This is a genomic window from Billgrantia sulfidoxydans (genome assembly GCF_017868775.1).
Classification (GTDB): Bacteria; Pseudomonadota; Gammaproteobacteria; order Pseudomonadales; family Halomonadaceae; genus Halomonas; species Halomonas sulfidoxydans.
Window position 1 is genome coordinate 2,079,547 of sequence record NZ_CP053381.1, and the last position, 57,671, is coordinate 2,137,217.

40 protein-coding genes and 3 pseudogenes (2 of these 43 only partly in view) are annotated in these 57,671 nt (G+C 67.6%); 18 read left to right on the plus strand and 25 right to left on the minus strand.

Annotation, left to right across the window (positions count from 1 at the left end):
* Positions 1-3,432 (plus strand): annotated as a pseudogene (locus tag HNO51_RS09705) (AAA family ATPase) (it extends 505 nt beyond the left edge of the window).
* Between the two features lie 4 nt (positions 3,433-3,436).
* Here the strand turns inward: HNO51_RS09705 and HNO51_RS09710 are convergent.
* From HNO51_RS09710 to queC, 4 genes and pseudogenes are all read right to left on the minus strand, one after another.
* A pseudogene (locus tag HNO51_RS09710) lies at positions 3,437-3,737 on the minus strand (YkgJ family cysteine cluster protein).
* Positions 3,734-4,580 (minus strand): annotated as a pseudogene (locus HNO51_RS09715) (6-carboxytetrahydropterin synthase). The pseudogenes HNO51_RS09710 and HNO51_RS09715 overlap by 4 nt, the downstream one beginning before the upstream one ends.
* Positions 4,580-5,224 carry a 7-carboxy-7-deazaguanine synthase gene (gene queE / locus HNO51_RS09720; protein ID WP_197450792.1) on the minus strand — a complete coding sequence of 215 codons (645 nt, stop codon included), beginning with the start codon at positions 5,222-5,224 and terminating at the stop codon, positions 4,580-4,582. The pseudogene HNO51_RS09715 and the gene queE overlap by 1 nt, the downstream one beginning before the upstream one ends.
* Entirely contained in the window at positions 5,224-5,937 is a 714-nt protein-coding gene (gene queC, locus HNO51_RS09725) for a 7-cyano-7-deazaguanine synthase QueC (protein ID WP_197450793.1), read from the minus strand. The genes queE and queC overlap by 1 nt, the downstream gene beginning before the upstream one ends.
* Before the next feature lie 239 nt (positions 5,938-6,176).
* Here queC and trhP point away from each other — a divergent pair, with 239 nt between their 5' ends.
* The gene (trhP, locus tag HNO51_RS09730) at positions 6,177-7,592 is read left to right on the plus strand and encodes a prephenate-dependent tRNA uridine(34) hydroxylase TrhP (RefSeq protein ID WP_209539072.1); all 1,416 of its coding nucleotides are present in this window, start codon (positions 6,177-6,179) and stop codon (positions 7,590-7,592) included.
* 116 nt (positions 7,593-7,708) lie between these two features.
* On the opposite strand, the gene HNO51_RS09735 is transcribed toward trhP, so the two are convergent.
* The 12 genes from HNO51_RS09735 to HNO51_RS09790 form a co-directional block, all read right to left on the minus strand.
* Entirely contained in the window at positions 7,709-9,271 is a 1,563-nt protein-coding gene (locus tag HNO51_RS09735; RefSeq protein ID WP_209539073.1) for a sensor domain-containing diguanylate cyclase, read from the minus strand.
* A gap of 77 nt (positions 9,272-9,348) precedes the next feature.
* A complete protein-coding gene (locus HNO51_RS09740; RefSeq protein ID WP_197450796.1) occupies positions 9,349-9,585 on the minus strand; it encodes a DUF2789 domain-containing protein in 237 nt (78 codons plus the stop codon).
* 107 nt (positions 9,586-9,692) lie between these two features.
* The gene (locus HNO51_RS09745; RefSeq protein ID WP_209539074.1) at positions 9,693-10,745 is read right to left on the minus strand and encodes an asparaginase; all 1,053 of its coding nucleotides are present in this window, start codon (positions 10,743-10,745) and stop codon (positions 9,693-9,695) included.
* 76 nt (positions 10,746-10,821) lie between these two features.
* Positions 10,822-12,030, minus strand: a complete 1,209-nt coding sequence (locus HNO51_RS09750) for an efflux RND transporter periplasmic adaptor subunit (protein WP_209539075.1) — start codon at positions 12,028-12,030, stop codon at positions 10,822-10,824.
* A gap of 33 nt (positions 12,031-12,063) precedes the next feature.
* Positions 12,064-14,427 carry an ABC transporter permease gene (locus tag HNO51_RS09755; protein WP_209539076.1) on the minus strand — a complete coding sequence of 788 codons (2,364 nt, stop codon included), beginning with the start codon at positions 14,425-14,427 and terminating at the stop codon, positions 12,064-12,066.
* 12 nt (positions 14,428-14,439) lie between these two features.
* Complete coding sequence (locus tag HNO51_RS09760; protein ID WP_242597242.1) at positions 14,440-15,219, minus strand: ABC transporter ATP-binding protein; 780 nt, start codon at positions 15,217-15,219, stop codon at positions 14,440-14,442.
* A gap of 100 nt (positions 15,220-15,319) precedes the next feature.
* Complete coding sequence (locus tag HNO51_RS09765; protein WP_209539077.1) at positions 15,320-16,534, minus strand: MFS transporter; 1,215 nt, start codon at positions 16,532-16,534, stop codon at positions 15,320-15,322.
* Entirely contained in the window at positions 16,524-17,072 is a 549-nt protein-coding gene (locus HNO51_RS09770) for a hypothetical protein (RefSeq protein WP_197450801.1), read from the minus strand. Before HNO51_RS09770 ends, HNO51_RS09765 begins: the two co-directional genes overlap by 11 nt.
* A 139-nt stretch (positions 17,073-17,211) precedes the next feature.
* On the minus strand, positions 17,212-18,519 hold the full coding sequence (locus tag HNO51_RS09775) for a DEAD/DEAH box helicase (RefSeq protein WP_197450802.1): 1,308 nt from the start codon (positions 18,517-18,519) through the stop codon (positions 17,212-17,214).
* A 166-nt stretch (positions 18,520-18,685) separates the two neighbouring features.
* Positions 18,686-19,276 (minus strand): PqiC family protein, encoded by a 591-nt coding sequence (locus tag HNO51_RS09780; protein ID WP_209539078.1) that lies wholly within the window; start codon positions 19,274-19,276, stop codon positions 18,686-18,688.
* A 56-nt stretch (positions 19,277-19,332) separates the two neighbouring features.
* Entirely contained in the window at positions 19,333-21,009 is a 1,677-nt protein-coding gene (pqiB, locus tag HNO51_RS09785) for an intermembrane transport protein PqiB (RefSeq protein WP_197450804.1), read from the minus strand.
* Complete coding sequence (locus HNO51_RS09790) at positions 21,006-22,307, minus strand: paraquat-inducible protein A (protein WP_209539079.1); 1,302 nt, start codon at positions 22,305-22,307, stop codon at positions 21,006-21,008. Before HNO51_RS09790 ends, pqiB begins: the two co-directional genes overlap by 4 nt.
* 193 nt (positions 22,308-22,500) lie before the next feature.
* Here HNO51_RS09790 and HNO51_RS09795 point away from each other — a divergent pair, with 193 nt between their 5' ends.
* The 6 genes from HNO51_RS09795 (at position 22,501) to HNO51_RS09820 (ending at position 30,676) form a co-directional block, all read left to right on the plus strand.
* Positions 22,501-23,487: a calcium/sodium antiporter gene (locus tag HNO51_RS09795; RefSeq protein WP_209539080.1), complete on the plus strand. Its 987-nt coding sequence runs from the start codon at positions 22,501-22,503 to the stop codon at positions 23,485-23,487.
* Positions 23,488-23,811: 324 nt separating this feature from the next.
* Entirely contained in the window at positions 23,812-25,224 is a 1,413-nt protein-coding gene (locus HNO51_RS09800) for a cytochrome ubiquinol oxidase subunit I (RefSeq protein WP_209539081.1), read from the plus strand.
* Between the two features lie 2 nt (positions 25,225-25,226).
* On the plus strand, positions 25,227-26,237 hold the full coding sequence (gene cydB / locus HNO51_RS09805; protein WP_197450808.1) for a cytochrome d ubiquinol oxidase subunit II: 1,011 nt from the start codon (positions 25,227-25,229) through the stop codon (positions 26,235-26,237).
* 3 nt (positions 26,238-26,240) lie between these two features.
* Positions 26,241-27,932, plus strand: a complete 1,692-nt coding sequence (gene cydD, locus HNO51_RS09810; RefSeq protein ID WP_209539082.1) for a thiol reductant ABC exporter subunit CydD — start codon at positions 26,241-26,243, stop codon at positions 27,930-27,932.
* Positions 27,925-29,655 carry a thiol reductant ABC exporter subunit CydC gene (gene cydC / locus HNO51_RS09815; protein ID WP_209539083.1) on the plus strand — a complete coding sequence of 577 codons (1,731 nt, stop codon included), beginning with the start codon at positions 27,925-27,927 and terminating at the stop codon, positions 29,653-29,655. Before cydD ends, cydC begins: the two co-directional genes overlap by 8 nt.
* A gap of 25 nt (positions 29,656-29,680) precedes the next feature.
* Positions 29,681-30,676 (plus strand): adenosine deaminase, encoded by a 996-nt coding sequence (locus tag HNO51_RS09820; RefSeq protein WP_209539207.1) that lies wholly within the window; start codon positions 29,681-29,683, stop codon positions 30,674-30,676.
* A 54-nt stretch (positions 30,677-30,730) separates the two neighbouring features.
* On the opposite strand, the gene HNO51_RS09825 is transcribed toward HNO51_RS09820, so the two are convergent.
* Complete coding sequence (locus HNO51_RS09825; RefSeq protein WP_209539084.1) at positions 30,731-32,107, minus strand: NCS2 family permease; 1,377 nt, start codon at positions 32,105-32,107, stop codon at positions 30,731-30,733.
* A gap of 546 nt (positions 32,108-32,653) precedes the next feature.
* Between HNO51_RS09825 and HNO51_RS09830 the strand changes: the two genes are divergently transcribed.
* From HNO51_RS09830 to HNO51_RS09840, 3 genes are all read left to right on the plus strand, one after another.
* Positions 32,654-33,049: a VOC family protein gene (locus HNO51_RS09830; protein WP_209539085.1), complete on the plus strand. Its 396-nt coding sequence runs from the start codon at positions 32,654-32,656 to the stop codon at positions 33,047-33,049.
* Between the two features lie 1,009 nt (positions 33,050-34,058).
* Positions 34,059-34,646 (plus strand): histidine phosphatase family protein, encoded by a 588-nt coding sequence (locus HNO51_RS21260; protein ID WP_209539086.1) that lies wholly within the window; start codon positions 34,059-34,061, stop codon positions 34,644-34,646.
* Between the two features lie 103 nt (positions 34,647-34,749).
* Complete coding sequence (locus HNO51_RS09840) at positions 34,750-35,427, plus strand: TolB-like translocation protein (protein WP_209539087.1); 678 nt, start codon at positions 34,750-34,752, stop codon at positions 35,425-35,427.
* 212 nt (positions 35,428-35,639) lie between these two features.
* Here HNO51_RS09840 and guaD read toward each other — a convergent pair whose 3' ends face one another.
* The 4 genes from guaD to xdhA form a co-directional block, all read right to left on the minus strand.
* Positions 35,640-36,962, minus strand: a complete 1,323-nt coding sequence (gene guaD, locus HNO51_RS09845) for a guanine deaminase (RefSeq protein WP_209539088.1) — start codon at positions 36,960-36,962, stop codon at positions 35,640-35,642.
* Between the two features lie 176 nt (positions 36,963-37,138).
* The gene (gene xdhC / locus HNO51_RS09850) at positions 37,139-38,002 is read right to left on the minus strand and encodes a xanthine dehydrogenase accessory protein XdhC (RefSeq protein WP_209539089.1); all 864 of its coding nucleotides are present in this window, start codon (positions 38,000-38,002) and stop codon (positions 37,139-37,141) included.
* Positions 38,002-40,470 carry a xanthine dehydrogenase molybdopterin binding subunit gene (xdhB, locus tag HNO51_RS09855; RefSeq protein ID WP_209539090.1) on the minus strand — a complete coding sequence of 823 codons (2,469 nt, stop codon included), beginning with the start codon at positions 40,468-40,470 and terminating at the stop codon, positions 38,002-38,004. The genes xdhC and xdhB overlap by 1 nt, the downstream gene beginning before the upstream one ends.
* Positions 40,454-41,917 (minus strand): xanthine dehydrogenase small subunit, encoded by a 1,464-nt coding sequence (gene xdhA / locus HNO51_RS09860; RefSeq protein ID WP_209539091.1) that lies wholly within the window; start codon positions 41,915-41,917, stop codon positions 40,454-40,456. Before xdhA ends, xdhB begins: the two co-directional genes overlap by 17 nt.
* 276 nt (positions 41,918-42,193) lie before the next feature.
* Here xdhA and HNO51_RS09865 point away from each other — a divergent pair, with 276 nt between their 5' ends.
* The gene (locus HNO51_RS09865) at positions 42,194-42,877 is read left to right on the plus strand and encodes a TetR/AcrR family transcriptional regulator (RefSeq protein WP_209539092.1); all 684 of its coding nucleotides are present in this window, start codon (positions 42,194-42,196) and stop codon (positions 42,875-42,877) included.
* Here HNO51_RS09865 and arsJ read toward each other — a convergent pair.
* Both arsJ and HNO51_RS09875 read right to left on the minus strand, forming a co-directional pair.
* Positions 42,834-44,057 carry an organoarsenical effux MFS transporter ArsJ gene (gene arsJ / locus HNO51_RS09870; protein ID WP_209539093.1) on the minus strand — a complete coding sequence of 408 codons (1,224 nt, stop codon included), beginning with the start codon at positions 44,055-44,057 and terminating at the stop codon, positions 42,834-42,836. The two genes, HNO51_RS09865 and arsJ, sit on opposite strands and share 44 nt — an antisense overlap.
* A complete protein-coding gene (locus HNO51_RS09875; RefSeq protein WP_209539094.1) occupies positions 44,054-45,088 on the minus strand; it encodes an ArsJ-associated glyceraldehyde-3-phosphate dehydrogenase in 1,035 nt (344 codons plus the stop codon). The genes arsJ and HNO51_RS09875 overlap by 4 nt, the downstream gene beginning before the upstream one ends.
* A gap of 71 nt (positions 45,089-45,159) precedes the next feature.
* Here HNO51_RS09875 and hrpB point away from each other — a divergent pair, with 71 nt between their 5' ends.
* From hrpB to HNO51_RS09900, 5 genes are all read left to right on the plus strand, one after another.
* Entirely contained in the window at positions 45,160-47,697 is a 2,538-nt protein-coding gene (gene hrpB, locus HNO51_RS09880; RefSeq protein ID WP_242597243.1) for an ATP-dependent helicase HrpB, read from the plus strand.
* A 185-nt stretch (positions 47,698-47,882) separates the two neighbouring features.
* Positions 47,883-48,563: a class I SAM-dependent methyltransferase gene (locus tag HNO51_RS09885; RefSeq protein ID WP_209539095.1), complete on the plus strand. Its 681-nt coding sequence runs from the start codon at positions 47,883-47,885 to the stop codon at positions 48,561-48,563.
* Positions 48,560-49,615 carry a sensor histidine kinase gene (locus HNO51_RS09890; RefSeq protein WP_209539096.1) on the plus strand — a complete coding sequence of 352 codons (1,056 nt, stop codon included), beginning with the start codon at positions 48,560-48,562 and terminating at the stop codon, positions 49,613-49,615. The genes HNO51_RS09885 and HNO51_RS09890 overlap by 4 nt, the downstream gene beginning before the upstream one ends.
* Positions 49,612-50,370 carry a LytR/AlgR family response regulator transcription factor gene (locus HNO51_RS09895; RefSeq protein ID WP_197450824.1) on the plus strand — a complete coding sequence of 253 codons (759 nt, stop codon included), beginning with the start codon at positions 49,612-49,614 and terminating at the stop codon, positions 50,368-50,370. The genes HNO51_RS09890 and HNO51_RS09895 overlap by 4 nt, the downstream gene beginning before the upstream one ends.
* Positions 50,371-50,421: 51 nt before the next feature.
* Positions 50,422-51,558 carry a flavin-containing monooxygenase gene (locus HNO51_RS09900; RefSeq protein WP_209539097.1) on the plus strand — a complete coding sequence of 379 codons (1,137 nt, stop codon included), beginning with the start codon at positions 50,422-50,424 and terminating at the stop codon, positions 51,556-51,558.
* A 1-nt stretch (position 51,559) separates the two neighbouring features.
* On the opposite strand, the gene HNO51_RS09905 is transcribed toward HNO51_RS09900, so the two are convergent.
* Both HNO51_RS09905 and HNO51_RS09910 read right to left on the minus strand, forming a co-directional pair.
* The gene (locus tag HNO51_RS09905; protein WP_209539098.1) at positions 51,560-54,343 is read right to left on the minus strand and encodes a cation-translocating P-type ATPase; all 2,784 of its coding nucleotides are present in this window, start codon (positions 54,341-54,343) and stop codon (positions 51,560-51,562) included.
* Positions 54,344-54,431: 88 nt separating this feature from the next.
* Positions 54,432-57,203, minus strand: a complete 2,772-nt coding sequence (locus tag HNO51_RS09910) for a cation-translocating P-type ATPase (RefSeq protein WP_209539099.1) — start codon at positions 57,201-57,203, stop codon at positions 54,432-54,434.
* A gap of 163 nt (positions 57,204-57,366) precedes the next feature.
* On the opposite strand from HNO51_RS09910, the gene HNO51_RS09915 reads away from it, so the two are divergent.
* A protein-coding gene (locus HNO51_RS09915; RefSeq protein ID WP_197450828.1) for a YchJ family protein crosses the window boundary here: on the plus strand, positions 57,367-57,671 show its 5' portion. It continues 175 nt past the right edge of the window; only the first 305 of its 480 coding nucleotides appear in the window; the start codon lies at positions 57,367-57,369; its stop codon lies off the right edge, out of view.

Genomic DNA, 57,671 nt, shown 5'->3' on the forward strand with positions numbered 1-57,671 from the left:
ATTCGCTTCGCCGAGGGCGTACTGGAGCGCAACGAGGAAGTACCCGATGCGCTGCTGCAGACCCTGGTCAGCCGCTTCTCGGGCTATGGGCCCTTCCATGAGCGCCTGGTGCGCCAGCTCGCCGAGCAGGGCCAGCTGGCCGCGGCGCACGAGCAGTACAACGCCTACCTGCAGCTGCTGGCGCTCTCCGGCCAGCAGCCCGAACCCAACTTCCTGCAGCTGGCGCGCTACTGGTCGGATGGCAGCCCCGACCTGCAGAGCCTGTCGCCGCAAGGCGCCTTCTCGCGCACGCTGGCGGCCGGCAGCTCACCGCTGCGCGAGGACGAGATCGAGCAGCGTCAGCTGTCGGTGATGGCGATCCGCCTGCGCGTCAAGGGTGAGTTCTCGGCCCGCGACGAGATACGCGCCTGCCTGTCGCTGCAGATCGAGCTGATGCGTTGGCTGGAACAACAGTGCCACCATCTGGGAGGCTTCTGGCTGCCCGGTGCCACCGGCGGCCTGGGCCTGGCCTGCTTCGGCACCCACGGCCCGGCCCATCAGCTGGCCGAGCTGGTGGCGCTCTACGAGCACTGTCGGCGCGTGCTGCCCGACGAGGTGGCAAGGCACTGGAGCGGCGAGGACGAGCCACCACGGATCGAACTGGCGGCCGGCCTCAACAGCGGGCGTGTCGTCTATCTGCCCGAGCGGCAGCTGGTCGACCCACTGGGCCAGGTCACCCAGGGGGCGCTGGACCTGATGTGTACCGCGGAAGGCAGCGAGCTGGTCATCTCTCAGGAAGCCAGCCAGCACATGCCGCCGGCGCTGGACCTGCAGCCGCGACTCTCCTCGCGGCTGGTGGCGAGCGACGGCCGGGTACGGCTGCGGGCGCTGGTGCTGGGCCACAACGAAGGCGGCCGCGATGCCATGCCGCCGAGCCTGGTCGGCCGCGAGGCCTCGCTGCGCGTGCTGCGCGACGCCCTGGCACGTGCCGGCATCGGCCTGCGCCAGAGTGTGCTGGTCAGGGGCGCTTCGGGCATGGGCAAGTCGGCGCTGATGGTGGGGTTTCGTCAGCTCGAGCTGAGCCGCGACGCGGCGATCTGCTGGCAGCCCACCACGCGCCTGTCGGTGCTGGAGCCTTACGGCGTGGCACGCACGCTGCTGCGCTGGCGGCTCGATGGCAAGCTCGACCAGGAGTGCCTCGAGGAGCTGGTCGACCAGTGTGAACTCGCGCTGACACCGGAACAGCTGGGGTTGTTGGAGGAGGCCCTGGGCGTCAGGGAGTCGCCCGAGGTGGCGCAGCTGGCCAAGAGCGGCGAGGCGGTGGACCTGGTCGTGGCGCTGCTGTGCCGGGCCATCGAGCGCCAGGCCATCGAGCGCACCCAGGTGCTCATGATCGACGACCTGCAGTGGCTCGACGAGCCGTCGTTCCGTGTATTGGCGGGGCTGCAGGCACGCCTGCCGATCAACTGCGCCTTCCTGCTGGTCGCCAGTCATCATGGGCGCGAGACCCTGCCCACGCGCCTGCATTGGGATCAGCAGGTTACCCTGAGTCATCTCGATGCGATGCAGTCGTCGCGGCTGCTGTCGCAGCTGGCCAGGCGCTACCGCCTGCACCTCAGCCCGCGCCTGCGGGGCCAGATCATCGAACGCTGCGATGGCGTACCGCTCTACATGCAGGAGATCTGTCGGCGCCTGGAGATGGATCGCCGCGAAGGGCGCAGCGTCCAGCTCGATGAACTGCCTCGCGGACTCCTCGGCCTGCTCGCCGGGCGCATCGACCAGCTCGACGGCGACCGCGAGGTCGCGCATGTCGCCGCGGTGCTGGGGCGCCGTTTTCGGTTCGACTTCCTGGCCGAGTGCAGCGGCTGGGAGATGTCGCAGCTTCACCGCGCCCTGGAGCAGATGCGCCGGCTCGAGATCATCGAGCCCGCCGGCGGTGAGGGTGGCTGTCGCGAGTACCAGTTCAGTCACCAGCTACTGCAGGAAGCCGCCTATCTCTCCTGTCCCCGCGACGTGCGGGTACGTATCCACCGCCAGGTCGTCAGCCTCATCGAGGAGCGCTTCCCGATGTGGATCGGCCGGCATCCGGGTGATTTCGCCACCCACCTGCGGCGCAGCGGGCACTATGCCCGCGGCGCCCGTTACTTCGAGCTTGCGGCGCGCGAGGCGCTCAAGGTCAGCGCCAACCGTACCGCGCTGAAGATGGCCGACTTCGGTCTTGCCAGCCTGCGCCACGTGGAGGGCCAGGAGGAGCGCGAGATCAGCCTGCTGACGGTACGTGGCCAGGCCGCCTTCGCGCTCGAGGGGCACGGTTCGCCGACCGCCCACGAGAGCTTCGTGCGCGCCCGCGAGCTGCTGGTGGAGCATGGCGGCTGCCACGCCGAGGACGCCGAGGATCTCGAGCAGGCCTTCCTGGTCAAGTGGGGGCTGTGGGTCGGTTGCAGCCAGCGCCATGCCCACGCCGATGCCTTCTCGCTTGCTGCCAGCCTGGCTTCGATCGCCGGTCGTCTCGAGGACCCTCGCTACCAGCGTCTCGCCGACTACGCCCGGGCCAACTGCGAGTACTGGGCGGGCCGCATCCGCCAGGCCTTCGAGCACCTCGACGAGATCGCCCCGCTGGAGCAGGCGATGCTCATCGAGTGGCTGCCGTTCTCCGAGCATCCTCAGGTGGCCGCGGCCTGCTTCCAGGGCTGGGCGATCTGCCTGCGCGGCGACTACCGGCGTGCCGAGCAGCAGGTCGAGGCGGCGATTCGCCTGGCCGAGCGGATCGGGCACCCCGGTTCGCTGGCCATGGCGCTGCTGTTTGCCGCAGCGCTCTATCGTCAGCTCGGCCACGTGCACCTGGCGGCGCGGCGCGCCGAGCAGGCCGTGGCCCTGACCGAGACGCCCGACCTGCATCTGTGGCAGGTGTCGGCCCAGGCCATCCTCGGGTGGCGCCGGGCGCTCTCCGGCGATCGCGATGGCCTGACGATGATGGAGCTGGCCCAGGAGGAGCTGGGTGAGATCACCGGCCGCGACCGCTACCATCGCCCGACGCTGTGGTACAGCGACGCCTGTCTGGCGCTGGACGAGCTTCCCCGGGCCGAGGATTACCTGGATCAGTGCCTGATGATCGCGCGTGAACGCAGCACCCTGTTCGTTTCCGAGCTGGCGGTCCAGCTGGCGCGTGTGCGTCATCGGCTCGAGCGTCCGGCGAGCGAGGTGAGGCGGCTCGTGGAGCAGGCGCTGGAGTGCGCACGCCTGCACGAGAACCGTCATCAGGAGCTGTGCGCGCTCGAGGCCTGGCTGACGTTGGTCGATGGCCAGGACGAGAGCATGCGCGAGCAGTTCCGGTTGCTGCTCGACAGCGTGAGCCACAGCGATGCCCCGGTACTGATCCGCTGGCGCATGCTGCTCGACCGGCAGCTACCTCAGCGGGACACCGGTGGACGCGTGGCCGTCGGCAACGGCTGAGGCTTCACGCAGAGGTGCCGCATTCGAGCACGGCAATTCGCTGCAGTGCCTGATTGCGGTCCTCGCCGCACAGCTCGCTATCGAAGGCGAAGCGCAGGCATACCGCGGGGGCGGCGGGGGTCGCCGAACAGGCGGCAGAGATGGTTCTCGTCGAGTTGTACGCAGCGTACGCCGGCCGGCTTGCCGTGGGGCATCCCGGGTATCGGTGAGCTGATCGAAGGCGCAATGCAACAGGCGCCGCAGCCGGGGCGGCATTGCGCGCGGGTGGGTGTGTCCCCGGCCGCCCGTGCGGTCCCGGTGCTCACGGTCGCGCCTCGGCAATCGCCCCCTTGTCGATCCCCTCGAACGCCTGTACGCGCGTGGGCCTTCCCGTCTCTTCGGCAATCTGCCGGGCCAAGCCAGCGGGCGATGTGCTCGACCGTGGTCGGCGAGTCGAGCACGATGCAGCGCTCCAGCGGCAGCCGCAGCTGGAAGCGGCCCTGTTCGGCACGATAGCGGCTGGTCAGGCTGGGATGCATCTCGGGTTCCACCTGGTCGATGATGTCGCTCTGGTCGACCAGGTAGCGATCGTCCAGGTAGCCGGCCCACTGTGCCTCCAGCGCCGGACAGCGCTCGCCGCGCTGCCAGACGTGCAGGCGCGAGCGATGCCCGTGGGCGATACGCTGACAGTTGCCGCCGTGGTGCTTGAGCCCGTGGCTGTAGGTGTAGACGGCACCATCGACGACCTCTGGACGCAGGCGCAGGCGGATGTCGCTGACCCGCGGCGGTGGCCGCTTCATCAGCTCCCGGGCGAGGAAGTCGGCGAGCCGCTCGGGGGTGATCTCGGCCCAGGGCAGCAGGGTGAAGGCCTGGCGCGGGGCGCGAACCACCAGCGGGTAGGGCAGCGAGGTGCGAATGCAGATTCCCTCGCTGCACTCAGCGATGCTGATGCCGGCGGCACGCGTCGGCACCAGCAGCGTGTGGTCGGCGCCGGCGTCGAGGCGCGACTTGATCCATGGCTTGACCTCACCGAAATCGAACAGCATGCCATCCTCGCCGAGTTCGCCGTCGAGCTCGGCATCGACGAACCAGCTGACGCCAATGAGGCCGCGCTGCGGGCACCAGAGTGAGGCGTCGAGCTGGGTCAGCCGGTTGACGAATAGGGTCATCAGTCGATTCCCGTGATCTTGTGGGTTTGCAGCGAGAGCCGCCACTGCGGGTGAGCCAGGCAGTAGGCCACTGTCGCGTCCAGATGGTGGCCGCCGGCAGCCAGCGGCGCGGTATCCATGGGTTGCAGGAAGAAGTGCCCGAAGTCGAGGTCGATGAAGCGCTCGGGAGGGGCTTCCGCCTGGGGGTAGACCAGCTTGAGTTCGTCGCCGTGGGTCAGTACCAGGGACGTGGCGGCCTTGGGGCTCACGCACAGCCAGTCGATGCCGGCCGGGACGGGCAGGGTACCGTTGGTTTCCACCGCGACTTCGAAGCCCCGCGCATGCGCAGCTTCGATCAATGCCTCGTCGAGCTGCAGCAGCGGCTCACCGCCGGTGAACACCACGTAGGGTTTCGCCCGCGTGCTGTCCATGGGCCACAGCGCCACCAGGTGGTCCGCCAAGGCCTCGGCGGAGGCGAAGCGCCCGCCGTGCTGGCCGTCGGTGCCGATGAAGTCGGTGTCGCAGAAGCGGCAGGCGGCGCCTGCCCGGTCCTGCTCGCGCCCCGACCAGAGATTGCAGCCGCTGAAGCGACAGAAGACGCTGGCGCGCCCGGCACGTGCCCCTTCTCCCTGCAGCGAGTAGAAGGCTTCCTTGACGTGATACATCAGACCCCTCCGCCGGCAAGGTCGGGGCGCGGCGCATCGGCGGCATACGCGAGCGGGTCGCTCACGCCGTTGGCGGCGAAGGCGGCGAGTCGTTCGCGGCAGCTGCCGCAGCGGCCGCAGGCAAGCGCCTCGCCGCGATAGCAGGTCCAGGTCTCGGCGTAGTCGAGCCCCATGGCCAGGCCATCGGCAAGAATCTCCGCCTTGCTCGAGCGCAGGAAGGGCGCATGAATCTCGACCGGCGCAAAGTTGGCGATGCCGGCCACCGCGCCCATGGCTTCGACGAACTCGGGGCGACAGTCAGGGTAGAGCACGTGGTCACCACCGTGGGCGCCGTAGTCGACACGCCCGGCGCCGACGTTGACCGCCTTGGCGATGGCCAGCGAGAGCAGGATCATGTTGCGGTTGGGCACGACCGTGGCGGTGAGGTTCTCCTCGCCGTAGTCGCCTTCGGGCATGTCGCGGCTGGCATCGGTCAGCGCCGAATTGTCGATCAGGCCATGGATGGCGCGGATGTCCACCACCTGGTGCGGTACGCCGAGCGCGGCGCAAACGCAGGCGGCCACCTCGAGTTCGCGGGCGTGGCGCTGGCCGTAATCGAAGGAGAGGGCATGGACCTCGAGCCCTGCGCGCAGGGCGCGGTGCAGCACGGTGAAGGAGTCCATGCCGCCGGAGTAGATCACCACGGTGGCGCTGGGGGAAGATATCGGGGGCATAGTGAGACTCTGTATCGGAGAATTTGTCGTTCCCGCCTTGGGCGGGCGCCGGGATCCGGTCCGGCGCGCATCATTCTACTTGACCGGAAAGCCTAGTGCACGTCGCTCGGTGGTGCTGGCGAGGTGCCCGTGCTGTTATAATGCGGCCCCTATCAGCGCCCGAGCGCTGTCTGAAAAGTCGGCGAACGCAGCCAGTTTTCAGGCAGTGACCCGCCATCGTCCTGAAAACGGTGACCCCAATGAAAGCTCCCGAACTGCTCTCCCCCGCGGGAACGTTCAAGAACATGCGCTATGCGTTCGCCTATGGCGCCGATGCCGTCTATGCCGGTCAGCCGCGCTATTCGCTGCGCGTGCGCAACAACGACTTCAAGCTCGACAACCTCCATCGTGGCATCGCCTATGCCCACGAGCGCGGCAAGCAGTTCTACGTGGCGTCGAATATCGCGCCGCATAACAGCAAGCTCAAGACCTACCTGCGCGACATGGAGCCGGTCATCAAGGCGGGGCCGGACGCACTGATCATGTCCGACCCGGGGCTGATCATGATGATCCGCGAGCGCTGGCCAGAGCAGGTCATTCATCTCTCGGTGCAGTCCAACGTGGTCAACTGGGCGGCGGCGAAGTTCTGGCAGCGGCAGGGCATCAGCCGCATCATCCTGTCGCGGGAGCTGTCGCTCGAGGAGATCGCCGAGATCCGCGCCGAGTGCCCCGACCTCGAGATCGAGACCTTCGTCCATGGTGCCCTGTGCATCGCCTATTCGGGGCGCTGCCTGCTCTCCGGCTACTTCAATCACCGCGACCCCAACCAGGGTACCTGCACCAACGCCTGCCGCTGGCAATACAACACCGTGGCCGCGGCCCAGGACGAGACCGGCGACCTGGTGCCGGCCAACTCGGCGGCGGCGCATGCGGCAAGCGGTGTGTGGACGCCCGGCCAGGGCGGCCTGATCGCGTCGGGCGGCGGCAGTACCACCCTCAGCACGGCCACCGCCGGCGGCGTGGAGGGGCAGGACGAGCTTTCGGCGCTGATCGAGGACGCCACCCGGCCGGGCGAGCTGATGCCAATCTTCGAGGACGAGCACGGCACCTACATCATGAACTCGAAGGACCTGCGCGCCGTGCAGCACGTGCCCAGGCTCGCCGAGATGGGGGTGACCTCACTCAAGATCGAGGGCCGCACCAAGTCCCACTACTACGTGGCACGCACCGCCCAGGTCTATCGTCGTGCCATCGACGATGCGGTGGCCGGCAGGCCCTTCGACATGCGCCTGATGGATGAACTCGACAACCTGGCCAACCGTGGCTACACCGAGGGGTTCTATCGGCGCCACGTGCACGACGAGTACCAGAACTACGAGCGCGGCAATTCGGTCGGCGTGCACCAGCAGTTCGTCGGTGAGGTGATCGGCTACGATCCCGATCGCGGCGTGCTCGAAGTCGACGTCAAGAACCGTTTCGAGGTAGGCGACGGCATGGAGCTGATGCTGCCCGGCGGCAACCGGCGCTTCAAGCTCGAGCACATCGAGAACAAACGAGGCGAATCGGTCCAGGCGGCGCCGGGCTCGGGTCATGTGGTGCGCATTCCCGTGCCGGGCGAGGCCATCGCGGCGGAGCGAATCGAATTTGCTTTGCTGATGCGCGATCTGCCGGGCTAGTCCCGGGGCGGCCGGTGGCCGGCACTCTATCACGACGAAGGCGGCCAGATGGCCGCCTTCGTCGTCTTGTTTGGTTCGCTTGGCGGCGACTGAATTGCCGCCTGGTGAATCGTGATTCAGGCGGAGGGATCTGACTCCTCGTAGTGGCCCACGCCGTCGCGGCCGCCATGCTTGACGCGGTACATGGCGTGATCGGCCGCGTCGACGAGGGCGGCGGCATCGTCGAATTCACCGTCCTCCAGGTCGGCGATGCCGATGGAGGCGGTCACGTGCAGCGGCTTGCCGTCGGCCTGGGCCAAGGGCTGGGTGGCCAGGTATTCGCGGATGCGATCGGCCAGGATGCCGGCATGCTGGCGCCGCGTGTTGGGCATGATCACGAGGAACTCCTCACCGCCGTAGCGCCCCGCGATATCGCTCTCGCGCACCATGTTGTTGAGCGCGGCGGCGAAGTGGATCAACACCTCGTCGCCGAAACGGTGCCCGAAGCGATCGTTGATGCGCTTGAAGTGATCGAGATCGATGAACATCACCGACAGCGGCTGCCGGGTCTGGCGGGCGCAGTCGAAGTGCTGCGCGAGACGCTTCTCCAGCCAGGGACGATTGGCCAGCTGGGTGAGGTGGTCGGTGCGGTGCTGCTCGTCGAGCACGACGTGGCTGGCGTGGAGCGCCTCCAGTTCACGCTGTTGCTCGGCCAGCCGAATGGTCATGCGCAGGTTCTGCTCGAAGAGCAACTCCTTGGCTTCTGCCAGCAGGTGGGTGCTGTCGATGGCGGGCGGGCAGGTAATCTCGAACAGGCGGGCCAGCGAGGGCAGGCGATGCTGGAGCTCCTGCATGACCGTCATCAGCATGACGATGTCCAGCGAAGCGACGGAAGCGAGCTGGCGCAGCAGGGCGCTGAAGGCGGAGGCCGAGTCGGCGGCGAGCCAGCAGTCGGCGATACGGCAGGAGAGGCGCAGGCAGAGCTTGCGCGCATCGCCGTCGGCGAGCTGGCCATGGCTGTCGATGATGCCGAGCGCGATGGGGGCGGGCACTCCCCAACTGGCGGCCAACCAGGCGCCCACCAGGGCGTGGTCGCAGCCGTAGCGTTCATGCTCGGCCTCGCTCAGCCTGTGGTGCTGGCGAAGTTCGGGGATGTGGGAAGCATAGGCATCGCCATCCAGCGCCTCGAACGCCAGGATGCCGATGTCCTGCAGCAGGGCGGTGGTGAACAGCTGCGAGGCTTCCTGGGGACAGAGGTGCTGGGCCAGCTCCTGCGTGGCGCTAGCGGCGATGATGGCGCGCTGGCATAGGTATTCGTGGTCGAGCACGGTGCCGGCGCCGGGGCGGGGTAAGCCGAAACTCAGGGCGATCGCCAAGGTGGCGTCCAGGCCGATGCGCGAGACGCCATCCAGGCAGGTGGAGACGGCATTCCCGCCGCGCGAATAGGAGGCGCTGTTGGCCATGGAGAGGAGCCGCAGGGTGAGCGCGGGATCCTGCTCGATGGTGCGGGCGTAGTCGGCAAGACAAGGGTCGGACGAGCGGGCGATGGCGATCACGCGCGCCGCCGCTGCCGGCAGGCTGGGCAGCGTGCGGCATTCGGCCAGTCGGGTGCGCAGGGCTTCGGGCAAGGGCGGTAGCTGTAGATTGGCGAGGCCGGCCACGCCAGATGATTCCGCTATCGATATCCTATCGATCGGCATATTGTTTCCGCCCATGCTGGTTCTTGTTGTCCCCGGCCAAGCCTAGCAGAACGGTTAGCTGCCAAGCGTTTGAGACACTAGGGCTTCCTCAACGATGCATCGAGGTGGTCGACGACTTCCGCCCAGTCGGCATCCTCCTCCAGTGCCGTATACAAGAACTCGGCCTGGCTGGGGTTCCAGAAGGGTGCCTGGTATAGGGCCATCTCGGGCGGAAGCGGAGCGTGGCGCTCGAGAAATGCCTTGATCGAGGCCTCATCGGCCGCAAGGCCCAGCTGTTCGAATAGCTCGCTGAAGGGGTGGTCGGGATGCTCCATGTCACAGCTCCTTACGCCTGGGATTCCGGTTCGTTACGTTCACCTTAGCCCGGCTGCGGGGGGACGCCAGCCGGTATGCCGGGCATGGCCGGCCGCTGCCGCAGGGGTCAACGCTCGCCCACCAGCGGGGTGAGAAAGCGTCGGCGACGCTCCTGCTCATCGAGGGGTTGGGCCAGGAGATGCACCAGCTTGGTCAGGGCGGCCTCCGGGGTCATGGCATCCCCCGACAGCACACCGGCCTGCAGCAGACCCTGTCCGGCTGCATAGTGGCCCGGGGCGATGCTGCCGATCGGGCACTGGCTGATCGCGGCGATCAGCTTGCCCTCGCCGCTGGCCTTGGCCAGCACCCCGATCAGTTCAGGGTCCGCTGGGATGTTGCCCCCACCCCAGACTTCGAGCAGCGCGCCGCGAACTCGCGCGTCGCTGAGCCAGGCGTCGAGCTGCCAGGCCTGGATGCCGGGCCAGAGCGCGAGCCTGGCCACGCCGCCCACGGCCAGTGCCGTGTAGTCGGGAAGTTCGAAGCGGGGAGCGCCGCGCTGCTGGGTTTCTAGACCGCGGCCGGGATAGAGGATCACGTCGTCCTCGACACGCTCGCCGAGAATCGGGTAGTTGGGGCTGGCGAAAGCGTCGTCGGCCTCGCTGTGGGTCTTGCGGGTGCGTACGCCCCGCAGCAGGCGCCCACAGAAGGCCACGGCGACTTCCTGCAGCTCCGGCCTGGCGGCGAAGCGCAGGGCGAGCTCGATGTTGTCCAGGGCATCGCTGCCCTCGGCCTCGAGCGGATGCATGGCCCCGGTCACCACCACGGAGCGGTCCAGGCCCTGAAGCTGATAGGCCAGGCTGGAGGCGGTCCACGACAGGGTATCGGTGCCGTGCAGTACGACCACGCCGGCATATTCACCCACTTGGGCGGCGATGGTCCCCGCCAGGCGCTGCCAGTCACGCGGTGTCGCCGCACTCGAGTCGATGGGATCGTCCGCCGCCTGGACCGCGAAACGGGGCAGGCGGGCCTGGCGCGTGGGCGGGAGAGTGGCCAGGGCGCGCCGCAATCGAGCCTCGATGTCTCCACCGGGTGCCAGCCCCTGGTCGCTGGGCAGCATGCCCAGGGTGCCTCCCGTGTACAGTACCAGCACGGGGCGATCGGCGAAGGGGGACTCGTTCATGGCGGCTCCTGCATTGTCGTGTTCGAGGGCGCGGCTGGGCGCGCGAGCGACATGATAGCGGGACTCGCCGGGGAACTCACTCGTCGGCGCTGACTCTGACGCCTTCTGCGACTCGTTCGCCGGGATGGGTGATCACCGTGTCGCCCGCCTCGAGCCCCGAGAGTACTTGGCTGACGAGCCCCTGGCGTCGCCCCGGTTCCACTGACCGGCGCACGGCACGCCCCGCTTCGATCACGAAGACGCTCCACTCTCCCTGGTGGCGAAACAGCGCGCTGGTTGGCATCTGCAGGACCTCATCGGCCGCCCAGACCAGGAATTCGGCATCGACGCGAAAGCCGCTCCCCAGGCCCAGCGTGGCCAGATCGAGCCCATCGGCGAAGTCCACAATCACCGGGACCCGCTGTTCGTCCACGCCGAGCGCCGAGGTGCGGGTGAAGCCGGATGGCGCGATGCGCCTGACGTGGCCTGTCAGCGGTTCGCCGCCCCAGCCGGTGATGTTCACGCTCATGCCGGGACGAAGGCGTACGGCGTCCATGGAGAGCAGGTCGACCTGGATCTCCAGGTCGTCGAGGCTGCCCAGCTCCAGGATCGGATCGCCGGCCGAGACGCTGCCCTCGCAACAGCGGTAGCGGGTCAGCACCAGCCCCGACACCGGAGCGCGAACCTGCAGCACCGGTTGGTCCGATTCGCTGCGCTGGCCGCTGGCCACGGCGAGCAGTGCCCTGGCGCTCTCCACCTCGAAGCGCGCGACCTCGACCCCGGAAGCCGCGGAATTTTCCAAGGCCCGAAGCCGGTCACGCAGGTTCTGGCGCTGCTCCAGCTCGGCGGTGGAGATGAGATTGCGTTCATGAAGCTGGCGGTAGCGCTGATACTCGGCCTCGGCGAAGCGCCGGTCGGCGCGTGCCGTCTCGAGGTTGGCCTGGGCGGCACGTAGCCGGGCCTGAGCGGCCTGCAGGCTGTCCTCTGCCTGCTGTCGCGTACGCACGTCCAGCGCCGGTGCTGGATTCGGCTCGAGGCGGAACAGCGTATCGTCTTCCGCGACCCGGTCGCCTTCTTCGATCGTCACGCGCTGGAGAAAGCCGGCGATCGGTGCCGAGACGTTCCAGGTATCGCGCAGGCGGGTGCGGCCCTCTTCGATGATCGAATCGGTGAAAGGCCCCACGCTGACACTCGCCACGTTGACCGGCACCGGCATGGGGCGCAGTGCCCAGGCCAGCAGGGCGAGCAGCCCGAGTCCCAGCGCGGCCCAGATGGCGTAGCGTATCCAACGGCGACCTTTCTTCATGTTCTTCCCCTGTTGTGCTGGAGACTTGGACCGTCACTCCACGGCCTTGAGGACGCGCAGCTTGTCGAGCCGGCCGAGGCGGCGGAAGACGAGTACGCCGACCACTGCGGAAGCGGTCAACACGCCGGCGGCGGCGAAGCCGAAGACCTGGGAGCTGAAGACCAGCGGTATGCGGAACAGGTCGTTGCTGAAGGCGGCGTGCAGCAGGCGAATGAAGACGGTGCCGATGGCCCACCCCAGCGGGATGGCCGCCAGGGTGAGCAGGGCGATCTCCCCCAGCAGTATCCGCGCGACTTCCGCCCGGGTGTAGCCCAGCACCTGCAGGGTCGCCAGCTCCCGGGCGCGCTCGGCGAAGGCGATGCGGGCGTTGTTGTAGACCACGCCGAAGGCGATGGAGGAAGCGATGGCAACGAAGATGACCGCGAACGTGCGCAGGGTCTCGCCCATGTACTCACGTATGCCGCGCTCGGCCTCGTTGAGCAGGCCGATCGACGCCACCGCGGGCATCTCCCACAGGGCGGCGTGCAGTTCCGCGGCGTGCGCGGGGTCGACCAGCAGCCACGCGCCGCTTATCGCAGGGCCTTCATGCATCAGGGCGTTGAGCGTATCGCGGCGCAGGTAGGCACCGACACCCAGCGGCTCGTCCACCACGGCGACGAGAGCCAGGCGCAGGCGCTCGCGCCGTCCCTCCATGACCGCGACTTCGAGCATATCGCCGATGCTTGCATCGAGTACCCCGGCCAGATGGCGTGTCAGCATGATGCCCGCTTCGGGCACGGGCTGGGCCTGGCCACGAGAGTCGAGTACCCGGCGCAGCTGCGGCTCGGGGTCCAGGCCAAGCAGGCTGGTGCGGTACTCGCGATGGCCATGGACCAGGGTGGCAGGCACCCGACGCCAGGTTTCCACCGCCAGTACGCCAGGCTGGTGGCGCAGTTCACCGGCGGCACGGGCCGGTGTCGGGTCGTTGAAGGTGAGTTCGACATCCATCCGCAGTACCTGGCGGTACTGCTGGTCGATCATCTTGTCCACCGCGGCGAGCTGGTAGGCGCCGATCATCAGCAGGCCGGCGGACAGGGCAATCCCCACCACGGAGAAGCCGGCCTTGGCCGGATGCCGGGCCAGGTTGCGCAGCACGATACGACCTTCGTTACCTAGCAGTGTCGAGGGCACCAGGCTTTCGAGCCAGCTGCGGCGAAAGCGATGCGGTGCCGGCGGCCGCATCGCCTCGGCGGGTGGGCGACTGACCGCTCGCCACACCGCGTGCCAGGTGCCGGCCAGGGCGGCACACAGCGTCACCCCAAGCGACAGGGCCAGCGCCCAGGGCGGCACGCCGAAGCGCATCTCGGGGAAACGGAAATAGGCGCGATACACCTCGGCCAGGCCGCTGGCGGCCCAGCCGCCCAGCGCCACGCCCACGGCCCAGCCGAACAGGACGATCGCAGCCGCCAGCAAACCGTAGTGCCGGGCCAGCTCGGTGTCGCGATAGCCGAACGCCTTGAGGATGGCCAGCTGCTCGCGCTGGGTCTGGATGATACGCCCCATCACCACGTTGAGCAGGAAAGCCGACACCGTCAGAAAGATCGCCGGCAGTACGGTGGCCATGAGGCGCTGCTGGTTGAGCTCCTCCTCGATGAAGCGGTGCGACTGCTGGTCATGGCGGGTCTGCGCCCCGATGGCGCCATAGCGGGCCAGCGCCAGGTCGAGGGCGTCGATGACATCGTCCCGACTGGCCCCCGCCTGCAGCGTCAGGCTGAGGCTGTTGAAAGCACCCTCCATGCCGTAGGCGCGGGAGAGCGAGCGCTGGTTCATCCACAGCACCGCATAGCGGCGATAGTCCGGCATCAGGTCGGTGGGGGCGGCTTGGTAGAGATACTCGGGACTCAGCGCGATACCCGCGATCGTCAGCCGGGTATGACGGCCGTTGACGATCGCCTCCAGAGTGTCGCCCGGTCGCAGACCATGCGCCTCGGCAAAGGCGTCGGAGACGATGGCCTGGTCGTCGCGCCCGGCTTCCGGCAGGCTGCCGCTCAGCAGATGGAGCCGATTGAGCAGCGGCTGGCGACCGTCGGGCAGCGACAGCAACAGGCCGCGTACCGGATCGCCGTAACCGGGTACCGCCAGCCGAACCGCGGCGCGAACCCGGGGTTCGATCAGGTTGACGCCATCGAGCCGCTGCAGCTGCTCGAGCACGCCCAGGGGGGCGCGCTTGACCTCGGCGAAGATCTCGGCGAAGTGATGGCTGGCGTAGAACCGGTCGCGGGCACCGGACAGCGCCTCCAGCGTGGTCACGGCGAGAATCAGCGTCATCACGCCGCTGGCGATGACCAGGGCGATGGCCAGCGCCTGCCCCTTGAGACGCCACAGGTCGCGATACAGTTTGCGGTCGAGTGTCTGCATACCTGCGTCCGGCTACCAGCGCAACTCTTGCGGCATGCGGCGCCGGGCATTGGCCTGCAGCCGTTCGACCCTGCCGTCGCGCAGGCGCACGATGCGATCGGCCATGTCGCCGATCACCTCGTTGTGGGTGATGATCGCCACGGTGGTGGCGGTTTCGCGATTGATGCGCTCGAGGACTTCCAGCACCCGGATGCCGGTCTGGAAGTCGAGGGCGCCGGTGGGTTCGTCGCATAGCAGCACGTCTGGCTGCTTGGCCACGGCGCGGGCAATGGCAACCCGCTGCTGCTCGCCGCCAGAGAGCTGCGAAGGAAAGTGGTCGAGACGATGCTCTAGCCCCACCAGCGCCAGGGCCTCCTCGGGGGGCAGCGGGTGACGGCTGATATCGGTGACGACGGCGACATTCTCCCGCGCGGTGAGGCTCGAGATCAGATTGTAGAACTGAAACACGAAGCCGACGTGATGTCGCCGAAAGCGGGTCAGCTCGCGCTGGTTGGCATGTGCCAGGTCAATGCCCTGGGCCTGTGCGGGCGAAGTCGTACCCGAGTGGCGAGGGACGGAGTGATGAGGGTCGCGTGGGTCGCTCGGATAGTAGAGCAGCGAGCCCTCGCTGGGACTGTCCAGGCCGCCCAGGATGTTGAGCAGGGTGGACTTGCCCGAACCGGAAGCCCCCAGCATCACCACCAGCTCCGCCGCATGCAGCTCCAGATCGACGCCGCGCAGCGCCTGGATGGTGATTTCGCCCATCGGATAGAAGCGCTTCAGGCAGCGGGCCTGGAACACGACGCGGGACATGGCGTAGGGGCTGCCTCGTGGAAAGATTAGAGACAGGCTAGCATGCCGGGGCGCCGGCACGGTGTTGATCGAGGTCAAGAAGCGTTCAGGTTGGCGGGGGTTAGCGCGTGAACAGCCTGCCGCTCTGATCCAGATCCAGGCGACGGTTGCGTCCTGCCAGCAGGGCGAAGGTAATGGCGACGGCCACGATCAGCAGCAGCACGAGGGTGATGGCATCGATGGAGACCTCGAACTGCAGCAGCACGCCCACCGCCAGCGGTCCCATGGCGGCAAGGGTGTAGCCGCCGCCCTGGGCCAGGCCGGAGAGCTTGCCGGCCAGGCGTGAATTGGCCGTACGCAGCACGATCAGGGTCAGCGCGAGGCTGAAACTGCCGCCCTGGCCGAGCCCCAGCAGCACCACCCCGGGCCAGCGCCAGTTCTGCCCGGCCTGCAGCAGCAGCCACAGGCCGCCCGCCACGCAGCCCAGTACCAGCAGCAGCGCCGGGCGTTGGTCACGGCCGAAACGCGCTAGCCATGGCGCACCCAGCGCCGAGATCAGTTGCACCATGACCGAAGCGCCCATCAGCCAGCCGGCCTCGGCTTCGCTGTAGCCGCGGCTCTGGAGCAGGGTTGGCAGCCAGCCGAAGACGATGTAGGCCAGCGAGGATTGCGTGCCCATCAGCAGCATTACCTGCCAAGCGAGCGGCTGCCCGAGCAGCTCGCGCATGCTGCCGCCCAGGGGCGGCGCGGGCAGGTTGCGAGGCGTGCGCGGCATCAACGACACCCAGGCGAGCAGGGCCACCGCGGCCAGCAGCCCCCAGCTCACCAGACTCCAACGCCAGCTGTCCATGAGATCGGCCAGGGGAATGCTCAGGCCAGCGCCGAGGGCGCCGCCCAGGCACAGGGCCATGGTATAGACCCCGGTCATCAGGTCTGCCCCGCCGGGCAGCTCGCGCTTGACCAGCGCTGGCAGCAGCGTGCCGGCAACGCCGATGGCGGCGCCCACCAGCAGGGTGCCGCCGAACAGCAGCACTACGGCCGGGAGGCCGCGCAGCAACAGGCCGAGAATCAACAGGCCCAGTGCCAGGGCGAGCGTGTTTTCTGGCCCCGCGCGCTTGGCGAGCCAGGGCGCCAGCGGCGCGAAGACACCCAGGCAGAGCACCGGCAGGGTGGTCAGGGCCCCGATGGCCAATGGCGACAGACCGGTATCGGCCCGAATTCGCAGCAGCAGGGGCGCGAGCGAGGAGAGGGCGGGCCTCAGGTTGAGGCCCACCAGTACCATCAGCAACAGGAAGAGGACGAGGCGTCGGCGATCGGGACGGGCGTCAGTCGTCATGGCCTCGCCACTTGTCGGTTCCTCTGCTGGTGTCATTTCGTACGGCAGCGTCGTCCACGTCGCGGCGGGCAATCAGGGGGTGCTCGTTGACGCCGCGCGGGTCGTAGTTGACCCGCCCGGGAGCGGAGGCGCCCTGCAGCTGGCGACGAATGTCGGATACGTCCTCGACGCTGATCAGCTGCTCCTGGTTGCCCAGCACCTGGCGCTGGGAGACCAGCCGGCCTTCGAAGGTCCAGCAGCGCTGCGGCACTTGGGCGACGTACCAACTGCGGCCGTTCCAGTGGGCGTGGCCCTGTTCGTCCAGCTGCAGGGACTCGAGCGGCACCAGGGCAGCGAACAGGCGGGCATTGAGCACCAGACCGCCACAGGCCATGGTGACGGCGCCTTCGTAGCGCCCGGCATGCAGGCACTCAACGACGCTGCTGCGCTTGGCTCGGGGCTCGACGCTGCCCTGGCCGCAGAGATGCAGCAGGCTGTCATCGATCTGCTTGATGACCCAGACCGGAATCGGTTGCTTTCCGGTCAGCCATTTGAGCATGCTCGAGTCTCCTTGCGTCACCCAGCCAGGTATGATGGTCGTTCAGTCGTTTGCGCCGCACCGGCAATATCGCCGGCACGACGAACCGTATACCATCCCGGACTTCTCGCCAACCATCAAGCCGCCGCGTGCGTGTCGCTCAGGCCCGGCGAGTGCGCGGCCCGCGGCTGCGCCGGCGTCGTGGCGCCTGAGCGTCGCCGCCGGCCGCGTTGCCGTCACGTTGTCCCGACTGGCCCCGGTTGGCGCCGCCCTGGCCCGAACGGCCGCCGCGACGGTTGCGCCCGTTCTCGATCGGTTCGGGCTTGGCGTTCGGGTCGGGCTCGAAGCCGGGCTCGATGTGCTTTTCCAGGTCGCGCTTGATCAGCCGCTCGATGCCCTTCAGCAGCCCGTGCTCGTCGACGCAGACGAGCGAAACGGCCTGGCCCTCGCTGCCGGCACGGCCGGTGCGGCCGATGCGGTGGACGTAGTCCTCGGCGACGTTGGGCAGCTCGAAGTTGACCACGTGAGGCAGCTCGCTGATGTCCAGGCCGCGGGCGGCGATGTCGGTCGCCACCAGCACCTGCAGGTCGCCGCTCTTGAACGCCGCCAGCGCCTTGGTGCGTGCCGACTGGCTCTTGTTGCCATGGATCGCCATGGCCGGGATCTCCTGCTTGGAGAGCTGCTCGGCCAGGCGGTTGGCACCATGCTTGGTGCGCGTGAAGACCAGCACCTGATGCCAGGCGTGGCGGGTGATCAGATGCGCCAGCAGGTCGCGCTTCTTCTCCCGGTCGACGCGGTAGACCGCCTGGTCGACGGTTTCCGCCGTGGTGTTGCGGCGAGCCACCGAGATCTTCTCGGGATTGTCGAGCAGCTTGGCGGCCAGCGCCTGGATCTCGTCGGAGAAGGTGGCCGAGAAGAGCAGGTTCTGGCGTTTCTCGGGCAGCACCCGCAGCACCTTGCGAATGTCGTGAATGAAGCCCATGTCGAGCATGCGGTCGGCTTCGTCAAGCACCAGAATCTCCACGCGGGAGAGGTCCACGTGCTTCTGCTGGTGCAGGTCCAGCAGCCGGCCGGGGGTAGCCACCAGCACGTCGAGGCCGGGGCGAATGGCGTCGACCTGGGGTTGCTGGCCGACGCCGCCGAAGATGACGTGGCTCTTCAGGGTCAGATGACGGCCGTAATCGGCGACGCTTTCGCCTACCTGGGCGGCTAGCTCGCGGGTCGGGGTCAGCACCAGTGCGCGTACCTGACGCGGGCCGGGGCGTGGGCCATCGGCCAGACGCTGCAGCATCGGCAGGGTGAAGCCGGCGGTCTTGCCGGTGCCGGTCTGGGCGCTGGCGAGCAGGTCGCCGCCCTTGAGCACGGCGGGAATGGCCTGGCGCTGGATCGGGGTCGGGGTGGTGTAGCCCTGGGCCTCGACGGCACGCAGCAGTTCGGCACGCAGGCCGAGATCGGAAAAGAGGGTCATGCGGTCTCCGCAGATACGTCATGGCCTCGTCGTGTGCGACATGCACATGACCAGTCCCGGGCCAGGACGCGAGAAATTCGGTTCAGGGGCGCGGCAGGAGGGACCACGAATCGCCGCGAGGCACCAGTATGCCACAGCCATCTCGAATATGCAGTAAGACCGTGCCTCAGCGCGCCTGCCTGATGCCGGCGGCGATCTCGCCGGCCACCTGGTCCCAGCTGCTGCCCAGCGCGCGCACCAGCGCCGGGTAGCCGTCGTCGTCGAGCACCGTCTCCGCATGGAAAGGCTCCATGGCCAGCAGACGTCCATCGGGTGCCAACAATTGCCACTGGCCGCTGGCGATGGCCAGGCCGTCATGACGCCCCTGGAAGCGGTCCACCTCGAGGCGCAGGCGCAGGGCCTCGCTGCGCCCGAGGCTGGCATCGTCGCGCATGACCCGGGTATCGGTGAGGCGCTCGCTCAGCCTGGCGCGCAGGCCGCGCTCCAGCTGGCGCCCCAGCGGCTCGGCCCAGAGGTGCTGGCGCGCGGCGTTGAGCGTGATGTCGTCGAGTTGCAGGACGATGCCATCGGTATCCAGGTAGTGCGCCAGGCGCGGCGAGTGCACGATCAGCAGGTGCTCGGTGGTAGGGTTGCCGTCCTTCGCTGCGGTACCGGCGTCGGGTAGCAGGTATCGGTTGGCCGGCGCCGAGGACGAGGCGCAGCCGCCGGCCAGCAGCAATATGCCCGCCACCAGGGCGAGCCGGATCATCCGCCTCATGCAACACTCCCTTCCGATACGACGACAACAGCATAGCGATTCATGGGCTGGCTTCCTCAGTTGGTTCGCGGTGCGCGCGGCGTCGGGTCCTCGGCGTCGAGGCTGTCGAACAGCAGCGCCCTGGGGTTCTCGTTGAGCGTACGGGTCACCGGCTGCAGCTCGCGCAGGGTGCGCTCCAGCCGTTCGGCGGCGCCGGTCAGCTCGCGATAGGCACTGGACTCCGGCGACATCCCCTCCAGCGTCTCGCGCAGGGCTTCCAGCGAGGCGTTGAGGTTGGCCGGCAGGTTGCGCGTGCCGGGGTCGTCGAGCACGCCCTGCAGCGAGGCGCTCAGCTCGCGGACTTCACCGAGCATGGCCTCGGAGGCGGCCAGGTTGCGCTCCAGGCCGGTGAGCAGCGGCTGGATCTCGAGCGCGTTGAGCTTCTCCAGCAGGGCCGTGACCTGGGACTCGATCTGGGCGAATCCGGTCGAGGTGGTGGGGAACACGGTGCGCTCGCTGAACGTCTCGGCAACGTAGTCGTCGGCCTCCTCGCGGTAGAAGTTGATGTCGACGAACATCGCCCCGGTGAGCAGGTTGCCCGACTTGAGCGAGGCACGCAGGCCGCGGCCGAAGAGGCGCCGGAAGCGCTGGTCCCACTCCTCCAGGTCGACTTCCTGGTTCTCGATCCCGAGGCGCTGCGGTTCGATGCGGATCAGCACCGGGATGGCGAAACCGCCGCGGGTCTCCGGCTGGGTCGCGGTGAACTCCCAGGGCACGCTGGCCACGGTACCGATGCGTACGCCGCGGAACTCCACCGGGGCGCCGCGGGAGAGCCCGCGCACGCTGTCCTCCACCAGCAGGACGTATTCGAGATAGCGATTGAAGGTGCCCTGACGAGCGCTCTCTTCGTCGGGGTAGAGGTTGAAGGTGGCACCATCCTCGACCGGGCGGCCGCGGGGCAGGTCGTCGGGAACGCCGAAGGTGACGCCCCCGCCCAGCAGTGCCTCGATCGATTCCACGTTGACGCGGATGCCGTCGGCATCGAGGCGCAGGTCGACGCCGCTGGCCGACCAGAAGCGGGTGCCGTCGGTGACCAGGCGGTCGTAGGGGCTCTCGATGAAGATGCGCTGGTTCATGCGCCGCAGGTCGGGGTCGAAGTCGACCTCCTCGACGCGTCCCACGGTGTAGCCCTGGTAGGTGACCGGATCCCCCGTACGCAGCGAGTTGCCAAGCTGGCTGACCAAATTGACGCGGATCCCGGCCGCGTCGGCGGGGGCGACGGGGGGCTGGTCGCTGACCTGGAACTCGCGCACGCCGGACTCGCCGCCGCCCGGCTCGAGCTGGATGTAGGCCCCCGAGAGCACCGTACCCAGGCCGCTGATCCCCTCGCGGCCGATACGCGGCTTGACCACCCAGAAGCGGCTGCCCTCGGTCAGCAGGTCATCGGTATCGGGGGACATGCGCGCGGTGATCACGGCGTGCGACATGTCGTCGGAGAGCTGCACGCGCTCGACCCGGCCGACCTCGACGTTGCGGGTCTTGATCAGGGTGCTGCCGGCCTCGATGCCGTCCGCGCTGCTCATGGTCAGAGTGATCAGCGGGCCGCGGCTGCGATAGTTGTCGTAGACCAGCCATAGCCCGATCAGCATCGCCACGATGGGCACGATCCAGATTGGCGAGAGGCGCCGCTGCGGCGTGGGGCGGGCACGGTGCATGTCGCGGGAGGCCTCGTTGTCGCGAGGAGTGTCGCTCATCCGGTGGTTCCTTGCGTTGCAGGTCGGTCACGCGGCAGGGGCGTGTCCCAGATCAGGCGGGGGTCGAACGTCATGGCGGCCAGCATGGTCAGCACCACCACGGCGGCGAACGCCAGGGCGGCGGGGCCGGGGGTGATCGACATCAGCGAGCCGGCGCGAATCAGCGCCACCAGGATGGCGACCACGAAGACGTCGACCATCGACCAGCGACCGATGAACTCGGTCAGGCGGTAAAGCCAGGTGCGGTGGCTGGCGTTGAGCTCGCTGCTGCGCTTCACCACCAGGCAAAGCCAGGCCAGCGCCACCAGCTTGCCCACTGGCACGATGACGCTGGCCATGAAGATCACCGCGGCCACCGGCCACGAGCCCATCTGGATCAGTTCCACCACGCCGCCGATGATGGTGGATGGATCGCTGTGACCGAGGCTGGTGGTGGTCATGATGGGGTAGACGTTGGCCGGAATGTACATCAGCGCGGAGGCGGCCAGCAGCGCCCAGGTGCGCTGGAGGCTGTGCGGCAGCCGGGCGTGCAGTCGTTCCCCGCAGCGCCGGCAGTATCCGCCGCCGCCGGCCTCCAGCCGATTGACCAGCCCGCAGGTGGGGCAGCCGGTCAGGCCCTGGCCGGCGGCCGTGGTGCCGGTACGGGCTCCATCGGGGGCGAGCGGTTCGCCGGCGAGCGAGAACCACATCCAGTCCGAATCGATCGACTGGGTGGTGAACAGCAGCAGCAGGGCGAAGGCGCAGAAGGCCCAGAACGAGAGGCCGAGCTCGATCTGGGCCAGGTCCGCCACCTTTATCAGGCTCACCAGCGCGCCAATGATGAATACGTCGGCCATCATCCATGGGTTGAGATGGGCCAGGGTGCGGGCAATGGTGCGGCTGGCCGGCAGTGGCTGACCCTGCAGCAGGCCCAGTTGCAGCCACATGACGCCGAGCAGGTAGAGGCCCGGCAGCACGGCGATCGTCATGATCACCGCGATCGCCACCAGCGGCTGGTCGAAGCCGATCAGCGTCGTGGCCGTATGGGTCAGTTCGATACGGTTGCCGACCCCGCTGGTGCTGAAGCTGACGAACGGAAACGAGATCGCCAGCAGCAGTGCGACCATGGCTGCCATGGCCAGCGCCATGCTGCGCTGGGCAGGTTGCCGGTGGCGTGTCGCCAGGGTGTGTCCGCAGCGGGGGCAGTCCGCCCGCTGGCCGGGCCGCAGCGGGGGCAGCGCCACCAGCCAGTCGCATTCGTGGCAGGCACGCAGCCGGCGGCGCGAGGTGCGTGCCTCGGGCGGGGCCTGATCGACCAAGGGGGCGCTCGGGACGAGCGGTGGGCGCGAAAACCTGTAGGGCACTGGCGAGTCGACTCGAATGCTGGTGGAGCGAGGCTGCTCGCATCCTGTCTTAGGAAAGCCGTGTCGGCTGCATCCAAAGTGTGGCATGTTGACGCCCCGCGTACCATATACAAACATTCGCCCCTGAATGTTCCTCGAGGAGACGACCTTGTTACTACCCCTATTGGCCGTGCTGGCCGGTCTCGTGCTGTTGGTCTGGAGTGCCGAACGCTTCGTCGACGGAGCGGCGGCGACATCAAGGCGGCTGGGCGTATCGCCATTGCTGGTCGGCATGCTGGTGATCGGCTTCGGCACCTCGGCGCCCGAGCTGATGGTCTCCTCGCTGGCGGCGGGGCAAGGCAACCCGGGCCTGGCGCTGGGGAACGGCTACGGCTCCAACATCGCCAACATCGGCTTGATCCTGGGGCTGGTGGCAGTTGTTTCGCCGCTGGCGGTGCACTCCAGCGTGGTGCGGCGCGAGCTGCCGATTCTGGTCGCCGTTACGCTCTTGTCGGCGCTGCTGCTGTGGGGCGGGATGATCGGCCGGCTCGAAGGCAGCCTGCTGCTCGTGCTGCTGGCGGCCATGGTCGGCTACAGCATCTGGCAGGCCCGGCGCAGCGGCTCCGACCCGCTGGCCGACGAGACCGAGGAGAGCCTGCAGGCGCACCCCATGTCGCTGCGCACCGGGATCATCTGGACCTTCGTCGGCCTGCTGCTGCTGGTGCTGAGTTCGCGGGTGCTGGTATGGGGGGCGGTGGAGATCGCCGTCGCCTTCGGGGTCAGCGACCTGATCATCGGGCTGACCATCGTTGCCGTCGGCACCTCGCTGCCGGAGCTGGCGTCCTCCTTCAGCGCCCTGCGCAAGGGAGAACACGACCTGGTGGTGGGCAACGTGGTCGGCTCCAACCTGTTCAACACGCTGGGCGTGGTGGGCCTGGCCGCGGTGATTCATCCGATCGAGGCGGCCACCGAAGTACTGATGCGCGATTGGACCCTGATGACCGTCATGACGCTGTTGATGACGGTCTTCGCGATCGGCTGGAAGGGGCGCCCCGGGCGGATCAACCGGCTCGAGGGGGCAATGCTGCTGGCGCTGTTCGTCGGTTATACCGTTTTCATGGTGCACCTGGTCCTGCGCAGCGCCGGGGCCTTCTAGCCAAGGGGCGGCTCACCCTGCTGCGACATCCCGACACAGCAGGAAACAGGGACCGGGCGCCCGGGCTCTAGTAGGCTGTATGACAAGCACAAGATGCAGTGACGAGTATTGATCCAGGACAGTGTCAAGGCATGTAGGGTTTTGTAAGTCTCGTCACCCTGCATGTCTCACTGTTCTAGGCTCTTGGGACACCCCTAGCCGAGTGTCGAGGTGAAATGCGTCACGACATGTCCAGGAAGGACGTGGTCGGAAGCACAACAACGGCACCCCGCGTGCTTTCGCATCCCTTGAGACGTTGACTCTTTCGCAGCCAAGAGGTACGTCATGGAGCTTGATCCCGTATTGCTTTCGCGACTGCAGTTCGCCTTCGTCGTCTCCTTCCACGCCATCTTCCCGGTCTTCACCATCGGCCTGGCGTCCTATCTCGCCGTGCTCCATGGGCTCTTCTACAAGACGCGCAATCCCGCCTGGGACCGCCTGGCGCAGCTGTGGACCCGGGTCTTCGCGGTGGCCTTCGGCATGGGGGTGGTGTCCGGCATCGTGATGTCCTTCCAGTTCGGCACCAACTGGAGCAACTTTTCCCAGGCCAGCGCCAATTTCATCGGGCCGCTGCTGAGCTACGAGGTGGTCACCGCCTTCTTCCTCGAGGCGGCCTTCCTCGGCGTGCTGCTGTTCGGCCGCGGCCGGGTGCCCCAGGGGGTCCACCTGTTCGCCGCCGTCATGGTCGCCCTCGGCACCTTCATCTCCACGTTCTGGATCCTGGCCGCCAACAGCTGGATGCACACCCCGGCCGGGGTCGAGCTGGTGGAAGGCACCTTCCGGGTCACGTCATGGAGCGAGGCGATCTTCAACCCCTCGTTCCCGTTCCGCCTGGCCCACATGGCCATGGCCTCGTTCATCACCGGCGGCTTCGTGGTGGCCGGGGTGAGCGCCTGGTACCTGCTGATCGGGCGCGACGTCGAGGCCAACCGCAAGGCGCTGTCGATGTGCCTGTGGATGCTGCTCGTGCTGACGCCGACCCAGGCGCTGGTGGGCGACTTCCACGGCCTCAACACCTTCGAGCACCAGCCGGTCAAGCTCTCCGCCATGGAGGGCAACTGGGAGACCCGGCGCGGTGCGCCGTTCCTGGTCTTCGCCCTGCCGGACCAGGAGGCGCAGCAGAACCGCTTCGAGATCGGCATCCCCTATGCGGCGAGCCTGATCCTGACCCACGAGCTCGACGGTGAGATCCCCGGGATCGTCGAGGCGCCGCCCGAGGAGCAGCCTCCGGTGGCCATCGTGTTCTGGGCGTTTCGCGTGATGGTCGGTCTCGGCCTGCTGATGATCGCCGTGTCGCTGGTGGGGCTCTACCTGCGCCGCGGCGGGCGGGTCTACCATTCGCGACCGTACCTGCAGACGCTACGGCTGATGTCCGTCACGCCGTTCGTCGCGGTGCTCGCCGGCTGGATCACCACGGAGTCGGGACGCGCGCCGTGGCTGGTCTACGGCATGATGACCCACGCGGAGGGCGTCACGCCGTCGCTGACCGGCGGCATGGCGCTGTTCACCCTGCTCGGCTACGTGGCGGTCTACGGCGTGATCTTCTACGCCGGGACCTACTATCTCACCCGTGTGATCCGCTACGGCATGCAGCCGAAGGACGAGGAGGTGGTGGTCGACGACTTCGAGACCCCCAAGCGGCCTTGGTCGGCGACCCATACCCCGTTCGATGACGATCCGTCCAGGGAAGGAGCCTGACCATGGAAATGTTCGACCTGTCGCTGATCTGGGCGCTGATCATCGGCTTCGGCATCATGATGTACGTGCTGATGGACGGCTTCGACCTGGGGCTCGGCATCCTGTTTCCGTTCGCCCCGGATGAGGACGCCCGCGACGTGATGATGAACTCCGTCGCCCCGGTGTGGGACGGCAACGAGACCTGGCTGGTACTCGGCGGCGCGGGGCTGCTGGCGGCCTTCCCGCTGGTCTACTCGGTGTTCCTGCCGGCGCTGTACATCGGCGTGTTCCTGATGCTGGCGGGGCTGGTGTTCCGCGGCGTGGCCTTCGAGCTGCGCTTCAAGTCGCGCCGCGATCGGCGCGGCCGGCGGCTGTGGAACCTCGCCTTCAGCGGCGGTTCCGCGGTGGCGGCCTTCGCCCAGGGCGCCGTGGTGGGTACCTACATCCAGGGTTTCGCCACCGAGAACCGGGTCTACGTGGGCGGTCCGTTCGACTGGCTGACGCCGTTCACGGTGCTCACCGGCATCGGCATCATGATCGGCTACGCGCTGCTCGGTACCACCTGGCTGATCCTCAAGTCGGAAGGTTACATCCAGCGGTGGGCCTACCGGTTGACCACGCCGCTGCTGCTGGCCGTGCTCGTCATCTTCGCCATCATCAGCATCTGGACGCCGCTGGTGAACGACGTCGTGTGGGAGCGTTGGTTCGGCCACCTGCATGTGATCTGGGTGCTGCCGGCGCTGACGCTGCTGTGCATGTTCACCGTGTACTGGGCGTCGCGCCGGGGCTACGAAGTGCTGCCGTTCATTGCCACGCTGGGTACCTTCCTGTTCACCTACCTGGGGCTGGTGGTGAGCAAGTGGCCGTGGATCGTACCGCCCAACTACACCATCTGGGACGCGGCCTCGGCGCCGGAATCACAGCTCTTTCTGCTGATCGGCGTGCTCTTCGTGCTGCCCTTCGTGCTGGTCTATACCTTCTGGTCCTACTGGGTATTTCGCGGCAAGGTGCGGGCCGGCGAAGGCTACCACTGAGCAATGAATTCCGACGCACGTTCGGACCTCACGCCGAGACGCTGGCTGGCGGCTCATGCCGCCGCCCAGCGCCGCTGGCTCGGCCTGGCCGCCCTGGCCGGGATTGCCGTCGGCGCGCTGACGGTGGTTCAGATGACTCTGCTGGCCTGGATCGTCAGCCGCCTGCTGGTCGCTGGCGATTCCCTGGCCGCGCTGACCTGGGCCTTCGTCGCGCTGGTCGCCGCACTGCTGGCCAGGGCGCTGTGCCAGTGGGGGCAGGAGGCGGCCGGCCAGGAGGCCAGCCTGAACATTCGTCAGTCGGTGCGTGACGAGCTGTTGGAGCATCTTGACGCGATGGGGCCGGTGCGGGCCGGCGCCCGCCATTCGGCGAGCCTGGCCAGCCAGTTGATCGAGCAGGTCGAGGCGTTCGACGGCTACTTCGCCCGCTTCCTGCCGCAGCTGCGGCTGAGCGTGGCCATCCCGTTGCTGATTCTCGTCGTGGTGCTCTGGCTCGACTGGCTGGCGGCCCTGTTCCTGCTGCTGGCGGCCCCCTTGATCCCGCTGTTCATGGCGCTGGTGGGCATGGGGGCGGAGCGCCTCAACCGCGAACAGTTCGCCGCCGTCACTCGCCTCGCGGGCCACTTCCTCGATCGCGTGCGGGGCATCGCCACGCTGCAGCTCTTCCATCAGACCCGCGAAGCCGGCGCGGAAGTCCATGCGGCCGCGGACCGCTATCGGCGCCTGAGCATGCGCACGCTGCGGGTGGCGTTCCTCTCCTCGGCGGTGCTCGAGTTCTTCGCCTCGGTGTCGATCGCCGTCGTCGCCATCTATGTGGGCTTCGGCCTGCTCGGCTATATCGAATTCGGCCCGGCGGAGGACCTCACGCTGTTCAGCGGCCTGCTGGTATTGCTGCTGGCACCGGAATTCTTCCAGCCGCTGCGCAGCCTGGCGCAGCACTATCACGACCGTGCCGCGGCGCTGGGAGCCGCCGACGGCATGCTGGCGCTGCTCGCCGAGCCGGTGCGCCGGGCCGACGGCGGTGCAGCGCTGCCGTCGTCCGATGAGCGGCTGGTGGCCCTGGAAGGCGTGACCCTGTCGCACCCGGGGCGCGGCCAGGTGCTGGGGCCGCTCAGTGTCGCGGTGGCCGCCGGCGAGACGCTGGTGATCGCGGGGCCCTCGGGGGCGGGCAAGTCGGCCTTGCTGCAGCTGCTGGCGGGCTTCGTGGCCCCCGACGAGGGCGAGCGCTGCGCTCAGGCGACGTTGAGGATCGCCTGGATGGATCAGCGCCCGGTGCTGATCCACGGCAGCCTGGCCGACAACCTTCGCCTGGCCGCGCCCGATGCGAGCGAGGCCGAACTGCAGCAGGCGCTCGAACGGGCCGGGCTGGCCGAGCTGGTGGCTGCGCTGCCTAAGGGGATCGATACCGGTCTGGGCGAGCGGGGTTCCGGCCTGTCGGGCGGCCAGGCGCAGCGCCTGGCGCTGGCGCGCGTGTTCCTCTCGAACGCCGACCTGGTGCTGCTCGACGAGCCCACCGCGAGCCTGGATGCGGAAAGCGAAGCGCGGGTCGTCGAATCGCTGCGCCGGCTGGCCGAGGAGGGCCGGGCGCTGGTTATCGCCACCCATCACCCCGCCCTGATGGCCTTGGCGAGTCGGCGGCTCGAACTCGACGGAGGCGCCGTCAAGGCCCAGGCAACGGGAGTGCGTCTCCATGAGTGAGTCGCTGAAAGCCACGCTGTCCCCTTGGCTGCGTTTGCTTGCGCGTCGCCCGCGGCGGCTCGTGATCGGCATCCTGCTGCTGACGGCGACGCTGTTCTCGGCGGTGGGGCTGTTGGCGCTATCGGGCTGGTTCATCGCCGCCAGCGCGCTCACCGGCATTGCCTTGTCGATGGGCCTCGCGGCCAGTCTCGACGTCTACGTACCTGGCGGTGGGATACGCTTCTTCGCCGTCAGCCGGACCGTGGCGCGCTATCTCGAGCGACTCTACAACCACGACACCGTGCTGCGCCTGCTGGCCGACCTGCGCGTTCGGCTGTTCGCCGCCATGGCCAGGCTCGACGACCGCAGCCTGGCCCGGCAGCGTGCCAGCGACTGGCTCAACCGGCTGACCGCCGACATCGACACCCTCGACAGCCTCTACCTGCGCCTGCTGGCGCCGCCGCTGGTGGCGCTGGCAGCGGTGCTGCTGCTGGCCGCCTTCCTGGCGCTGTGGGTCCCGCCCGTGGGGGTGGCCCTGCTGGCGCTACTGCTGCCCGCCTGGGCCTGGCTGACGGTTGGCCAGGCGTGGCTGGGCATGGCCGCGAGCCGGCGCCAGGTGGGCCATCTTCAGCGCCTGCGTAGCCAGGCCATCGAGTACCTGACCGGGCTGGCGGAGCTGGAGGCTTACGGCAGCCGGGCCTGGCATCGGCGCGGGCTGCGCCAGCGCGAGCAGGCGCTGTGCCGGGACCAGCGTCGCGTCGGCAGGGTCGCCGGCTTCGGCATTGCCTTGGGGAACCTGGCGGTCGGGCTGGGCATGGTGGCGGCGCTGTGGCTGGCAGCCTTGGCCTGGCAGCGGGGCGCCATCAGCGGTGCCGTGATGGTCATGATGCCGCTGGCGGTGCTCGCCATCGGCGAGGCGCTGGCACTGCTGCCGGCGCCCTTCACCCAGCTGGGCGCGACCCGCGGGGCCGCCGAGCGGCTCAACGCGGTGGAGCGGGCAAGCGTGGGCGGCTACGAGAAGGGAGACGCCAGTCTGCCTGGCGGCCCGTTGGCGGTACGCCTGGAAGACGTCGGGCTGCATTATCCCGGTGCGCTCACGCCCGCGCTGCGGGAGATCCAGCTCGAGCTGAGGCCCGGCGAGCGGCTGGCCCTGACCGGCGCCTCCGGCGCGGGCAAGAGCAGTGTGGCGGCCCTGCTGACCCGGCGCCTGCCGCCCGACCATGGAAGCATCCTGCTAGGCGGCGTGCCCCTCGCTCAGGTCGCGGAGCGCGATCTGCGCGAGCGTGTCGCGATGCTCGGCCAGCGTATCGATCTGCTGCAGGACAGCCTGGCCACCAACCTGCGGCTGGCGGCACCGGATGCCGACGACGACCGGCTCTGGCAGGCCCTGGCCTGGGTCGAGCTGCAGGAATGGGCGGCGAGCCTGCCGCACGGCTTGGCTACCGCGGTGGGCGAAGGCGGGCGGGCGCTCTCCGGCGGCCAGGCGCGCCGCCTGGCGCTGGCCCGGCTGTGGCTGCGCGACCCCGGGCTGGTGATCCTCGACGAGCCCTTCACCGGCCTGGATGCCGCCACCGTGGCGCGGCTGTCGCGACGCATGGACGAGTGGCTGCGCGGCCGCAGCGTGCTCTACCTGGTGCACCAGCTCGATGGCGGGGCTTTCGATCCTCCCGGGATCACCCTGGTCGGGCATCTCGAGCAGGGTAGATTGACCGTTTGCGCAAAACCCGGGTATCCATCAGGATAAGGACATGAAGCCGATGAGGTGCACCATGCGCGATTTCCTGAAGCGGCTGCCGAAGGCCGAACTCCACCTGCATATCGAGGGCTCGCTGGAACCGGAGCTGATGCTCGCTCTGGCCAGGCGCAACGGCGTCGCGCTGCCCTTCGACTCGGTTGAAGCGGTGCGGGCCGCCTATGACTTCGACGATCTCCCCTCGTTTCTCGACCTCTATTACCAGGGCATGAGCGTGCTCAAGCGAGCCGAGGACTTCCACGACCTGGCGATGGACTACTTCCGTCGCGCCCATGCCGAGGGCGTGGTGCACGTCGAGATGCACTTCGACCCCCAGGCCCACCTGGCCCGAGGCGTCGAGCTCGACGTCGTCATGGAGGGGCTCAGCCTGGCCCGCCGCGAAGCCGAGCGCGAACTGGGCATGTCCACGGCGCTGATCATGGCCTTCCTGCGCGATCGTCCCGCCGAGGAGGCGATGAAGGTGCTGGAGAGCGCCGCGCCATACTGGGAGATGCTCGATGCCGTGGGGCTCGACAGCGCCGAGCGTGGCCATCCGCCCTCCAAGTTCACCGAGGTCTTCCAGCGCGCGAAGATGCTGGGCATTCCCCGGGTCGCCCATGCCGGCGAGGAGGGGCCTGCCGACTACATCCGCGAGGCCCTCGACCTGCTCGACGTGTGTCGCATCGACCACGGCGTGCGCTGCCTGGAGGATCCCGAGCTGGTCGCCCGGCTGCGCGACGAGGGCGTGGTGCTCACCGTCTGCCCGCTCTCCAACGTGCGCCTCAAGGTGGTGGAGCGAATGGAGGAGCACCCGTTACCCCGGCTGCTCGATGCCGGCCTGAGGCTCACCCTCAATTCGGACGATCCGGCCTATTTCGGTGGCGGCATGCTGGATAACTTCATGGTTTGCCACGAGGCGTTCGGCTGGTCGCGCGAGACCTTCATCCAGCTCGCCGGCACCGCCATCGAGTCCGCCTTCGTGAGCGACACACGCCGGCTGGAGTTGCATCGGCAACTGGCCGAGAGCGTCTGACCGATCCTTGGGGGGAAGAGTGAAGGGGGCCGGCTTTGCCGGCCCCGCGCTTTCTTACTGGGTGGTTACGAGCATCACCACGCTGAGCGCGGCGGAGACCCACATCGCCGGCTTGATCTCGTAGAGCTTGCCGGTAGCGAGCTTGATCAGCACGAAGCTCAGGAAACCGAAGGCGATGCCCAGCGTGATCGAGTAGGTCAGCGGCATCAGGATGATGGCGAGGAAGGCGGGGAAGGCCTGCTCGAACCGCGACCAGTCGATCTTGCTGATCGGCGCCAGCATGAACAGCCCGACCAGCACCAGCGCCGGCGCCGTGGCGATACCGGGCACCAGCGACAGCAGCGGCGAGAGGAACAGGAACGGCAGGAACAGGAAGGCGATGGTCACCGCCACCAGCCCGGTACGGCCGCCCTGGGCCACGCCGGCGCCGGACTCGATGAAGGTCTGCGCGGCGCTGGTGCCGAGCGGCGCGGCGATCATCGAGGCGAAGGCATCCACGGTCATCGAACGCTTGAGGTTACGCGGGTTGCCGTTCTTGTCCTTGAGGTCGGCCGACTCCGAGAGCGCCATGAAGCAGGAGAGCGCGTCGAAGAAGTTGGTGAACAGCATGACGAAGATGAACGGCAGGTAGGCGACCTTGAGCGCGCCCCAGATATCCACCTTCATTACCGCGCTGAAGTCCGGCCAGGCGGCCAGGCCGCTCCACTCCACCACCACATCGCCGCCCCACAGGCGCCCCATGGGCGTCGCCAGCAGGGTGGTCAGGGCGATGCCCAGGATCAGCGCGCCGTTGAAGCGCATGATCACCAGGATGGCGGTGGCCATCATGCCGATGAAGAAGGTGATCAGCGAGGCGTCCATGCTGCCGAGCGTGACCAGGGTGGCGTCGCTACCGACGATGAAACCGGCGTTCTTAAAGCCGATGAAGGTGATGAACAGGCCGATGCCGCAAGTGATGGCATAGCGCAACGAGGGCGGAATGGCCTCGATGATCGCCTCGCGCACGTTGAACATGGCCAGGGTGGCGAACAGCACGCCGGACCAGAACACGCAGCCCAGCGCCACCTCCCACGACAGGCCGGCACCCAGCACCAGGGTATAGGTGAACAGCGCGTTCATGCCCATGCCCGGCGCCACCAGGATCGGGTTGCGGGCATACAGGCCCATGGCCAGGCTGCTCATGAAACTGATCAGCACGGTGGCTGAGAGCGCCGCCGAGAAGGGAATGCCGGCATCGGAGAGAATCGCCGGGTTGACCACGATGATGTACATCGAAGCCAGGAAGGTGGCGATACCGGCCAGAATCTCTGTCTTGACGCTGGAGCCGCGTCGGCTCGCGCCGAAGTAGGTGTCCAGCCAGTTGCCTTGACCCGAGGCCCTCGCGGGGGACTGGTCTTCTGTTCTATCGGCCAGGGAGGAGGTCGGTTCCATAGCTTGTGTCCGTTGTTGTTGGATGACGTCGTCGAATAAGGGTTATGGGGTGTCCTGCGACATGTCTGACCGTTTGGTCAGGCTGTGCACGGCTACAGCCTAGACGTTATTTGACCGATTGGACAGGTGGGTTGCGACCAAGGTCGTAGAGGCAGGCGGGAAAGGTTTCGAGGGTGAAGGGAGGTGACGTAGGTACTGAAGGAGGCGTTGCCCTCAACGTTTCGCTTGGTTACGGTAGGTGAAGAGCCGCAGAAGACGGCTTACGTGACCAAGACGTACTCAGGGATGCCGCATTAGGGATGATGGGAATCGTCATCCATTCTGCCAGCAGGGCGGTAGCGTCCCTGAAATTCCCAACTCCGCCCAACGGGCTACGCACCCCGGCAAACCTTTGCCCAGCCACATGTCTCTGCACCGTAGCTCCTCCTGGGCCGGGGCAGATTTTTGTGCCAAACGAATAATGCATTTAACAAACAACTACAGCGGATCTACTTACGCTTCGCTCCAGTAGACCGCTGAGTTGGGCGTTAAGCACAAGGAAAGTTTATGCACGCGAATATAGCCCGCTACGGAATGATTTTGAACACGGAAAGGTTTGACGAGTGCGTGGCATTCTATCGAGATCTGTTTGGGTTGCGTCAGCTTTTCGAAAAGGACGAAGACGGTTTTAGGCTTAATTGCTTCGAGTTCGGCGATGGCTATTTGATGATCGAGCAAGGAGGCAAAGCGAAGGATGGCGTTAAGTCACCTGGAGAAGGTAGCTTCAAACTGCGCTTCAATGTCGAAGACCTAGAGGAGGCCTTGGCGGAAATTAGAGCGTGGGGTATCCAGGCAGTCATCACAGAAAGTGCTTGGGGAAGGACGATCAATATCAGCGATCCCGATGGAAACCGAGTCGGTGTCAGAGAGGAAGCTGGCTTTGTTCGCCAGATCAATGCTTAACAAGGTGCTCAACGGGACGCCAACCCAACTACGCTTCGCTCCGTTGGCGCCCATTACCAATTGCGTTAATTTTTCCAATGACCATAACTACAGATTCATACGGGAATATTAATAAAGATTTTTCTGATGCCATTGAATGGATCAATTCTATAGGCGTCTGTTTTGAAACTGGAAGAACACAGTTTTACGAGAAGGTTATAGGAAGCTGGACAAAGGAATGCCGGACGACCTCTGAACATGAAGGTAAAGAAATTTTCCCTGACTTTGTAAGCTCTATGTTCGAGGTTATGGATTTTATTGACATATATAAATCCCTAAAGGATGTTCCAAAAAATCAGCTTAAAACAATAGAAAGCTGAAAAAGGGTGTGGGCGGGCCTGTCAATTCAGCGTCCGAAACGAACGATTCTTCTAAGGCTAGGAACTTTATTTTTGAAGCTCTAGTGGAAGCCCGATCTCATAGGCCTGAGAGGGGCGTTGAAACGTTATTTGATTCTGCTTCAGATACCGGCTTCAGGTTCAAAAATAAAAATATCTGGGTTGAATGCAAAAGAATCACTTCCTTGGGGAAGCTTGAAGTCAATGTGAGGAAGGCTTGTAACCAACTGGAGTCAACTTTTAAGAAAGATAAATCAAAACGGCACAGAGGTTTGGTAGCCATAGATTTTACAAAGATACTTCACCTAGGCGATAAAATATATGTAAAATAAAATGATAGAGAGTTGCTTCAAGGCGTTAATTCGATCACCGATCAAATGATAAAGCAGTGTTCCAGTGAGTGGGAAAAAGTGTACCCAATAAAAAGCAATAAAATCATAGGAACATTACTTCGCTTTTCTACAATGGCATCATCGGAAGAAAGAAATCTTTTGGTTAAGGTGTCAGAGTGGGCGGTTAATCCTAAAAGAAGTGCATCTAATTCGGACGAAACTTTGCTAAGAGAGCTAGCTGCTGCGCTGAAGTAGCTGGATGACTCGTGCCGGTTGGCGTAGCGTTAGAACATGAGACATATGGACATATTTCTGTTGAGACATGCTGAAACAGAATCAAACCGGGCTGGCTCACTTGCTTCGGGGAGTGAGGATGCTTTGACAGAGTACGGTCATCGGCAAGCCCAAGCGATTGTCGACGGTCTAATGGAATTGGACATAGAGGCTATTCTTTGCTCTCCCTATGCTAGGGCTTTGGACACGGTTGAGCCTTTCGCGCAAGCCGCGTCGCTCCCCGTCGTGGTCCATCCCTGTCTAGCCGAAGGTCAACTGGTTCTCGATAACGCAATCTCTTACGAAGATCCCGTTTACATATCGCACAGATCCGGTCATCTTCACCCAAAGGAAAATGAACAGGCCGGTGCATTTCTGAGGCGGGCCTTGGAAGCGAAAGAGTTAATATTCGCTCAACCTGTATCTAAAATTCTCGTAGTGACTCACGGGCACATGATTCGCGAGTTGATAAATATTTTTTTGGCTTTGCCAGTAAAAACACGATTTCCTCACGACAACTGCGGTCTAAGCCTTGTTTCTGTAGGGGAAGTAAATACAGTAGGCTTTCTTAATCGTGCTATGTCCTCTACCGAATACATGCACCGGAGGCCATAAGCGTCGCTGGCACTTTACTTCTGGCGCTGGTGGCGGAAACGTTAGCTCCACAGGCTTACACTGCCGTGCAGATGAAGCATTCAACTCAGTATCAGGAGGCTTCATGGCAGCATGTAGGCTCCCGCTCGCTCTCTCAATCGCAACCGCTGCTCTCTTGCTCAGCGGCTGTCCGTCGCCGGAAAATGGTGGGCCACCACCGGAGACCGAAACATCCGATACCTCTCAACCTGAAGCGACTCTTGCTCCGCTTGATGTAGCCAACGAGCAGATTCGCGCGGCGGATGGATCCGTGCTGCTCGGCATTGCCGATATGCCGGGCACGATTCGCGTGGATCAACAGGCTGAGTTTGGCGCTGCGGAGCGCTTCCAGGAAGCCTCGGTTTCGCCGGACGGTGCCTGGCTTGCCGTGGTCACCACGGGAGCGGCACATAGCGCCGGCTGGCTTGTCCGAATGGAAGCGCGGCAGCCAAGGCCGGCGGCGTTCCAATACGGCGGCAACATCACCATTGGGCCGTGGAGCGATGATTCGCGACGGCTGGTCTTCGTGCAGGAAGGCCCTGCGGGCGGTCGCACACTGACGGTGGTGGATGCAGAGCGGCTGGGTGAAACGGTAGAGGAGAGTGCCATGCCGGTGCGCAGCCCCGATCATGACGAGCTAGCACCCGAGGAGCGGATCTACGAGGCGCTGGCGTGGAGCAACGAAGAGCTGCTCTTCCGGGTGGGCGGGGAGCGCTGGGTCTTCGATCCGGATAGCGGGGAGGTACGGCCCTCGAAGCAGTAGGTTTCACAACTGGGTTTTACATAATGGCGAGTGGTCTTCCAACCACTCGCCATTTTCGTTTCAGCTTGACCTAGGCTCCGTCTGAAAAGTCGGCGAGCGAAGGCCAGACAAGGCAAAATCGGCGAAAAGACGGAGTTTACGAGGTGTAAATGAGTACTTTGAGCTGATTTTTAACGCCGTATGGCCGAGCGCAGCCAGTTTTCGGACAGAGCCTAGGCCTGGTCGCGCTTGTGCTGGCACCGTCCCCCGGCCCACGTCTCCAGTATGCTGCGGTCGTCGCCCAGCATCATCAGGGCGAACAGCCGCTCGCCGAGGGTCTTGCAACGGGCATGACGGCGCCCAAGCAGCGGTGAGCCGTCGGGGTCGATGACGACGAAGTCGGCCTCCATGCCGGGGGCGAGGCGGCCGATCTTGTCGTCCAGCGAGAGCGCCTTGGCGTTGCCCAGGGTGAGGCCGTAGAGGCCTTGCCAGGCGGTCAGCGGCTGGCCGCGCAGCTGGCCTACCTGGTAGCCAGCCTTGAGCGTGGCGAGGCCGGAGAGGTCGGTGCCGCCGCCGATGTCGCTGGCGTAGGTGATGTTGAGGCCGACCTCGCGTGCCGCCAGGCGGTCGAACAGGCCGCTGCCGAGGAACATGTTGGAGCTGGGGCAGAAGGCGATGTTGGCGCCGCGCTCGGCCAGCCGGCCACGCATCTCCTGGTCGAGGTGGATGCCGTGGGCGAAGGTGCTGCGCGGGCCGACCAGCCCGGACTGCTCGTAGACTTCGAGATAGTCGCGGCTCTCGGGGAACAGCTCGGCCACCCAGTCGAGCTCGCCGGGGTTCTCCGAGAGGTGGGTCTGCAGCCACAGGCTCGGGTCGTTGCGCAGCAGGCCGCCGGTGGCGTCGAGCTGCTGGCGGGTGGAGGTCGGGGCGAAGCGCGGGGTCAGGCTGTAGCCCAGGCGCCCTCTGCCGTGCCACTCGCCGATCAGCCGTTCGGTGTCGCGAATGCCGCCGACGGTGTCGTCGCACAGCGCTTCGGGGGCGTTGCGGTCCATCAGCACCTTGCCGGCCAGCATGCGCAGGTCGCGCTCGCGGCAGGCCGAGAAGAAGGCTTCCACCGAGGTGGGGTGGCTGGAGCAGAACACCTGGGCGGTGGTGGTGCCGACCCGCAGCATCTCGTCGAGGAAGGCGTTGGAGATCACTTCGGCCCGCTCGCGCTGGGCGAAGCCGCACTCTTCGGGGAAGGTGTACTCGTTCAGCCAGTCCAGCAGCTGACGCCCGTAGGAGGCCATGATCTCCAGCTGCACGTAGTGCACGTGGCTGTCGATGAAGCCGGGCATCACCAGCTTGCCGCGGTGATCCACCGTCTCGATGCCTTCGGGCAGGCGTGGTGCCAGCGTGGCGTAGTCGTCGATGGCCTTGATCCGGCCATTCTCCAGCCACAGCGCGCCGTCGGCGTAATGGCGCACGCTGCCTTCGGCTGGCTTGTCGTCCTCGCCGGGGTCGGCATCGAAGCTCAGCAGTTCGGCGCGTATCACGCGGGAGTCGTTGTTCGTCATGTCTGGGGCTCTTTGATTGCAATCATCGGGCTGTTCCGGCGGCAGGACTGCGAGGAGGCGCTGTGAATCCTTCCCCGGACGCTACATTTGCCATCCCTGGCAATGACCTCCTCTTCGTCCTGCCCCCGGCGCCCGATAGCCAGCGTCGTGGTCAGGAAATTGTCTGCACCGGATTGTTAGAACAGAGCACGCAGTTCGGCCGGCTCCAGGCCGCGCTGATCGGCGCGCTCGGCTTTGCCCACCATCGGCAGCAGTTCGGCCAGGGCGGCGATGGCGATGGCGTAGGGCGTCTTGTCGCCGCCTCTGATCGGTTCGCCATTGGCGTCCCTGGTCATGCCGATGGGGCAGCGCACCCGGGCCAGGGCCGCGTCGTCGTGGCCGGCATCGGTGAGCCGCGAACGGAAGCTGGCCCACTTGCTCTTGGAGCCGATCAGGCCGATGGAGGCGATGTCGTCGCGCTGGAGCAGGGCGTCGACCAGGGCGCGATCCTCGGCGTGGTCGTGGGTCAGCACCAGTGCGTGGCTGCCTGCCGGCAGTGCCGCCACGGCGGCCTGCGGGTCCGGGGCGTGGCGGCAGGCCAGGCGCGGTTGCTCCTTGGTCCAGGCCGGGAAGACGCCCTCGCGGCTGTCGTGCCACAGCACACGCCAGGGCAGCGGGGCGGCCAGGCGCACCAGTTCGTTGCCGACGTGGCCGGCACCGAAGATGGCCAGCGTGGTCGCGCTGCCGGGGAACACCTCCAGCAGCACGTTGACGAAGCCGCCGCAGCACTGGCCGCTGCGCCCGCCCAGGGCGAAGGCCTCGAGGCTCATGCCGGCTTCGCCCTGTGCCAGCTTCTCGCGGGCGGCGTCGATCACCTGGAACTCGAAGGTGCCGCCACCCAAGGTGTCGAACACTTCGCTCTCGCTGATCACCATGCGCGCGCCGGGCTCGCGGGGCGTGGAGCCGGCGCTGGTCACCACCGTGGCCAGCGCGTGGGGCAGCCCCTCGCGCTGCAGCCGGTGCAGCGCCTCGTGCCAGGCCTGCGGACGCGGCGCGTTCATCACACCGCTCCCCGCGCGGCATCATAGCGGCTGCGCAGGTCCTCGGCGGCCAGCAGCACCCGCTCCGGCGTGGCCGGGGTGTCGAGTCGCGGGGCCTCGGCGTAGTCGGTGAGGCTCGCCAGGGCGTCGCGCAGCGCCGACCACACCGCCATGCCGAGCATGAAGGGCGGTTCGCCCACCGCCTTGGAGCGGTAGATGCTGGCCATGGAGTTGGGGTGGCCCTCCATCAGCTTGACGTTGAACACCGGCGGCAGGTCGCCGTAGGTGGGGATTTTGTAGGTGGCGGGGCCGTCGGAGATGAGCCGGCCGGCCTCGTTCCACTTCAGCTCCTCGCTGGTCAGCCAGCCCATGCCCTGGATGAAACCGCCTTCCACCTGGCCGAGGTCGATGGCCGGGTTCAGCGAATCGCCCACGTCGTGCAGGATATCGACCCGCTCGACCTGATACTCGCCGGTCAGGGTGTCGACGCTGACCTCAGCCACGGCGGCGCCAAAGGCGTAGTAGTAGAAGGGGCGGCCCTGGCCGGTGTTGCGGTCGTAGTGGATCAGCGGCGTGGCGTAGAAGCCCTTCTCGGAGAGCGAGATGCGGTTGAGATAGGCCGCCTGGACCAGCTCGCCCCAGGGAATGCGACGCTCGCTCTCGCCGTGGCCTGCCACTAGGTGGCCGGCTTCCATACGCATCTCTTCGCGGTCGAGGCCCTGATCCTTGTAGAGGTGCTCGTGGGCGAAGTCGAACAGGCGCTGCTTGAGCCTGACGCAGGCGTCGCGGGCGGCCTGGCCGTTGAGGTCGGCGCCGCTGGAGGCCGCGGTGGGCGAGGTGTTGGGCACTTTGTCGGTACGGGTGGCGGTGATGCGCACCTCGTCGACGTCGAGCCCCAGCTCGCGGGCCACCACCTGGCAGATCTTGGTGTGCAGGCCCTGGCCCATCTCGGTGCCGCCGTGATTGATCATCACGCTGCCGTCGGTGTAGACGTGCAGCAGGGCGCCGGCCTGGTTGAGATGCTTGGCGGTGAAGGAGATGCCGAACTTCACCGGGGTCAGCGCCAGGCCGCGCTTGATGATCGGGCTCTCGGCGTTGAACTCGGTGATGGCGTGGCGCCGCGCCCAGTAGTCGCTGCTGGTCTCGAGCTGCTCGACCAGCTCCTTGAGCAGGCCGATCTGGTCCACCTGCTGGCCGTAGTGGGTGGTCTGGCGGCCGGGGCGGTAGAAGTTGCGCTTGCGCACCGTCAGCGGGTCTTCGCCGATGCGCCGGGCGATGTCGTCCATCGCCGCTTCGATCACCATCATGCCCTGGGGGCCGCCGAAGCCGCGGAAGGCGGTATTCGAGGCGGTATGGGTACGCGCTCGGTGGCCGGTTACCCGGGCTTCGCCCAAGGAGTAGGCGTTGTCGCTGTGGAACATGGCGCGGTCGACGATGGCGTCCGAGAGATCGGGGGAGTAGCCGCAGTCGCCGATCACGGTGATCTCGCCGCCCTGGATCACGCCCTGCTCATCCACGCCGAGGCGGTAGCGGTTGTGGAACGGGTGGCGCTTGCCGGTGACGCGCATGTCGTCGGCGCGGGGCAGGCGCACGCGGGTGGTGCGGCCGGTGCGGCGGGCGATCAGCGCGGCGATGCAGGCCCAGGGCGAGGCCTGGGTTTCCTTGCCGCCGAAGCCGCCGCCCATGCGGCGCACCTCCACGGTCACGGCGTGGAAGGGGATGCCCAGCACCTCGGCCACCAGCTTCTGGGTCTCGCTGGGGTGCTGGTTGGAGGTGTGGACGATGACACCCTCGTCTTCGGTGGGTTGCACCAGGCAGGCCTGGCCCTCCAGGTAGAAGTGCTCCTGGCCGCCGACGAACTGCTCCGCCTCGACCACGTGGGCGGCGTTGGCCAGCGCCTGCTCCCAATCGCCGCTCTGCTGCACGTGGGTGGGGCGCACGAACTCGCCGCGCTCGGCGGCAGCCACCGGGTCGAGACAGGCCGGCTGTTCGTCGATCTCGATCACTGCGGCCTGCACCGCCTCGCGTGCGGCGCGGTGGCTCTCGGCGGCCACGGCGAACATCACCTGGCCGACGTAGCTGATCTCCTCCTCGACGAAGATGGGGTCGCCGGGGAAGACGGGGCCGATATCGGTGTGGCCCGGAACGTCATGGAAGCCGATGACATCGACCACGCCCGGCATGGCGCGAACCTTGTCCAGGTCGAGCCGCGTCAGGCGGCCGTGGGCGACGGGGGAGAGGCCCAGCGCCACGTGCAGGGTGTCGGCCGGCGCCTTGAGGTCGTCGATGTAGGCGGCGCGGCCGGTAACGTGCTTGACTGCGCTCTCGTGGGCGCGGGCGTGCGGATGCGGCGCGGCATGGACGGTGTCGCGCGCCAAGGGGCTCGAACCCTTGATGCGTCCGTCGAGCTCGTGGCGGGCTGTCGCGGACTCGGCGCTCACGTCGGCAGCCATCTCTGTCGATTTGTTCAGCTTAGTGAGCGTACGCATGGAGCATCACCTCCCGGGGGCTGTCGGTCTCGGCCTGGGCGATCACAAGACGCAGGCGCTCGAGCAGGTTGGCGGCGGAGAGCCGGCGATATTCGGCGCTGCCGCGCACGTCGGACATGGGCTGGAAGTCTTCGGCCAAAGCCTCGCGAGCGGCGCGGAAAGCGGCCGCATCGGGGGCCTGCCCCTCGAGGGCGGCTTCGGCATTGGCCGCGCGCTTGGGGATCGCCGCCATGCCGCCGTAGGCGAGCCGCACGTCGCGCATCACGCCGTTCTCCATCCGCCAGGCGAAGGCGCCCAGCACGGCGGAAATGTCATCCTCACGACGCTTGGACAGCTTCCACACCTTGAGCGTTTGGCCCGCCACGGGGCGGGGCAGGAAGATCGCGCGAATGGCCTCGCCCTCGCGTAACGCGGTGCGCTTGTAGTCGAGGAAGAAGTCGTCGAGCGGCAGCTCACGCTCACCTTCGGGGCCGACCAGGCGCAGCCGCGAGCCCAGCGCCAGCAGCACCGGCGGGGTGTCGCCGATGGGCGAGGCATTGGCGATGTTGCCGCCCAGGGTGCCGCGGTTGCGCACCTGCTGGGAGCCGAGGCGGTGCAGCAGGTGGGCGAAGGCGTCGTAGCGCTCTTCCAGCAGCGGTTCGAGGCGCGAGTAGGTGACGGCGGCGCCGATCCACCAGCCGCGGCGGCCGTCCTGCAGTTCGGCTTCCTCGACGACGTTGAGTTCGGCGACCCGGGTCACGTCGATCACGCGCTCGAAGCGCGCCAGGCGCTGGGTGGACTCCAGCCACAGGTCGGTGGCACCGGCGACGAGTCGTGCCTGGGGATGCCGCGCGAGGCAGTCGGTCAGCTCGGCGAGGGAGCCGGGCTGCAGGAAGCTGGCGTCGAGATCGAGGCCGGTCTTGTCTGCCTCGCTGTCGCGAGGTGCGGCAGCGTCGAGCCACAGCGGGCGGTTGTCGGGATGGGAGTCCATGCTCATGGCGGCATCGCGGATCGGGCGATAGCCGGTGCAGCGGCACAGGTTGCCGCCCAGTGCGGCCTCCAGGCGCTGGGGCGTCAACGGAGCCGGAGCCTGGCGCTGCTGCTCGTGCAGGGTGAACAGCGACATGACGATGCCCGGGGTGCAGAAGCCGCACTGGCTGCCGTGGCACGCGACCATGGCGGCCTGGGCGGGATGCAGCGCGTCGCCCTGGGCGAGGCCATCCACGGTGACCAGGTAGCGTCCGTTGAGCTGATGTGCGGGCGTAATGCAGGCGTTGGCGCTGTGGTAACGCAGCTCGCCGTCGGGGCCGGGCTCGCCGATGGCTACCGTGCACGCACCGCAGTCACCCGAGGCGCAGCCCTCCTTGGTGCCCGTGACAGCCAGCGTTTCGCGCAGCAGCTCGAGCACGCTGGTCTCGGGTGAGGCCTCGCTCCGGCACGGCTGCCCGTTGAGCATGAAGTCGATCATCGCCTTGTCTCTTGTTGACGTTGTGATAGCTGACCCATCGCCACGCGGCATGGTGCATCGCAAGGTGCGGTCGCCGCGTGTTGACCAAATGGTCAGGATGATCTCAGGATGGGCCAGATTGTCGCACTTTGCAAGGGGCAAAATGGGCACGGCACGGCAGCAGGCTGACCAAGAGGGGGCAGGGCACCTGGTGCGCCACCGATGGTCTCATTTGCAGGAAGCCCCGCGGTGGGGCACTCTCTTGGCTTTCCCCATTCACAGGGCAGGGGCCTGTCAATGACAGACGTGACTGAAACCGAGACCTTGCAGTCTCCTCGGCAGGGTGGCGAGAGCAATGGCGCCACTCGCGAACGCAACGAGCGTGAGATTCTCGAAGCCGCCGAGCGGGTCTTCGCCCAGTACGGTTACCGTGGCGCCAGCGTACAGGCCATCGCCGAGGAGGCGGGGCTGCCCAAGTCCAACGTGCTCTACTACATGGGCAACAAGCGCGGCCTCTACGTGCGGCTGCTCGAGCGCATGATGGCGCGCTGGAATGCCCTGCTCGACGACATCAGCGTGGAGGACGACCCCGCCGATGTACTCGAGGCGTTCATCCGCAGCAAGATGCAGCTCTCCCGCCGTCATCCCGAGGGGTCGAGGCTGTTCGCCGCCGAGATCCTGGGTGGCGCACCTTTCCTGCAGGACTATCTGCGCGGCGAGTTGCGGGAGTGGGTGCAGACCCGGGCCAGGGTCTTCGAGCAGTGGGAGGAGCGGGGCCTGATGGACCCTGTCGATCCGGTATGGCTGATCTTCCTGATCTGGTCGGCCACCCAGCACTACGCCGACTTCGAGGCCCAGGTGCTGGGCATTACCGGCAAGGACGAGATCAGCGATGCCGACGTCGAACGGATCACCCAGTTCCTGACCCAGGTGATCCTCAAGGGGTGTGGGGTGAGGCCTGCCTCGGCAACGCCAGGCTGATCGCCACCGTGGCCGTGAGCATGGCGCTCGACACCCACAGCGTGGCGCTCAGGCCGCCGGTCATGTAGAGCCAGCCGGAGAGCAGGGTGCCGATCAGCCGGCCCATGGCGTTGGCCATGTAGTAGAAGCCCACGTCCAGCGAGACCCCGTCCGAGCGCGCCATGCGCACGATCAGGAAGCTGTGCAGGCTGGAGTTCACCGCGAACACCGCGCCGAACAGCAACAGCCCGCCCAACAACACCGCTTGCGGCTGCCACTCCCGCTGAAGACCGAGCGCGATCAGCGCCGGCAGCGCCGCCAGCGCCGCGGCCCAGGCGATGGCGGCGCCGCGTCCTGCCGTGTGCCCGGTGATGCGTGGCGCCACCGCCTGCACCGCCCCGTAGCCGATCACCCACAGCGCCAGGAAGCCGCCCACTCGCCAATGGTCCCAGCCGAACTGGGTGGCGAGAAACACCGGCAGCGCCACCACGAACCAGACGTCGCGGGCGCCGAACAGGAACATCCGCGCCGCCGAGAGAATGTTGATTGCACGGCTCTTGGAGAGTATCTCGCGAAACTTCGGCTTGGCCTTGGCGCGACCCAGGTCGGCGTCGAGGCGGGCGAGCGAGAGGCCGAGCACGCCGGCGAGCATCAGCGCCATGGCAAGGATCGCGCCCTGGAAGCCGATCAGCGTGAGCAGCAGCCCGCCGAGAAAGAACCCCACCCCCTTGAGCGCATTCTTCGAGCCGGTGAGCAGCGCCACCCAGCGGTAGAGCGAGGTGTGCCCCTCGTCGCCCGCCGGTACCAGGCCCTTGATCGCGCTCTTGGCGCTCATCTTGTTGAGGTCCTTGGCGATGCCCGAGAGCGCCTGGGCCGCCATCACCCAGGGCACCGTGAGCCAGGCCGTGGGAAGGAGCAGCATGGCCAGGGCGACGAACTGCAGGCCCAGCCCCAGGTTCATGGTGCGGTTGAGCCCCAGTCGCGCGCCCAGCCAGCCGCCTACCAGGTTGGTCACCACGCCGAAGAACTCGTAGAACAGGAACAGCAGCGCCACTTCCAGCGCCGAATAGCCGAGCTGGTGGAAGTGGAGCACCACCAGCATGCGCAGGGCGCCGTCGGTGAGCGTGAAGCCCCAGTAGTTGCCGGTGACCAGCAGATACTGGCGCACCTCGCGGGGCAGGGCGGCAACGCGGGCGATCATCCTTCGCCGCTCTCGACCCCGGTGGCTTTCCCCACCTTGGCGGCCAGCTCCGCCGTGCGGCAGGCGTAGCCGTACTCGTTGTCGTACCAGGCGTAGAGCTTCACCTGGGTGCCGGCCACCACCATGGTGGAGAGCGCGTCGACGATGGAACTGCGCGGGTCGCTGCGATAGTCGATGGAGACCAGCGGGCGCTCCTCATAGCCCAGGATGCCGGCCAGCTCGCCCTCGGCGGCCTGCTTGAGCATTGCGTTGACTTCCTCGACCGTGGTCTCGCGCGCCACCTCGAACACCATGTCGGTGAGCGAGGCGTTTGCCAGCGGCACGCGCACGGCGTGGCCGTTGAGCTTGCCGGTGAGCTCCGGGAAGATCGCGGTGATCGCCTTGGCCGAGCCGGTGGTGGTAGGGATCAGGCTCATGCCGCAGGCCCGCGCACGGCGCAGGTCCTTGTGCGGAGCGTCGAGAATCACCTGGGTATTGGTGATGTCGTGGATGGTGGTCATCGAGCCGTGGCGGATGCCGAGCCGCTCGTGGATCACCTTGACCACCGGGGCCAGGCAGTTGGTGGTGCAGCTCGCCGCGGTGACGATGCGATGGCTGGCGGGGTCGAAGAGGTGGTCGTTGACCCCCATCACCACGTTGAGCACGCCTTCCTCCTTCACCGGCGCGCTGACCACCACGCGCTTTACGCCCTGGTCCAGGTAGCCTTGGAGCTTGGCGCTCGTCTTCATCTTGCCCGAGCACTCGATCACCACGTCGCAGTCGGACCAGTCGGTGTCGGCGATCTCGCGATTGGAGCTGAAGGCGATGCGCTTGCCGGCCACCTCGATGGCGTCCTCGGTCGACGTGATATCATCGCCGCCGCCGCTCCACTGGCCGTGTACCGAGTCGAACTGCAGCAGGTGGGCGAAGGTGGCGGCGTCGCCGCCCGGGTCGTTGATGCGCACGAACTCGAGGTCCGGGTTGGTCCAGCCGGCGCGCAGCGCCAGGCGACCGATGCGACCGAAACCGTTGATGCCGATGCGTAGGGTCATGTCGGGGCTCTCGTGTTTGTAGAGAAAGTCGTGAGTGAATGTCGGGTGGCGAAATATATGGCAAATCGTATATGAAGCGAGATGACAATTCGATGACGCCTGGCGGCGAACTGCCCATCGATGCCCAGCTGTCGCCGATTCGCCAGGCGCTGGCCGCGCATTCCCGCGTGCTGCTCGTCGCCGAACCTGGGGCGGGCAAGACCACCCGGGTGCCGCTGGCGCTGCTGAACGAGACCTGGTGCCGGGGTGAGCGCGACGCAGGCCGCCTGCTGCTGTTGGAACCGCGGCGTGTGGCCGCTCGCCTGGCCGCCGGCTTCATGGCGGAAAGCCTGGGCGAAAGAGTAGGGGAGACCGTGGGCTACCGCATGCGCGGCGAGAGCCGGGTAGGGCCCAACACGCGGCTCGAGGTGGTCACCCAGGGGGTGCTGACGCGGATGCTACAGGACGACCCCCTGCTCGAAGGGGTGAGCGGCATCGTCTTCGACGAGTTCCACGAGCGCAGTCTGGAGGCCGACCTGGGGCTGGCCCTGGCGCTGGATGCCCAGTCGGTGCGTGACGACCTGCGCCTGCTGGTGATGTCGGCCACCCTCGATGTCGAGGCGCTGCTCGGCGTGCTCGGCGAAGCCACGCCACTGCTCGAGAGCCAGGGGCGCAGCTTCCCGGTGGAGACCCGCTACCGTCCGCTCAGCTTTCGCTCCAGCGCCAGCTCTCGCGACGACGCTGCAAGCCAGCAGGCGATAGCGGTAGGGGAAGCCCTTGCCCTGAGCGAAGGCGATGCCTTGGTGTTCCTGCCCGGGGTGGCCGAGATCCGCCGCCTGGCGCGTGAGCTGGCCAGCCGTCGGCCCGAACTGGCGGTGCGTGAGCTGCACGGGCGGCTGCCCCTCGAAGAGCAGCGTCGTGCCTTGAAGCCCGAGCCCAACGGTCGGCGGCGCGTGGTGCTCTCCACCGCCATCGCCGAATCCAGCGTCACCGTGGATGGCGTACGCATCGTCATCGATGCCGGCCAGGAGCGGGTGCCGGTGTTCCAGCCGCGCAGCGGGCTCAGCCGCCTGGAGACCCGTCGCGTCAACCGTGCCAGCGCTGACCAGCGCCGTGGCAGGGCCGGGCGTCAGGGGCCGGGGCTTTGCCTGCGCCTGTGGGCTGAGGAGCAGCCGCTGCCGGCCCACGGCGAGCCCGAAATATTGCAGGCCGACCTCGCTCCGCTGGCCTTCGAGCTGGCGCGCTGGGGGATCGTCGAACCGAGCGCGCTGGCCTGGATCACGCCGCCGCCGGCCGGGGCGCTGGCCGCGGGGCGCCGCCTGCTGCAGCGGCTCGGCTTGATGGACGACGGCTTCCTGCTCACCGAGCTGGGTCGAAGCTGTGTACGCTGGCCCACGCATCCGCGCCTGGCGGCGATGCTGGCGCGTGCCGGCGAACTCGACGCCGTGCCGCTGGCCTGTGCCCTGGTGGCGACGTTGGAGGGACGCGATCTCGACGGCGAACAGGACCTGGAGCGCACGCTGCAGGCCCGCCTGGCGCAGCCCGCCGCGCACCGCCAATGGCAGCGCGAGGCCCAGCGCCTGGCCCGCATTGGCGGCGTGGGTCTGGAGGTGCCGAGCTTGGCGCCGCTGGGGGAGCTGCTGGCCCTGGCCTATCCGGACCGGGTGGCTCAGCGCATTCACCACGACGCGGGGCCGGGACGCTTCCGCCTGGCGTCGGGCGGGCTGGCGACTCTGCCCGAGCGGCATCCGCTGGCCCATGCCGAGCTGCTGGTGGCCGCCGATCTCGACGGCCAAGCCAGCGGGGCTCGCATCTTTCGCGGCGTGGTCATCGCGCGGTCACGGCTCGAGGCGCTGTTTCCCGAAACGCGAGAGTGGCGGGCGAGCCTGGAGTGGTCGGAGGAGCAGGGGCGCCTGGTCGGCGAGCAGGTACGCGGCCTGGGGGCGGTGGTGCTCGAGCGCAAGCCATTGCAGTCGCTGCCGCCGGAGGCGGTGCGTCAGGCACTGCTCGACGCCCTGCGTCGGCGCGGTGAGCTGCCCTTCGACGACAGCACCGAGCAGCTGCGTGGCAGGGTGGCGCTGCTGCGCCAGGCGTTGGGCTCTCGGGGGGATCAAGACTGTGATGATGAGCAGGATTGGCCCGACTGGTCGTTGTCGGCGCTGCTCGATGAGCTGGAAGCCTGGCTGGGACCGCACCTCGATGGGGTCAGAAGCCTCGACGCGGTGGCGCGGCTGCCGCTGGGTCGCTTTCTGCTCGATAGCCTCGACTGGTCGCTGCGCAGCCGCCTCGATGCGCTGGCGCCGGAGCGTCTCGAAGTGCCCAGCGGCTCCCGGATCCGTCTCGACTACACGCCGTGCCTGGAGGGCCGGCCACCGGTACTGGCGGTGAAGCTGCAGGAGACCTTCGGCTGGCGGGAGTCGCCGCGAATCGCCGAGGGGAGGGTGGCGGTGCTGCTGCACCTGCTCTCGCCGGCGCGGCGCCCGCTGCAGGTCACCGCGGATCTCGCCAGCTTCTGGGCCAATGGCTATCCCGAGGTACGCCGCGAAATGCGCGGCCGCTACCCCAAGCACCCCTGGCCCGAGGACCCCACCACTGCCGAGGCCACCGCGCGGACCAAGCGCCGAGGGTAGCCTTTGCACGCTGCCGCGCTCAGGCTTGACTAGGCCGCCGCTCCGGTAGGCCAGCGACCCGCCGGGGCAACCGTTCGCCGAGCCAATCTGCCGTTCACCGAGTTCTCGTGGCGGCCGTCGCGATGACGCCATATGGTTCAGGCAACGGCGCCAGTGGCGCGCCAGTGCATGAGCGAGGCGAGACAATGCTGTCGGCGATTCGGGATGTCCTGTTGCCACTGACCCTGCCGCGGGGCGATAGCGTGGCACTCTACGATCGGCTGGCGCCGCGGTACGACCGCATGCATCGTCGCTGGCTGGAGCGGGCAGGCGCCGAATCGCTGGCGGCGCTCCAGGGCTGCCTCGCTGCCGAGCTCGAGCCCGGTCGCCGGGCGCTCGATGCCGGTTGCGGTCCCGGGACGCTGGCGCGCTGGGTCATGGGGGCGGAGCCCGGGGCAGACTTGACCCTGGTCGACCTGGCGCCCGCCATGCTGGAACGGGCGAGCAGCGTGCCGGGCCGACATGTCCACGCGGACCTGCTGGCCTTGCCCTTCAGCGAGGCGGAATTCGACATCGTGATCTGTGCCTGGGCGCTGGAAACCACTGCCGAGCCGGAGCGGGCCGTCGCGGAGCTCGTGCGCGTGCTGGCGCCGGGTGGCCTGCTGTGCCTCTGCTTCTGTCGCCAGCCGGAGGCCAGGAGCGAACGACTCCGCTCATTGCGGCTGCGTCTGTCGGTCAGGCACGGCTTCGGGGGCCTGTTCCTGCAGGGCAACTTCCCGCAGTGGCTGCCTCACCGACAGCCGCGCCGGCTGGTATCGCGACGCCAGCTTGCCTCGTTCGCCTGCTGGCGGAAACCAGCGGGTTCGCCATCTGGGGTGGAACCATGAAAGCGAGGCTCGACGGCTGGCGGCGAATGCCCATCCTGCTGACCCTCGTCGCCCTGGCGGGGTCTGCTCTGCTGGTACCCGTCTACCTCGGGCAGGGGCTGCCCTGGGGGCACGCGATCGCGGCCGCCCTGATGGTGGCCGTGCCCGGCGTCTTGCTTGGCGGCTGTGCCTGGCGCTTCGCTCGGCGGCCACGTAAAGGTCTTGGTCGGAGGCGAGCGCTCGTCGTCCATGGCCTGGCCGCGATGGGCTTCGCTGTCGCCTGGACGGTTGCCATCTATCTGCTGGCATTGCCGGTGCACCGCGAGGCCGCGCAGGCCTTCCTGTACAACGGCGCCCCCTGGCAGCTAGTGGGCGGGCTGATCCTCTACGCGGCGATTGCGGCCAATGCGCAATGGCGGCGGACACGAGAACAATTGACCGAACAGGCTCTTGTCGCCTCGCGCGCCGAGCTCCAGGCCCTGCGCGCGCAGCTCGACCCCCATTTCCTGTTCAACACCCTGCACTCCTTGACCCAACTGGCCCGGGACGATAGTGCGGCCACCGAACAGGCGCTCGAGCGTTTCGGCGATCTCATGCGCTATGTGCTGCATAGCGGCCGCAGCGGGACGCCAGAGGTGGTGGCCCTGGAAGACGAACTCGCTTTCATCCGCCATTACCTGGCCCTGGAACAGCTGCGACTGGGGGAGCGGCTGGGCGTCGAGGAAGCGCTGGACCCGGAGGCCCTCGAGCTTGCCGTGCCCTCGCTGCTGCTGCAGCCGCTGGTCGAGAATGCCGTGCGCCACGGCATCGCGCCAAGGCTCGAAGGCGGTACGCTTCGCCTGGCGGCCGCCGTGGAGGAGGGCTCCCTCATCGTCGAGATCGCGGACGACGGCCAGGGTGCCGATGCCGAAGCATGCCGGCTTGGCGCGGGGCTCGGCCTCTCGACCGTGCGGCGCCAGCTCGAGCTGCACTACCCGGGCCGCAGCCATATGCAGGTGACGACCGCACCGGGGCGTGGGTTCGCGGTCCGCCTCGTGCTGCCGGGGCACCTGCCGCAAGGGAGGGCATCATGAGCCTGTCGGTACTGGTGGTGGATGACGAGCCGCTGGCGCGCCGGCGGCTTCGCGCGCTGCTCGCCGAGGTGGCGTGGGTCGAGCTGGTGGGCGAGGCCGGCGACGGTGCCACGGCCCTGGCCGAGATCCGGCGCCTGCGTCCCGATGTCGTGTTCCTGGACATCCGCATGCCGGGGCTCTCCGGCCTGGAGGTCATCGAGCGGTTGCACGCCTTCGATGAGGTGCCGGCGGTAGTCTTCACGACGGCATTCGACGAGTACGCGGTGACTGCCTTCGAACTGGAGGCGGTCGACTATCTGCTGAAACCCTTCGGCGCGCAGCGGTTGCAGGCGGCCGTCGAGCGGGCGCGCCTGACCGTCGAGAGCCGGGCGGCCGTCGCGATGCTCGAGCGCGCGCGTGGCGTGCTCGGTGAACGGGAGGAGCCGGCGCCCCTGGCGCGCATCCTCGTGCGCGACCGGGGGGCGGTGGTGCCGATCGCACCGCATGAGATCGTGCGTATCGAGGCCCAGGACGACTATGTCATGGTGCACGCCCGCGGTCGGGGCTATCTGGTCAGCGTGCGGCTCGGCAAGCTGGCAGGGCGCTTGCCGCGTCCTCCCTTCCTCCGTGTGCACCGCTCCCACCTCGTCAACCTGGACCACGTCGAACGCATGGAGCCGCAGGAGGACGGCCGCTACCTGGTCAAGCTGAAGGATGGTAGCCGCGTTCAGGCCAGCCGCGCCCGCTCGCAGGAGATTCGTCGGCAGTCCCGCTGACGGTGAGGTGCGGGTTGCCCAGGCCTACAGCCAACGAGAGGAGGGAGCCGCATGCCGGCTGGTCGTTTCTGCCATCGGGTCGTGATCGTCGGCGCGGGGCTGTCCGGGCTCGCCTTGGCCTATCGGCTGGAGCGCCGCGGGGTCCGCCCCAGGCTCCTGGAGGCGGCACCACGGATCGCCGAGCCCTGGCGGCGCCGGCATCCTCAGCTTCGGCTCAACACGCACCGACACTTCTCGCGACTGCCCGGGCGGCCGCTCCCGCGCAGCGCGGGGGTGTTTGCCGGCCGCGACAGCGTGATCCGCTACCTCGAAGCCTATGCGCGGGATCTCGCCTCGCCCATCGAGTTCGGGGTGTCGGTGTCGCGGATCGAGCCCGGCGATGACGGCTGGTGCCTCGAGACGAATGTCGACGAGATCAAGGCACGTCACGTCGTGGTCGCCACCGGACGGGAACGCGTCCCGGTCATTCCCGACTGGCCGGGGCGCGAGGGGTTCCGCGGGAGGGTGCGGCATGCCGCCGACTTCGGCTCCCTCGACGACTACCGCGATCGGCGCGTGCTCGTCGCCGGCGCAGGCAACTCCGGCGTGGACGTGCTGAACCATCTCGTGCGCCAGCGCACGCGCCGCCTGTGGGTCGCCGTTCGCGGCGGCACCGCCATCCTGCCCAAGCGCTTGCTGGGTGTTCCCGTGCAGCGGCTGTCCGGTGTGATCAGTTGCCTGCCAACGGCAGTCGCGGATGGCCTGCTCACCATCACCGAGCGCATTGCCTTCGGCGACCTGCGCCGGCTGGGCCTGCCCCGAGGTGAGATCGGCGCGGCCACTCGTCTGGCGCGGCGCGGTGTGGCTCCCGCCATCGACGACGGTTTCGTCCGTGCGCTCGAGGGTGGCAGCGCGACAGTGGTTCCCGGGGTCGTCGCGTTCGAGCCGCGGGCGGTAGTGCTCAAGGACGGGCGGCGGCTGCGGCCGGATATCGTCATCTGTGCCACGGGGTACCGGCCGGGCCTGGAGGGCTTGGTGGGACACCTCAAGGTGCTCGACGACCGCGGCGTCCCCCGGTGCCAGGACGCCGAGTCGCTTCCCGGGCTACCGGGTCTCTGGTTCCTCGGCATGCAACCGCGCCTGTTCGGCCAGTTCCAAGCCGCCTGCCGTGACAGCCGCAAGCTCGCGCGATGCCTGCTGCGCAGCTGATTTATCCGGCGGCGGCTTTCTCCTTGCGTGAAGGGGGCGACTCCGCTGCCGTGTCGGCCTGGCGCCGGCGCAGCAGCCATTTCTCCGCTTCCACGATCAGGAATACCGCCACGCTGGCGACGGCGATCACCGCCCAGTGCAGCAGGGAGAGGCCCTCGGTGCCGAAGATCACCTGCATGAAGGGCAGGTAGGTCCAGCCGAGCTGGAACAGCACCACCAGTGCAATGGCGATCAGCGCGGCGCGGCTGCCGAACAGGCCGCGCCACGACAGGCTGCTGTCGAGCAGGTAGCGGCTGTTGATCAGGTAGACGATCTCGCCCGCCACCAGCATGTTGACCGCGCCGCTGCGCGCCAGCGCCTCGCTGCCGCCCTGGCCGTGCAGGATCCAGGCGAAGATGCCGAACACACCCAGCACCAGCAGCAGCGAGACGAGAATCACGCGCCACAGCATGAACATGTCGAGCAGCGGGGCGTGAGGGTCGCGCGGCTGGCGCGTCATGACGTTCTCCTCGGCGGGCTCGAAGACCAGCGCGATGCCCAGCGTCACGGCGGTGATCATGTTCACCCACAGCACCTGCAGCCCGGTGATCGGCAGCGTGAAGCCCGCCACGATGGCCAGCAGGATGGCCAGGCTCTCGGCGCCGTTGGTCGGCAGGATGAAGGTGATCGACTTGCGGATGTTGTCGTAGACCTTGCGCCCTTCGGCCACGGCGCCGACGATGGTGGCGAAGTTGTCGTCGGTGAGCACCATCTCGGCGGCCTCCTTGGCGGCCTCGGTGCCCTGGACGCCCATGGCCACGCCGACGTCGGCGCGCTTGAGCGCAGGGCCGTCGTTGACGCCGTCGCCGGTCATCGCGCAGATGCCGCCGCGGGCCTGCATCGCTTTGACCAGGCGCAGCTTGTGCTCCGGGGCGGCGCGGGCGTAGACGTCGACCTCGGTGATCTCCCGTTCCAGTTCCTCGTCGCTCATCGCTTCGATCTCGTGGCCGCTCAGGGCACGATCGGTGCGGGCGAAACCGAGCTGGTCGGCGATCGCCCGCGCGGTGACCGCATGATCGCCGGTGACCATCACCGGGCGGATGCCGGCGCGCTGGCAGTTCTTGACCGCCTCGATGGCGGCCTCCCGGGGCGGGTCGAGCAGGCCGACGATGCCGAGCAGCACCAGCCCCTCCTCGGCGTCGCTGTCGCTGAGTTCTCCCGTCAGGTCGTCGGCCGGCTTCTCGGCCAGGGCGAGCACGCGCAGGCCGCGTGACGAGAGCTCATGTATACGCTCTTCCCAGGCGTCGCGGTCGAGCTCCGCGTCTTCGTCACGGCCACGCTCCTTCGTGCACATCTCGAGCAGGCGGTCGGGCGCGCCCTTGACCAGCAGGCGCTTGCCGTCGTGCTCGTTGAGGGTGGCCATGTACTTGCGCTCGGAGTCGAAGGGGATGGCATCCTCGCGGCCATGCGAGTCGCGCAGCTCACGCGTGTCGATGCCCGCCTTGGCGGCCGCGACGACCAGGGCGCCCTCGGTGGGATCGCCATCGATGCACCAACCCTCTTCCCCTTCGTTGAGGTCGGCGTCGTTGCACAGCGCCCCCACTTCGAGAAAATGGGCGAGGGCAGGGTAATCCTGTAGCGAGATCGACTCGCCGGACGCTTCGTCCGTGTCCTCGGTGTCGCGCGGCGCCAGGCGCAGTTCGCCCTCGGGAGCGAAGCCGATGCCGGTGAGGCGGAACTCGCCCTCGGGCAGCCAGATGGCCTGGGCGGTCATCTCGTTGCGGGTCAGGGTGCCGGTCTTGTCGGAGAAGATGGTGGCGATGGAGCCCAAGGTCTCCACCGCCGGCAGGCGGCGCACGATGGCATTCTTGCGCGCCATGGCCTGCACGCCGAGAGCCAGCGAGATCGTCACGATGGCCGGCAGCCCCTCGGGAATGGCGGCCACGGCCAGCCCCACGCTGGCCATGAACATCTCGGTCCATGGCTGGCCGTGCACCAGCACGCCGAAGGCCCCGGTGAGCAGCGCGGCGCCGACGATGAACAGCGCCAGGACGCGCCCGGCGCGGTCGAGCTGCTCGACCAGCGGCGTCTTGAGCTGCTCCACGCCCCTCAGCATTTCGGAAATGCGGCCGATCTCGGTCTGCTCGCCCGTCTCGACCACCACCCCGGTGGCGGTGCCCTTGGCCACGATGGTGCCGGCGAACAGCATGTCGCTGCGCTCGGCCAGTTCGGTATCCTCGTCCACCGCCTCGTCGGCCTTGTCGACCGGCGTGGATTCGCCGGTCAATGCCGCTTCCTCGGCATTCAGTCGCTTGGCGTCGAGGATGCGCAGGTCGGCGGGCACGCGGTTGCCGCTCTCGACCTTGACGATATCGCCGGGGACGAGCTCCTCGGCGTCGATCTGCGCCTCGCGCCCGCCACGCAGCACCGAGGCCTGGGGCGAGAGCATGCCGCGTATGCTCTCCAGGGCCTTCTCGGCCTTGCCCTCCTGAAAGAAGCCGATCAGGGCAATGATCACCACCACGCCGAGAATGACCGCCGCATCCAGGGGCTTGCCCAGCAGCAGGCTGGCGACCGCCGCGACGACCAGGATCAGCATCAGCACGTTGTTGAACTGCGCCAGCAGTCGCTTCCACCACGGCTGGGCCTCTTCCTGCTGCAGTCGGTTGGGGCCGTACTGCTCCAGGCGCCTTCTGGCCTCGCCGTCGTCGAGCCCGCTCGCTTCGGCTTCGAGCCGCTCGAGCGCCTCGTCGCCGGACATGGCGTGCCAGGGCGTACGTGCTTCCTGTTCGTCGCGGTCGGGCATGCTGCTCCTCCTGAGCTTCAAAACCTCCGTGTGCCTCTAGGGGTAGCACACTCGGGGCGAAGCTGCAGGCGGAGCGCGTAGCGTAATGTCACTGTGTCCTGGGCGTGGTGCCTCGCGGCCGTTCGCCGCCGTGTCGCTTCTTCGCGGCTCGGGCGTTCCGGCGCAGCAGCCACTTCTCCAGCTCGACGACGAGAAACAGGGCGACGCCACAGCCGATGACCAGCAGCCAGTGGCGCAGGTCGAGGGCGGCGCTGTCGAACACCGCCTGCATGAAGGGTAGGTAGGTCCAGGCGAGCTGCAGCAGGAGCACGAGTCCGATGGCGATCCACACCGGACGACTGCCGAACAGGCCCTGCCAGGAGAGGTTGCTGCGCAGCAGGTAACGGCTGTTGATCAGGTAGGCCGCGCTGCCCATGACCAGCGCGTTGACGGCGCCGGCGCGGGCGACGGCCTCGTTGCCTTCGACGCGCAGCAACCAGCTGAACATGCCGAACACGGCGATCAGCAGCAGCAGGGAGACGAACACCACGCGCCAGAGCAGGAACAGGTCGAGCAGGGCCGCGGCGGGGTCGCGCGGGCGCCGGCGCATCAGATTCTCCTCCCCGGGTTCGAAGGCCAGGGCCAGGCCCAGGGTCACGGCGACCACCATGTTGACCCACAGCGCCTGCAGCGGCGTGATGGGCAGCAGCGTACCGGCCAGCACCGCCAGCATGATCGCCAGGCCCTGGGCGCCGTTGGTGGGCAGCAGGAAGGTGATGGTCTTGCGGATGTTGTCGTAGACCTTGCGGCCCTCCTCGATGGCGCCGACGATGGTGGCGAAGTTGTCGTCGGCGAGCACCATCTCGGCCGCTTCCTTGGCCGCCTCGGTGCCCTGGATGCCCATCGCCACGCCGACGTCGGCGCGCTTCAGTGCCGGGCCGTCGTTGACGCCGTCGCCGGTCATCGCGCAGATGCCGCCGCGGGCCTGCATCGCCTTGACCAGGCGCAGCTTGTGCTCGGGGGCGGCGCGGGCGAACACGTCCACCGTGTCGATGCAGCGCTCCAGCTCGGCGTCGCTCATGGCCTCGACCTCGCGGCCGGTCAGGGCGCGCTCGGTGTTGGCGAAGCCGAGCTGCCGGGCGATGGCCAGCGCCGTCACGGCGTGGTCGCCGGTGACCATGATCGGGCGGATGCCGGCCGAGAGGCAGCGCGAGACCGCGCGTACCGCCTCTTCCCGGGGCGGGTCGAGCAAGCCGACGAGACCCAGGAGGACCAGGCCTTCCTCGGCATGTGTCTCGTCAAGTTCCGAGACGGCATGGATCGGTTTCTCTGCCAGCGCCAGGACGCGCAGGCCGCGGGCGGAGAGGGCATGGATCCTCTGCTCCCATTCGCTCGTATCGAGCACGACGTCGCCAGCCTCAGTGCGCACTCGGTGGCACATCTCGAGCAGCCGGTCCGGGGCGCCCTTCACCATCAGCGTGGGCTGGCCGTCCACCTCGTGCAGGGTGGCCATGTACTTGCGCTCGGACTCGAAGGGGATGGCATCGTGGCGGTCGTGGCAACCCCGCAGCGTGGCGACATCCAGCCCCGCCTTGGCGGCCGCCACCACCAGGGCGCCCTCGGTGGGGTCGCCGTGGATGTGCCAGGCCCCGGCCTCGTCCCTGGCCAGTTCGGCATCGTTGCAGAGCACCCCCACCTTGAGGAAGTGGCGCAGGGCGGGGTGCGCGTCCAGCTCCAGCGGCCCGCACGCGGCCGTGTCGTCGCCACCGGGCAGGAACTCCCCCTCGGGGGCGAAGCCGACGCCGGTCACGGCGATCTCGCCCTGCGGCAGCCAGATGGCCTGGGCGGTCATCTCGTTGCGGGTCAGGGTGCCGGTCTTGTCGGTGAAGATGGTGGAGATGGAGCCCAGCGTCTCGACCGCGGGCAGGCGGCGAATGATGGCGTTGCGCCGGGCCATGGCCTGGACACCCAGCGCCAGGCCGATGGTGACGATGGCCGGCAGGCCCTCGGGGATGGCCGCCACCGCGAGCCCCACGGCGGCCATGAACATCTCGCTGACGGGCTGGTCGTGGACGAGTGCGCCGATCGCCGCGGTAATCGCGGCCGCGCCGAGAATGAAGATGGCCAGCACGCGACCGGCCCGGTCGAGCTGGCGCAGCAGCGGCGTCTTGAGCTTCTCCACGCCGCGCAGCATCTCGGAGATGCGCCCGATTTCGGTGTCGATCCCGGTGGCCACGACGATGCCCTGGGCGGTGCCCTGGGCGACGAGGGTGCTGGCATAAGCCATGCTGCTGCGCTCGGCCAGGTCGGTCGCCTCGTCGACCGGCGCGGCCTGCTTGTCGACGGCCACCGATTCACCGGTCAAGGCGGCCTCCTCGGTGCGCAGCCGGTTGGCCTGGAGCAGGCGCAGGTCGGCGGGCACCCGGTCGCCGCTCTCGAGCAGCACGATGTCGCCCGGCACCAGGGTTTCGGCCGGGACGGTCTGGCGGCGCCCGTCGCGCAGCACCTTGGCCTGCGGCGAGAGCATGCCGCGAATGCTCTCCAGGGCATGCTCGGCCTTGCCCTCCTGGACGAAGCCGATCAGCGCGATGATCGTCACCACGCCGACGATGGCCAGGGCATCGAGACGGTGCCCCAATGCCAGGCTGGCGATCGCGGCCACGATCAGGATCAGCATGAGCAGGTTGTTGAACTGCTCCAGCAGGCGCTTCCATCCGGGCCGCGCGGCCTGCTCCCGCAGCCGATTGGGGCCGTGCTCGGCGAGGCGTGCGTCGGCGGCCTCGCTGGCGAGTCCTTCGGGGTGGCTCTCGAGCGTCGCCAATGCCTGGTCGCCGGTCACGGCGTGCCAGGGAGGGCGTGAAGGGGTGGGCTGGACGGGCATGTCCCGGTCTCCGCAGATCGATGCTTTCGTTGTAGCACGGCCGATGCTGCATCGCAGTGACACAGGACAAGAATCGCAGCGCAAGCCAAGGTGGCAAGCGGGAGATGCCAGCCGCCGGCGAGCCGGGTATCCTGCGGCCACCTGTCCCGACGCGGAGACCGCCATGCCCACCCACGATACTCCCGCCGCGAGCGTCGACAAGCGCTGCCCATGCGGCAGCGGTCGGCCCTATGCGGCGTGCTGCGGCCCTTGCCACGGCGGCGAGCCGGCCACCACGCCCGAGGCGCTGATGCGGTCGCGCTACAGTGCCTTCGTCCTCGGCCTTGACGACTACCTGCGTGACACCTGGCATGCCAGCACGCGCCCGACCGCGCTGGATCTCGATGCGTCGACCCGCTGGGTGCGCCTGGAGGTGCTGGATCATGGACAGGATAGTGACGGGGGCCGCGTGCACTTTCGGGCGACCTT

Bases quoted from the DNA above. Each gene is read 5' to 3' on its own strand.
- queE (WP_197450792.1), bottom strand. From the start codon at position 5,224: ATGTATCACGTCAAGGAAGCCTTCTACTCGCTGCAGGGAGAAGGGGCA.
- queC (WP_197450793.1), bottom strand. From the start codon at position 5,937: ATGCCCCCGATATCTTCCCCCAGCGCCACCGTGGTGATCTACTCCGGC.
- trhP (WP_209539072.1), top strand. From the start codon at position 6,177: ATGAAAGCTCCCGAACTGCTCTCCCCCGCGGGAACGTTCAAGAACATG.
- HNO51_RS09735 (WP_209539073.1), bottom strand. From the start codon at position 9,271: ATGCCGATCGATAGGATATCGATAGCGGAATCATCTGGCGTGGCCGGC.
- HNO51_RS09740 (WP_197450796.1), bottom strand. From the start codon at position 9,585: ATGGAGCATCCCGACCACCCCTTCAGCGAGCTATTCGAACAGCTGGGC.
- HNO51_RS09745 (WP_209539074.1), bottom strand. From the start codon at position 10,745: ATGAACGAGTCCCCCTTCGCCGATCGCCCCGTGCTGGTACTGTACACG.
- HNO51_RS09750 (WP_209539075.1), bottom strand. From the start codon at position 12,030: ATGAAGAAAGGTCGCCGTTGGATACGCTACGCCATCTGGGCCGCGCTG.
- HNO51_RS09755 (WP_209539076.1), bottom strand. From the start codon at position 14,427: ATGCAGACACTCGACCGCAAACTGTATCGCGACCTGTGGCGTCTCAAG.
- HNO51_RS09760 (WP_242597242.1), bottom strand. From the start codon at position 15,219: ATGTCCCGCGTCGTGTTCCAGGCCCGCTGCCTGAAGCGCTTCTATCCG.
- HNO51_RS09765 (WP_209539077.1), bottom strand. From the start codon at position 16,534: ATGACGACTGACGCCCGTCCCGATCGCCGACGCCTCGTCCTCTTCCTG.
- HNO51_RS09770 (WP_197450801.1), bottom strand. From the start codon at position 17,072: ATGCTCAAATGGCTGACCGGAAAGCAACCGATTCCGGTCTGGGTCATC.
- HNO51_RS09775 (WP_197450802.1), bottom strand. From the start codon at position 18,519: ATGACCCTCTTTTCCGATCTCGGCCTGCGTGCCGAACTGCTGCGTGCC.
- HNO51_RS09780 (WP_209539078.1), bottom strand. From the start codon at position 19,276: ATGAGGCGGATGATCCGGCTCGCCCTGGTGGCGGGCATATTGCTGCTG.
- pqiB (WP_197450804.1), bottom strand. From the start codon at position 21,009: ATGAGCGACACTCCTCGCGACAACGAGGCCTCCCGCGACATGCACCGT.
- HNO51_RS09800 (WP_209539081.1), top strand. From the start codon at position 23,812: ATGGAGCTTGATCCCGTATTGCTTTCGCGACTGCAGTTCGCCTTCGTC.
- cydB (WP_197450808.1), top strand. From the start codon at position 25,227: ATGGAAATGTTCGACCTGTCGCTGATCTGGGCGCTGATCATCGGCTTC.
- cydD (WP_209539082.1), top strand. From the start codon at position 26,241: ATGAATTCCGACGCACGTTCGGACCTCACGCCGAGACGCTGGCTGGCG.
- cydC (WP_209539083.1), top strand. From the start codon at position 27,925: ATGAGTGAGTCGCTGAAAGCCACGCTGTCCCCTTGGCTGCGTTTGCTT.
- HNO51_RS09820 (WP_209539207.1), top strand. From the start codon at position 29,681: ATGCGCGATTTCCTGAAGCGGCTGCCGAAGGCCGAACTCCACCTGCAT.
- HNO51_RS09825 (WP_209539084.1), bottom strand. From the start codon at position 32,107: ATGGAACCGACCTCCTCCCTGGCCGATAGAACAGAAGACCAGTCCCCC.
- HNO51_RS09830 (WP_209539085.1), top strand. From the start codon at position 32,654: ATGCACGCGAATATAGCCCGCTACGGAATGATTTTGAACACGGAAAGG.
- HNO51_RS21260 (WP_209539086.1), top strand. From the start codon at position 34,059: ATGGACATATTTCTGTTGAGACATGCTGAAACAGAATCAAACCGGGCT.
- HNO51_RS09840 (WP_209539087.1), top strand. From the start codon at position 34,750: ATGGCAGCATGTAGGCTCCCGCTCGCTCTCTCAATCGCAACCGCTGCT.
- guaD (WP_209539088.1), bottom strand. From the start codon at position 36,962: ATGACGAACAACGACTCCCGCGTGATACGCGCCGAACTGCTGAGCTTC.
- xdhC (WP_209539089.1), bottom strand. From the start codon at position 38,002: ATGAACGCGCCGCGTCCGCAGGCCTGGCACGAGGCGCTGCACCGGCTG.
- xdhB (WP_209539090.1), bottom strand. From the start codon at position 40,470: ATGCGTACGCTCACTAAGCTGAACAAATCGACAGAGATGGCTGCCGAC.
- xdhA (WP_209539091.1), bottom strand. From the start codon at position 41,917: ATGATCGACTTCATGCTCAACGGGCAGCCGTGCCGGAGCGAGGCCTCA.
- HNO51_RS09865 (WP_209539092.1), top strand. From the start codon at position 42,194: ATGACAGACGTGACTGAAACCGAGACCTTGCAGTCTCCTCGGCAGGGT.
- arsJ (WP_209539093.1), bottom strand. From the start codon at position 44,057: ATGATCGCCCGCGTTGCCGCCCTGCCCCGCGAGGTGCGCCAGTATCTG.
- HNO51_RS09875 (WP_209539094.1), bottom strand. From the start codon at position 45,088: ATGACCCTACGCATCGGCATCAACGGTTTCGGTCGCATCGGTCGCCTG.
- hrpB (WP_242597243.1), top strand. From the start codon at position 45,160: ATGAAGCGAGATGACAATTCGATGACGCCTGGCGGCGAACTGCCCATC.
- HNO51_RS09885 (WP_209539095.1), top strand. From the start codon at position 47,883: ATGCTGTCGGCGATTCGGGATGTCCTGTTGCCACTGACCCTGCCGCGG.
- HNO51_RS09890 (WP_209539096.1), top strand. From the start codon at position 48,560: ATGAAAGCGAGGCTCGACGGCTGGCGGCGAATGCCCATCCTGCTGACC.
- HNO51_RS09895 (WP_197450824.1), top strand. From the start codon at position 49,612: ATGAGCCTGTCGGTACTGGTGGTGGATGACGAGCCGCTGGCGCGCCGG.
- HNO51_RS09900 (WP_209539097.1), top strand. From the start codon at position 50,422: ATGCCGGCTGGTCGTTTCTGCCATCGGGTCGTGATCGTCGGCGCGGGG.
- HNO51_RS09905 (WP_209539098.1), bottom strand. From the start codon at position 54,343: ATGCCCGACCGCGACGAACAGGAAGCACGTACGCCCTGGCACGCCATG.
- HNO51_RS09910 (WP_209539099.1), bottom strand. From the start codon at position 57,203: ATGCCCGTCCAGCCCACCCCTTCACGCCCTCCCTGGCACGCCGTGACC.